Consider the following 57,671-nt stretch of genomic DNA (forward strand, 5'->3'; position numbering starts at 1 on the left):
ACCCGGAAGCTAAGCCTTTCCGCGCCGATGGTACTGCAGGGGGGACCCTGTGGGAGAGTAGGACGCCGCCGAACAATCATTGTGGGAAAGCCCCGCACCTTATGGTGCGGGGCTTTTCTGCGTTTACGGGGCCTTTCCCAAATCCGTCCGGATTCAGGAAAGGCCCCCGGCCGGCTCAGGCCCGGTCGCCCGCCGAGGCCAGTCCCAGCCATGTGTGCGGGTTGCCCTCCCAGCACCAGCCCAGCTTCGGGGCGCCCTTGCTGATCCAGATCGCCGGAACCCGCTTGTCCTTCGGGCGTCGCGTGCCCGAAAGCGAATAGCACTTGTTCTTCACGAGGGCCTCGGGGAAGAGCGTGAGCAGGGCGATGCCCTCTTCCATCGTCATCCCGGTCCGCTCGCGCGAGGCCACTGTCGCCATGGCGTCCAGCGGCACCACCGAGCAGAACTCCTCGCCCCGCTCCACGTCGAAGACCACGTACACCAGCGCTTCCGGCGCTCCCGTCTCCTTCACTGTGACGAACTGCTCCAGTTCGCCCGGCTTGTAGAACCGCTCGATGACGCCCGGCTTGTCCTTCCCGGCCAGCGTCGTCAGCGGTATCGACTCCTCGATGGCCACCAGCTCGCGCGTGACCACCAGCAGGAACGGCACCCGCCCCTCGTCGGGCGCGGTCATCGACTCCGCCCGCTTCGTCACCTGTGCGCGCAGCGGCTCGACGAGCTCGCGGAACTCTGCCTCGGTCCGGCCGGCCAGGGTTGCGTACCCCTTGGCCAGCAGGGTCTGGATCTGGCGGTCGAACTCGTTGCTCACATCGGCAACCTGCATGGGCATCCCCTCGGGCGAACCTTGTAGAAAACTTACGTGCGACGTAAAGTTACGCCGAGTCGACCGAGGAGGTCAAGGGTAAATTTACGTCGGAGGTAAGATTCTTCGTATGAGCACTGAGTATGAGCACTGAGGTGAGGCCATGAGTGAGGCCATGAGTACCGAGACAGAGCCCGTGATGGGGCTCCGGGAGTCCAAGAAGCACGAGACGCGGCAGCTGATCTCGGACCACGCGACCAGGCTGTTCATCGAGAAGGGCTTCGAGGCGACCACGATCGCCGATGTCGCCGCCGCCTCCAGGGTCGCCAAGAAGACGGTCACCAACTACTTCGCCCGCAAGGAGGACATGGCCCTCGACCACCAGGAGGAGTTCGTGGCGGGGCTGGCCCGTACGGTGGCCGACCGGGCCGTGGGGGAGTCCGTGCTCGCCGCGCTGCGGCGGGAGTTCCTCGACGGGGTGGAGCGGCAGGACCCGGTCATCGGCTTCGCGGGCGAGCGGTTCACCCGCATGATCGCCGACAGTCCCACCCTCACCGCTCGCCTGCGTGACCTGCACGACCAGCGGGAGGAGGCGCTCGGCCGCGTCCTCGCCGGGGAGGCCGGTACGGACGCGGACGACTTCGCCGCGTATGCCGTCGCGGCCCAACTGGGCGCCGCGCAACGGGTGTTGTTCCAGCGCATCATGCGGCTGACCCTGGCCGGTCGGCCGGCGGACGACATCGCCGCCACGGTCGCCGACGACGCCCGCCGGGTCTTCGGCCTGCTGGAGGGATCGTTCGGGAAGTACGGGGTCAGGTGAGCGAACGGGCCCGCCGGGCAGGAAGTGCACCTGCTCGACGGGCCCGCACCGGATGTCCGGTATCCGGATGTCCGGTGATCAGCACTCGATGACGTTCACGGCCAGGCCGCCCCGCGCCGTCTCCTTGTACTTGACCTTCATGTCGGCGCCGGTCTCCTTCATGGTCTTGATGACCTTGTCGAGAGAGACCTTGTGGCTGCCGTCGCCGCGCATCGCCATCTTCGCGGCGGTGACGGCCTTGACGCCCGCCATGCCATTGCGTTCGATGCACGGGATCTGGACCAGGCCGCCGACCGGGTCGCAGGTCAGGCCCAGGTTGTGCTCCATGCCGATCTCGGCGGCGTTCTCGACCTGCTCGGGGGTGCCGCCGAGGACCTCGGCCAGTGCGCCCGCGGCCATCGAGCAGGCGGAGCCGACCTCGCCCTGGCAGCCGACCTCGGCGCCCGAGATGGAGGCGTTCTCCTTGAAGAGCATGCCGATCGCGCCGGCTGCGAGGAGGAAGCGGACGACGCCGTCCTCGTCCGCGTTCGGCACGAAGTTCATGTAGTAGTGCAGAACGGCGGGGATGATGCCGGCGGCGCCGTTGGTGGGGGCGGTGACGACCCGGCCGCCGGCCGCGTTCTCCTCGTTGACGGCCATCGCGTAGAGGGTGACCCACTCCATGGCGTGGGCCTTGGGGTCGCCGTCGGCGCGCAGCTGGCGGGCCGAATTGGCCGCGCGGCGGCGGACCTTGAGGCCGCCGGGGAGGATGCCCTCGCGGGACATGCCGCGCGAGACGCAGGCCTGCATGACACGCCAGATTTCGAGGAGGCCCTCGCGGATCTCCTCCTCGGTGCGCCAGGCCATCTCGTTCTCCAGCATCATCGAGGAGATCGACAGGCCGGTCTCCTTCGCCATGCGGAGCAGCTCGTCGCCGGTGCGGAAGGGGTGCTTGAGGACCGTGTCGTCGGGGACGATCGGGTTCTCGCCCGCCACCGCGTCCTCGTCCACGACGAAGCCGCCGCCGACCGAGTAGTACGTCTTCTCCAGCAGGGGCGCGCCCTGGGCGTCGTACGCGAAGAGGGTCATGCCGTTCGCGTGGTACGGGAGCGAGCGGCGGCGGTGCAGGATCAGCTCGTTGGGCTCGTCGAAGTCGATCTCGTGTGCGGCGCCGATCTCCGTGCCCAGGAGGCGCAGGCGGCCGGTGGCGCGGATGCGCTCGACCTCGGCGTCGGCGGTCTCGACGTTGACGGTGCGCGGCGAGTGCCCCTCCAGGCCGAGCAGGACGGCCTTCGGGGTGCCGTGGCCGTGGCCGGTGGCGCCGAGGGAGCCGAAGAGTTCCGCGCGTACCGATGTGGTCTGGGCGAGCAGGCCGTCCTTCTTGAGGCGTCCCACGAACATCCGGGCGGCCCGCATCGGGCCCACCGTGTGGGAGCTGGACGGGCCTATGCCGATCGAGAACAGGTCGAAGACCGAGATGGCCACAGCAGAACTCCTCAGAAGGGTGGCGGACGCCGTTGTCCGTCGGGCGGAACAGGTGCGGGGTGTCTCCTGCCCGATGAGAGAAGCACGGAGGCAGGAAACGAAGGGGCAAGGGGCGGGGCACCGCACTCACTGTCCAGTGTGCGCGATGCCCCGTTTTTACGTATTGCTGGATTTGGACGTACAGGTGAAGAGTACGGAACTACTCCGTATTACTTCAGCCCGGGGTAAAGCGGGTGCTTGTCGGCGAGGGCCGAGACGCGGGCCGAGAGGGCCTTGACGTCGTACGACGGCTTCAGGGCCGCCGCGATGATGTCGGCGACCTCGGTGAAGTCCTCCGTCTGGAAGCCGCGGGTGGCAAGGGCGGGGGTGCCGATGCGCAGGCCCGAGGTGACCATCGGCGGGCGCGGGTCGTTCGGGATGGCGTTGCGGTTGACCGTGATGCCGACCTCGTGGAGACGGTCCTCGGCCTGCTGGCCGTCCAGCTCCGAGTTGCGCAGGTCGACGAGGACCAGGTGGACGTCCGTACCGCCGGAGAGGACGGAGACGCCGTGCTCGGTGACGTCGGCCTGCACCAGGCGCTCGGCCAGGATGCGGGCGCCGTCCAGGGTGCGCTGCTGGCGCTCCTTGAACTCCGGCGAGGCCGCGACCTTGAAGGAGACGGCCTTGGCCGCGATCACGTGCTCCAGCGGGCCGCCCTGCTGACCCGGGAAGACCGCCGAGTTGATCTTCTTGGCGAGCTCCTGCGTGGACAGGATCACGCCGCCGCGCGGACCGCCGAGGGTCTTGTGCGTCGTCGTGGTGACCACGTGGGCGTGCGGGACCGGGTTGGGGTGCAGCCCGGCCGCGACGAGGCCCGCGAAGTGCGCCATGTCGACCATCAGGTACGCGCCGACCTCGTCCGCGATCTTGCGGAAGGCGGCGAAGTCCAGCTGGCGCGGGTACGCGGACCAGCCGGCCACGATCAGCTTCGGCTGGCTCTCCTTGGCGAGGCGGGCCACCTCGTCCATGTCCACGACGCCGGTCTCGTCGACGTGGTACGGGACCACGTTGTAGAGCTTGCCGGAGAAGTTGATCTTCATGCCGTGGGTCAGGTGACCGCCGTGGGCCAGGTTGAGACCCATGATCGTGTCGCCCGGCTTCAGCAGCGCGAACATCGCGGCGGCGTTGGCCTGGGCGCCCGAGTGCGGCTGGACGTTCGCGTGCTCGGCGCCGAACAGCGCCTTGATGCGGTCGATCGCGATCTGCTCGACGACATCTACGTGCTCGCAGCCGCCGTAGTAGCGGCGGCCCGGGTAGCCCTCGGCGTACTTGTTGGTGAGGACCGAGCCCTGGGCCTCCATGACCGCGACCGGAGCGAAGTTCTCCGAGGCGATCATTTCGAGGGTGGACTGCTGGCGGTGGAGCTCGGCGTCGACTGCGGCGGCGACGTCCGGGTCCAGCTCGTGGAGGGAAGAGTTGAGAAGCGACATCAGGCGAGTCCCTAGGGGGTTCAGGCGAATCAGTTGCCGGAGCGTTTCAGTGGCCAGCGCGTTTCAGTGGCCCGTGCGGTGCGGTCGCCGGTGCGGTTCAGCTGCCGGAGAGCGCGGCGTACTCGTCGGCGGTGAGCAGGTCGGACGGCTCCTCCGTGACGCGCACCTTGAACAGCCAGCCGCCTTCGAAGGGAGCGGAGTTCACCAGCGACGGGTCTTCCACGACGTCCGAGTTGGCCTCGACGACCTCGCCGGTCACCGGGGAGTACAGGTCGCTGACGGACTTGGTCGACTCCAGTTCGCCGCAGGTCTCGCCCGCGGTGACCGTGTCGCCCACCTCAGGGAGCTGGGCGAAGACGACGTCACCGAGCGCGTTGGCCGCGAACTCGGTGATGCCGACGGTCGCGACGCCGTCCTCGGACGTCGCGAGCCACTCGTGCTCCTTGCTGTAACGCAGCTGCTGGGGGTTGCTCATGACTGAATTCTCCTGGATGCGGGGGAGTGCTGAGGAACAGGGTCCTGCGGGATGAGATGCGCGGTCTGCGAGATGCGTCACTTCAGGCGCCTGCGGGCGTCGCTCCGGACGTCCGTGGAGCGTCGTGCACGTCCGTGGAGCGTTGTGGCGGACGTCCGCGGGGCGTCGTTGTGGACGGTCCGTGGAGCGTGGTGGCGGGCACCTGCAGAGCGTTACTTCTGGCGCTTGTAGAACGGCAGGGCGACGACCTCGTACGGCTCGTGGCTGCCGCGGATGTCGACGCCGACGCCCGCCGTGCCGGGGGCCGCGAAGGCCGCGTCGACGTACGCCATCGCGATCGGCTTGCCGAGCGTGGGGGAGGGTGCACCCGAGGTGACCTCGCCGACGACCCGGCCGTCCACGACGACCTCGTAACCGGAGCGCGGGACCCGGCGGCCCTCGGCGATCAGGCCGACGAGCTTGCGCGGCGGGGCGCTCTCCGCGCGCGCGGCGGCCGCCTCCAGGGACGTACGGCCGACGAAGTCGCCCTCCTTCTCGAACTTGACGACCCGCCCGAGGCCGGCGTCGAAGGGGGTGAGCTTCGTCGTCAGCTCGTTGCCGTACAGCGGCATGCCCGCCTCAAGGCGCAGCGTGTCGCGGCAGGACAGGCCGCACGGGATCAGGCCGACGCCCGCGCCCGCCTCGGTCAGCGCCTGCCACAGCGCCTCCGCGTGGATCGGCTCGACGAACAGCTCGAAGCCGTCCTCGCCGGTGTAGCCGGTGCGGGCGATGAGGGCCGGGACACCGGCGACGGTGCCGGGCAGGCCCGCGTAGTACTTGAGGCCGTCCAGGTCGGCGTCCGTGACGGACTTGAGGATGCCGGGGGACTCCGGGCCCTGCACGGCGATCAGGGCGTACGCGTCGCGGTCGTCACGGACCTCGGCGTCGAAGCCCTCGGCGCGGGCGACGAGCGCGTCCAGGACGATCTGGGCGTTGCCCGCGTTGGCGACCACCATGTACTCGGTCTCGCCCAGGCGGTAGACGATCAGGTCGTCGACGATGCCGCCGTCCTCCTGGCAGATCATCGTGTACCGGGCGCGGCCGAGGCCGACGGTGCCGATGTTGCCGACGAGGGCGAAGTTGAGGAGGTCGACGGCCTGCGGGCCGGTCACCGTGATCTCGCCCATGTGGGAGAGGTCGAAGAGCCCCGCCCTGGTGCGTACGGCGTTGTGCTCGTCGCGCTCGGACGCGTACCGCAGCGGCATGTCCCAGCCCGCGAAGTCGGTCATGGTCGCGCCGAGCGAGCGATGCAGGGCATCGAGGGCGGTATGGCGAGAATTGGTGCTCATGGACGAAGGCTCCCAGGGCATGACGACGAGGAGGACTGCCCTCCCCATCTGTCATCGGACCTGAGAGGTTCGCCGGAGCAACGTGGCCCGGCTTGCACCTTGGGTGGGAGCACCACGAGGACGCTCCGCTTTTCAGATCTGCCTCGCCCGCGCGGTACAGGGGCCTGAGAGATTCAAGGGAGGAGCTTGCTCCTTCGGCGCCGGGGCATTGCTGCCCCGGACTCTCCCGCGCGGATTCATACGGCCGTTTTGAATCCTCCCCCCACCGGAGCAGGGGGATTCCTGGCTCACGCCGCCTGCGAGGTCAGCGACTCCACAGGGCTTCCACGATCAACACCAGCCGGGTTGAAACCAGCCCGGTTTGGTACAGCAATGCTTGGAGGTGCATGTGCCGTCTTGGCTCTCGATCAGCACGATGTACGCACTTGGTTCTCGCGGCGTACGGCACGGAGCCTACCCGACCCCATGTGCAACGCCCCTTCGGGCGGCAAATCGCTTGTCCCGCATTACCTTTTCTTTACACTTCTTGGGCAAGGGTGAGTCATACCCACAGGGGGAGGGGTGAGGACGTTGCAGCAGTCCAGTGCATGCGCCGCTACGGCGGGCGTGGCGGCGAAGCCAGGCGTGAGGGCGGTGGGGCCCGTGCCGGTGCCGGTCGTGCGCGATCTGCGGGAGCGGGCGGGGAGGAGTCCGCGCCTGCTGAAGTTCGCCGCGGGCGACGTGGTGGTCGTGTCCGGGTTGCCGGGCAGCGGGAAGTCCACCCTGATCCGCAGGGCGGTGGCGGGGGTCCGCACGATCGACTCGCAGGACGTGCGGGAGCGGTGGGAGCGGCGGATGCCGCGCTCCCTGCCGTACTCCCTGTACCGCCCGCTGGTGCGGATCGCCCACTACGCCGGGCTGCGGCAGGCGCTGCGCTCGGGCGAGAGCGTGGTCGTGCACGACTGCGGTACACAGGCGTGGGTGCGGCGGTGGCTGGCGCGCGAGGCGGGCAGACGCGGGCGCGGGCTGCGCCTCGTACTGCTCGACGTGACGCCCGAGGTGGCCAGGGACGGCCAGCGCGAGCGCGGACGCGGAGTCTCCGGCTACGCCTTCGCACGGCACCGGCGGGCCGTCGGCACACTGGTCCGCGACGCGGAGGGCGAGCGGCTGCCCGCCGGGTGCGCCTCGGCGGTGCTGCTGGACCGGGAGGCGGCGGGGGCGCTGCGGGAGATCGGCTTCGAAGCGGGCTGATGCCGGTGCGACTGCCGGTGCGACAGGCCTTTGCCGTGCGGGCAGCGGCCCGGCGATAGGGTCGTCGCGCAGGGCGGGAGCAGCGAGAGGGAGCGGTCCGTGGACATTCCGGAGACGACGGGGCAGTACGGCGCGGAGGGCGCGGAGCCGGGCGTGGGTCCTGGCGCGGGCCAGGGTCCGGGTCAGGGTCCGGGGCAGGAAGCCGGTGCCGGTGCGGGCTGGCCGGGGAACGAGCTGGAAGAGGTGCTGGCCGCCTCCGTCGGCAGTCCCACGGCCGGCGCCCGCCTCGTCGAGACGATCGGCCGCAGCCCGCTGTGGATCCCGCTGCCGAACGGCGGCGGCCCCGGCCAGGGACCGCTCGACCTGCCCACCACGGAGATCGACGGCCAGGCGTACGTCCCCGTCTTCAGCTCCGAGCAGCAGTTCCTGCAGTGCGTGGGCAGCCACATGTCGTTCGCCGTGGCGCCCGCCGTGGAGTTCGCGCGCGGGCTGCCGCCGCAGTTGGGCATCGTCGTGAACCCGGGAGGCAACGTCGGCGCACCGCTGCCGCCGCCCGCCGTCGCCGAGCTGTGCCGTACCGGGCGCACCCCGCTGGACGGGCCCGCGAGCGGCGGCCGGGTGCGGCTGTTCGAGCCGGACTGGCAGGAGGAGCCGGTCGACTTCCTCGCCGTGGCCGCGGGCGAGTTCCAGCAGAGCGGCGTGGTCGTCACCGCCCGCCGTGCGCTGGCCAGCATCGAGGGCGAAGAACCGGTCCTGTTCGTCGGCGTACAGCTGTCGTCGTGGGAGGGCGCGGACCGCAACGCGCCGATGGACGCGCTCGGCCGGGCACTGGGCCGCGAGTCGGTGCCGTGGCAGGTGCACCTGCTGCTGCTCGACATGGCGCAGCAGGACCCGGTGGCCGACTGGATGCTGGAGCGGGTGCGGCCCTTCTACCAACGGGAACACTGAGGCCGGCTCACGGGGACACCAAGGATCCGCCCGCGGGGAGGCAGGGGGTCAGCCCGCGGGGACCCGAGGGATCCGCCCGCGGGTACCAGGGATCCGCCCGGAATCGCCTGAGATCCGCCAGGGGGAACACGGAACCCCGGTCCGTCGGGGAGACTGTCGAAACCGACACCGACTCGGTGTCACCGGTGCCGCTTAAGCTGGTTTGATGACCTCGCCACACGGGGGCGGATTGGTCGACACGGCGGACTCGGTGGACTCGGTGGATCGAAGAGGGGCGGGACCCAGGGTGAGCGCGTCAGGCACTGCGGCGGCCGGACAGGTCGAGCACATGCTGCGCCAGGTGACGCCCGGGCGGTTCGACGCGTACGAGGCGCTGCTGCACGCCCTCGCGGACGGCCAGCTGTGGATGCTGCTGTGGCACGGCACCGCCGGATCCCCCGACGCCCAGTACGGGAACATGGAGGTCGACGGCTTCGGCTACGCGCCGTGCGTGACCTCCGCGCAGGAGCTCTCCGCGAGCGGCTGGAACCGGGCGTACGAAGTGGGCACCGGCATCGACCTGGCCCGCGCCCTCTACCCCGACCGCTGGGGCATCTGGCTGAACCCGCACGCCCCCGGCGGTGGCGTCGGCATCCCCTGGCTGGACCTGCGGCGCATCGCCACCGGTCTGAACCGGATGCCGGCCGGACCGCTGCGGCTGTCCGAACCCGCCCTGGAAATCCCGCAGTTCTACGCCCAGCTGTCCCAGAACGCCCACCGCACCCCGGCCGTTCGCGCGCTCAGCCGCGCCTGGGTGCAGCCGGCGCTGGGCGCTCCGTACCTCGCCATTGGTCTCGACCTGTACGACACCAGCCGGCAGTCGGTCGAGGCGGTGCGGGCGATGATGCAGCAGTCCATCGGTGTCGTCCCCGACGGGCTGCCGGTGTCCACGGTCGCGATGACCGACGAGCACGACCCGGTCGGCATGTGGCTGCGCGCCAATGCCCGCCCCTTCTACGACCGCGACGCGCACGCGCCCGCGCCGACCGGTGCGCCGGGATACGGCTACCCGCCGTCGCGCACGCACTGACCCGGTCGCCGTTTCCCCTCCGGCGCTCCGGCCACCGCTTCCGCTCAGGTCACCGCTCCCGCACCGGCCGCCGCTTCCCCTCTCGCCTCATATGCCCCTTCGGGGGGCAATTGGCATGCCCGCGCGCCGAGTTGGCGCCGCGCCCGTGCCGCCCCGGTGCGAAGTCAAGGTCTGCACCAATTTGGCGGTTCTGGAAGGCAGTTGGGGGGTACTGCCGGAGGATGATCCCAATTGCCCACTGTTCGGCCCTCGTTCAGCTCCGTCCGCATAGCGGAAAACTGCAGACAGCATCACGGTTGCGCATCCTTTGGCCGAGGGGTCTGGCGGCAGGTGGCACGCACATTGAAGACTCCCGGCATCAAAGGGCGTTCGCCCTGTGTTCGACAAAATGCTTCAGGCCGCCACTAGCGGCGAGCAAGGGCCGGTGACCGCTGGCCGAGAGGGGTCGCGACCACGATGACGGCACCACTTCACGACGCGCCTGCGGCCGAACCCGTGACGGCCGATGCCGCGGGCGGCGCAGGGGCGAAGAAGATCGAGGGCCGCTCGCCGTGGCGCATCGCCTGGGTGAGGCTGAAGCGGGACAAGCTCGCGCTCACGGGCGGCATCATCGTCCTCCTGCTGGTGCTCGTCGCCATCCTCGCGCCGGTCATCGCCTCGATGGTCGGGCAGACGCCCGACGCCCGGCACGAGGACCTGATCGACCCGCTGTTCGGTACGCCCATCGGATCCTTCGGCGGCATCAGCTCCGAGCACCTGCTCGGCGTGGAGCCGACCAGCGGCCGGGACGTCTTCACCCGCATCGTCTACGGCGCCCGGGTGTCCCTGGTCGTGGGCTTCCTTGCGGCCGTCGTCGCCGTCCTCTTCGGCACCCTCTTCGGCACGCTGGCCGGCTACTTCGGCGGCTGGCTCGACACGGTGATCAGCCGTGTGATGGACATGCTGCTCGCGTTCCCGCAGCTGCTCTTCGTCATCTCGCTGATCTCGGTCATGCCGAGCAAGCTGTTCGGTCTTGAGGGCAGCGGGGTACGGCTGCTGGCCATGATCCTGGTGATCGGCTTCTTCGGCTGGCCCTACATCGGACGCATCGTCCGGGGCCAGGTGCTGTCACTGCGCGAACGCGAGTACGTGGAAGCCGCACGCAGCCTGGGAGCGGGCCGCGGCTACATCGTGGTCAAGGAACTGCTGCCGAACCTGGTGGCCCCGATCACCGTCTACGCCACGCTCATGATCCCGACCAACATCCTCACCGAGGCGGCCCTCAGCTTCCTGGGCGTGGGCGTCAAACCGCCCACGGCCTCCTGGGGTTCGATGCTCTCCGACGCCGTCGCGTACTACGAGTCGGACCCGATGTACATGATCGTCCCGGGTGTGGCCATCTTCCTCACCGTGCTCGCCTTCAACCTGTTCGGCGATGGCGTGCGCGACGCGATCGACCCCAAGGGGTCCCGCTGACCGCCTCACCCGCTTCACCCATGCCAGAGACCAGCCCTGGTCGCTCGGGCCGCATTACACACGGAGGTTGCGAGACAGTGAAATCAACCGGTACGCGCATGCGTCGGGTCGCGGCAATCGCGACCGTCGCAGCCACCACTCTCCTGGTCACCACGGCCTGCAGCGGGGGCGGCGGCAGCAAGGGCAACAACGGCGCCAGCGGCAAGGGCGCGGGTTTCAACGCCGGCGTCGAGAAGATCGCCAACCCGTCCGACAAGAAGGGCGGGACGCTGAAGTTCGTCGGCGTCCAGGACGCGGACTCGTGGGACACCACGATGATGTACTACGGCTTCGCGTTCGACTTCGCGCGCTACTACAGCCGTCAGCTCGTCAGCTACACGGCGGCGCCCGGCCAGAAGGGCATCGAGCTGCAGCCCGACCTCGCCAAGGCCAAGGGCCAGGTGAGCGCCGACGGTCTGACGTACACGTACGAGCTGAAGGACGGCATCAAGTGGGAGGACGGTAAGGAAATTACCGCCCAGGATGTCAAGTACGGCATCGAGCGCCAGTGGGCGCAGGAGGCGCTGTCCGGCGGCCCGGTCTACCTCCGCGACATCCTGGACCCGGAGAAGAAGTTCAAGGGCCCGTACAAGGACCCGAAGGGCATCGACGCGATCCAGACGCCGACCGACAAGAAGCTCGTCTTCAAGCTTCCCAAGGCGAACGGCGACTTCGAGCAGATCCTGGCGATGACCACCAACTCGCCGGTCCGCAAGGACAAGGACACCAAGACCAAGTACGGCCTGAAGCCGTTCTCCTCGGGCCCGTACAAGTTCGACAGCTACAGCCCCAACAAGGGCCTCAAGCTGTCGCGCAACACGTCGTACGACGCCAAGACGGACGGTCTGCGCAAGGCGCTGCCGGACAACATCGAGGTCACCCTCCTCACCAACGCCGACGAGCGCGACAAGCGCCTCATCAACGGTGACGCGGACCTCGACCTGAACCAGCGCGGCATGGCCACCGCGGGCCGCACCACCGCGCTGAAGCAGCACAAGAACAACCTCGACAACCCGTCGAGCGGATTCATCTCGTACGTGGCCTTCCCGCAGAGCGTGAAGCCCTTCGACAACATCCACTGCCGCAAGGCCGTCATCTACGGCGCGGACCACAAGTCCGTGCAGAACGCCCGTGGTGGCCCGGTGGCCGGCGGCGACATCGCCGTGAACATGCTGCCCCCGGTCATCCCCGGCTACGACGTGAAGGACGACCAGTACGGCCTGCGCACCAACGACGGTGCGGCCAACGCCGCCAAGGCGAAGGAAGAGCTGAAGCTCTGCAACCAGCCGAACGGCTTCAAGACCACGCTCGCCGTCCGTAACACCGACGAGTCCGACAAGAAGTCGGCCGAGGCCCTCCAGGCGTCGCTCGCCAAGGTCAACATCAAGGTCGAGATCGACCAGTTCAACGGTGCCGAGGGCTCGTCGATCGTCGGTAACCCGAAGAACGTCGTGAACAAGGGCTACGGCATGGTCCTCTACGGCTGGGGCCCCGACTTCCCCAGTGGCCAGGGCTACGGTCTGCCGCTGTGGCACAGCGACTACATCCTTGAGAACGGCAACAACAACTACGCGTTGATCAAGGACAAGAAGATCGACGAAAGCTTCGCCAAGGCCATCGCCGAGCGTGACTCCGCCAAGGCCGCCACGGCCTACGCCGAGGTCAACAAGATGGTCATGGAAGGCGCCTACTACCTCCCGCTGGTCAACATCAAGCCGGTCAACTGGCGTTCGCCGCGGCTGACGAACGTCTACGCCACCGACGCTTTCAGCGGCTGGTACGACTTCGCCCAGCTGGGCGTCAAGTAACACCTCGTACGTACCTCACCATCTGACGGCGTCACCCGCCGCTGGCACGAAGGGCAGGTGAAGGCAGCCGCTCCCACGAGGAGCGGCTGCCGGGCACAGTGCTGACATATCTGATCAGGCGGCTGTTCGCCGTCGCAGTGATGCTGATCGTCGTGATTCTCGCGGTCTTCTGCATCTTCTTCCTGATCCCGAAGTGGACCGGGCAGGACCCCGCGCTCTTGTTCGTCGGGAAACAGGCCGACGCGGCCGCCATCGAAGGCGTCCGCGAGAAGCTGGGTCTCGGCGAGCCGATCCTGGTGCAGGTCACGGAGTTCATCAAGGGAATCTTCGCGGGCCGCACCTACACCGGCGGTGGCGACACCATCGAGTGCGCGGCGCCCTGCTTCGGCTACTCCTTCCGTACCCAGCAGGCGGTCTGGCCGGTCCTCCTCGACCGGCTGCCGGTCACCCTGGCCCTCGCGCTGGGAGCGGCGTTCGTCTGGCTGCTCATCGGTCTGTCCGTGGGCGTCCTGTCCGCGCTCAAGCGGGGCAGCCTGTGGGACCGGTTCGCGATGACCACCGCGCTCGCGGGCGTCTCCCTGCCGGTCTACTTCACCGGTCTGCTCTCGCTGGCGATCTTCGCCTACCAACTGGGCTGGGTGAACAACGCGTTCACGGAATTCGGGGAGGATCCGGGTGCGTGGTTCAGCGGCATGATCCTTCCCTGGATCACGCTCGCCTTCCTCTTCGGCGCGATGTACGCCCGTATGACCAGAGCGGCCATGCTCGAAGTCATGGGCGAGGACTACATCCGCACCGCACGTGCCAAGGGGCTCGGTGAGAAGACCGTCATCGGCAAGCACGCCATGCGCTCGACGATGACCCCGGTACTGACCCTGCTCGGCATCGACCTCGGTGCCCTGATGGGCGGCGCGATCCTCACCGAGACCACCTTCAGCCTGCCGGGCCTCGGCCAGGAGGTGCTGCGGGCGATCAACGGCAAGGACCTTCCGATCATCCTCGCCGTCACGCTCATCACCGCCGCGGCGGTGGTCTTCGCCAACCTCCTCGTGGACCTCCTGTACGCCGTGATCGACCCCCGGGTGAGGCTCACATGACAGACATGACCAAGTCGGGAGCCGTGGGGGAGCCGGTGGCCCAGCCGCCCGCTTCCACGGCCTTCCTCGACGTACGCGACCTCAAGGTGCACTTCCCCTCCGACGACGGCCTGGTGAAGTCCGTCAACGGGCTCTCCTTCCAGCTGGAGAAGGGGAAGACGCTCGGCATCGTGGGCGAGTCCGGGTCGGGCAAGTCGGTGACCTCGCTCGGCATCATGGGCCTGCACACGGCCGGTCAGTACGGCCGCCGCAAGGCGCAGATCTCCGGCGAGATCTGGCTGGACGGCAAGGAGCTGCTGAGCGCGGACCCCGACGACGTCCGCCGGCTCCGCGGCCGCGAGATGGCGATGATCTTCCAGGATCCGCTGTCGGCGCTGCACCCGTACTTCACCATCGGCCACCAGATCGTGGAGGCCTACCGGATCCACCACGACGTGGACAAGAAGGTCGCGCGCAAGCGTGCGGTCGAGATGCTGGACCGGGTCGGCATTCCCGAGCCGCACAAGCGGGTGGACAGCTATCCGCACGAGTTCTCCGGCGGCATGCGCCAGCGCGCCATGATCGCGATGTCGCTGGTCAACAACCCCGATCTGCTGATCGCGGACGAGCCGACCACCGCCCTGGACGTCACCGTCCAGGCGCAGATCCTCAGCCTGATCACGGATCTGCAGAAGGAGTTCGGCTCCGCGGTCATCATCATCACCCACGACCTCGGCGTGGTCGCCGAGCTCGCGGACGACATCGTGGTGATGTACGGCGGCCGGTGCGTGGAGCGCGGGCCGACGGAGAAGATCTTCGCCGAGCCCAAGCACCCTTACACCTGGGGCCTGTTGGGCTCGATGCCGCGCATCGACCGCGAGGACACCGAGCGCCTCATCCCGGTCAAGGGCTCCCCGCCCAGCCTCATCAACGTGCCGCAGGGCTGCGCCTTCAACCCGCGCTGCCCCTACGCGGACAAGCCGGCCGACAACGCCAGCCGTACGGTCGTGCCCGAGCTGACCGAGGTCGGTGGACAGCACTTCTCCGCCTGCCACATGACCAAGGAGCAGCGGACGCAGATCTGGACCGAAGAGATTGCGCCGAAGCTGTGAGCGAGACGAAGGATCCCGAGATGACGGTCCCGGAGCAGAGCACCTCCTCGCCCGAGCCGCTGCTCAAGGTCTCCAACCTGGTCAAGCACTTCCCGATCCGCAAGGGTCTGCTGCAACGGCAGACCGGCGCGGTGCGGGCGGTGGACGGACTGAGCTTCGACGTGCGTCCGGGAGAGACCCTGGGCGTGGTCGGTGAGTCCGGCTGCGGCAAGTCGACCATGGGCCGGCTGATCACCCGGCTGCTCGAACCGACCGGCGGGAAGATCGAGTTCCAGGGGCAGGACATCACGCACCTCGGAGTCGGCCAGATGCGCCCGCTCCGCCGCGATGTGCAGATGATCTTCCAGGACCCGTACTCCTCGCTGAACCCGCGGCACACCATCGGCACCATCGTCAGTGCGCCCTTCCACCTCCAGGGCGTGAAGCCGGAGGGCGGGATCAAGGCCGAGGTGCAGCGGCTGCTGGAAGTGGTGGGCCTCAACCCGGAGCACTACAACCGCTATCCGCACGAGTTCTCCGGCGGTCAGCGCCAGCGCATCGGGATCGCCAGGGCGCTCGCCCTCAAGCCGAAGCTGGTCGTCGCCGACGAGCCGGTGTCGGCGCTGGACGTCTCCATCCAGGCCCAGGTGGTCAACCTGATGGAGGACCTCCAGGACGAGCTGGGCCTGACGTACGTGATCATCGCGCACGACCTGTCGGTCATCCGGCACGTCTCCGACCGGATCGCGGTGATGTACCTCGGCAAGATCGTCGAGCTGGCGGACCGCAACGCGCTCTACAAGGCGCCGATGCACCCGTACACCAAGGCACTCATGTCGGCGGTGCCGGTGCCCGACCCGAAGCGGCGCGCCGCCAAGAGCGAGCGGATCCTGCTCAAGGGCGACGTGCCCTCGCCGATCTCGCCGCCGAGCGGCTGCCGGTTCCACACCCGGTGCTGGAAGGCGACGGAGATCTGCAAGAAGGTCGACCCGCCCCTGGTCGAGCTGAAGGTGGGCCAGCAGGTGGCCTGCCACCACCCGGAGAACGCACCGGACCAGGCGCCGGGCGAGACGGTCGTGGCGGAGGCGAGGGACGCGGTGACGATCGTGGACGTCGCCAAGGACGCCTAGGGGCAGGGCAGTTGAATCCGGACGTACGGTTTCCTCCGGACGTACGGGTTCCAACCGGCCGGTAGGGCACGACTTCGTAAAGTCATGTACATGTCGGTCGCATCCCGGAACGGGAGAGTGCAGAGTCGGCGCGTCCGCTCCACATGAGGTGGAGCGGGACAACGCGTTCGAAGGGAAGACTCATGGCACTCTCCCGTTCGGCACGTCTGGCCGCCGTCGCACTCGCGGCCTCCTCCTTCTGCCTGGTCGCTGCGGCCCCGGGCCCGCAGCCCGGCTCCCCCGGCATCGACGACCCCTACTTCCCGAACCTCGGCAACGGCGGCTTCGACATCGGGCACTACGACCTGGGCCTCGACTACAACCCCACCACCGACCGCCTCGACGCCCGCGCCACCCTCACCGCCAAGGCGCTGAAGAACCTCTCCTCCTTCCACCTCGACCTCCAGAAGCTCACCGTCGAGTCGATCAAGGTGAACGGCAGACGGGCCGACTTCAGCCGCCAGGGCGACGACATCCGCATCACGCCGCGCCACTGGCTGGAGAAGGGCGACAGGTTCACCGTCGAGGTGATCTACGGGGGAGTGCCCGAGGCGCTCTCCGGGCCGATCGTCTTCGGCTCCGACTACGGCTGGATGAAGACGGACGACGGCGTCTTCGTCGCCTGCGAGCCGAACGCGGCCTCCACCTGGTTCCCCGGCAGCGACCACCCCTCCGACAAGGCCACCTTCGACATCCGCATCAAGGCCCCCAAGGGCCTCACTGGTGTCTCCAACGGCCGGCTGGTCTCCACGAAGACCGAGGGCGACAAGACCACCCACCACTGGCGCACCACCAAGCCCATGGCGACCTATCTGGCCACCGCCACCATCGGCAAGTTCGACGTGCAGCAGGGCGTCACCCCCGGCGGCACCCCGATCTACGTCGCCATCGACCCCGTACTGAAGAACAGCAACAACGTCGACGTGTACGGCCTGACCGCCGAGGTCACCGACTACTGGTCGAAGCTCTTCGGCAAGTACCCCTTCGAGGAGACCGGCGCCATCGTCGACGACATGCCGCAGGCCGGGTTCTCCCTGGAGACCCAGACCAAGCCGGTCTACTCGGCGGTCCGCAGCGAGTCGACCATCGCGCACGAGCTGGCCCACCAGTGGTTCGGCGACTCCGTCTCGCCCGAGGAGTGGGACGGCATCTGGCTCAACGAGGGCTTCGCCACGTACAGCCAGTGGCTGTGGGAGGAGCACAAGGGCCGCGGCAACGCCCACGACCTGATGCGCGCCGGGTACAACGCACGGCCCGCCGACTCGCCCTTCTGGCAGACCGTCGTCGGCGACCCGCAGCGCGACACGATGTTCGCGTCCGCCGTCTACCAGCGCGGGGCGATGACGCTCCAGGTGCTGCGCGAGACGATCGGCGACAAGGCGTTCTTCAAGCTGCTGCGCACCTGGGTGGAGGACTACAAGTACGACAACGCGACCACCGGGGAGTTCATCCGGTACGCGGAGCGGATCTCCGGCAAGCAGCTCGACGGGCTCTTCCGGACGTGGCTGTTCACCAAGGGCAAGCCGGCGCTGTAGGCCCCGCGCCAGATCCCGCACCAGACCCTGCACCAGATCCCGCACCAGACCCCGCGTCCTGAGTCGTGCGGCCGTTCGCCGTCCGGACGTGGGTAAGAATGTCGGGTGCTTCAGGAACTCTTCAGCCCCTCCGTCCAACATGTGCTCGACCTCGTCGGGATCTTCGTCTTCGCGATCTCCGGCGCGCTGCTCGCGGTCCGCAAGAACTTCGACGTCTTCGGCATGGCGGTTCTCGCGGAGGTCACGGCGCTGGGCGGGGGGCTGTTCCGCGACCTCATCATCGGCGCGGTGCCCCCCGCCGCCTTCAGCGACCTCGGGTACTTCATCACCCCGCTGGTGGCGACGGTGCTGGTGTTCTTCCTGCACCCCGAGGTCGAGCGGATCCAGCTCGGCGTGAACGTCTTCGACGCGGCGGGGCTCGGGCTGTTCTGCGTGACCGGCACGGCCAAGGCGTACGACTACGGGCTCGGCCTGACCGCCTCCGCGACGCTCGGCCTCGCCTCGGCGGTCGGCGGCGGCGTGCTCCGGGACGTACTCGCGAACGAAGTGCCGTCGCTGCTGCGGTGGGACCGGGACCTGTACGCGGTGCCCGCGATCGTCGGGGCGGCGATGGTCGCGCTGTGCATCCGCTTCGACGTGCTGAACCCCTTCACCAGTGCGCTCGCGGTGATCACCGCGTTCTCGATGCGGCTGCTGGCGCTGAAGTTCCACTGGCGGGCGCCGCGGGCGTGGCACCGGTCGTCGGTGAAGGCGGACGAGCCGGATCAGGTGGGGTGAGCAGTGAGCAGGTGGGGTGAGCAGGTGGGTGAGAAAGAAAAGCTACCGCTCAGTAACAGGGCGGTGTAGCGTGCGAGCCATGGCACAGACATCCATCGAGTCCACCCCGGTGTCCGTCGGGGACACCTCGGCATCCGTCGGGGACGCCCCGGCATCCGTCGGGGACAGCGAATTCGACCGTGACACGGCGGTCGTACGGCGCGCGGGCGAGCCCGGCGTGTACGACGCGGAGCTCTCCGCGGGCTGGACGATCTTCGACGCCGTCAACGGCGGCTACCTCCTGGCGGTCATCGGCCGCGCGCTCGCCGACGCCCTGCCGCACCCGGACCCGTTCACGGTCTCCGCGTACTACCTCACACCGTCCCGGCCGGGACCCGCCGTGGTCCGCACCGAGACCGTGCGCACCGGCCGCACCCTCTCCTCGGGCCAGGCCTCCCTCTTCCAGTACGACGAGGAGGGCCGGGAGGTCGAGCGGATCCGCGTCCTCGCCTCCTACGGCGACCTCGACGCCCTCACCGGCGACGTGCGTACGACGGCGAAGCCGCCGGCCATTCCGCCGCGCGAGCACTGCTTCGGCGCCTCCGACGGGCCCGCCCCGGAGATCCCGGGCAACTCCATCACCGACCGGCTCGACCTCAAGCTGGACCCGGCGACGATCGGCTGGGCGGTCGGCGCACCGTCGGGCAAGGGCGAGATGCGCGCCTGGTTCGGCCTCGCCGACGGCCGTGACGCCGACCCGCTGTCGCTGCTGCTCGCGGTCGACGCGCTGCCCCCGACCAGCTTCGAGCTGGGCATCGAGGGCTGGACGCCGACCGTCGAACTCACCATCCATGTGCGCTGTCGCCCGGCGCCGGGACCGGTGCGCGTCTCCGTCGTCACCCGCAACGTGGCGGGCGGCTTCCTGGAGGAGGATGCGGAGGTCTGGGACAGCGAGGACCGGCTGGTCGCGCAGTCGCGGCAGCTGGCGCGGGCGCCGCGGGTGTAGGCGCTCCGGTCCGGTCGTGGTCCTGTCGCGGTCTCCCGGTGGGCCGGGTGCCCGCTCGCGGGGCGGGCATGCGGTGAGAGGCTGGCCGCCGTGAAGTCCGACCGCCTGCTCTCGATCCTGCTGCTGCTCCAGACCCGGGGCCTGGTCCCGGCCGCCGAGCTGGCGGAGCGCCTGGAGGTGTCCGTACGCACCGTCCACCGCGACATCGAGGCCCTGTCGGCGGCGGGCGTGCCGGTGTACGCGGAGCGCGGGCGGCACGGCGGGTTCGCGCTGCTGCCGGGGTACCGGACCGATGTCACCGGGCTGACGAGCGACGAGGCGCGCGCCCTGTTCGTGCTCGCGTCGCAGAGCCCGTCCGCGCGGAACGCGCACGCGGACCTCGGGCTCGACCGGGCGCTCGGCTCGGCACTGCGCAAGGTGATGGCGGCGCTGCCCGAACCGCACCGTCCCGCCGCGGAGTTGACGAGCCGGCGGATCATCGTCGACCCGGTGCGGTGGATGCGCGCGCCCTCGCCCGACGCGGACCTCGGGGTGCTGCACGAGGCGGTCTTCGCGGACCGCCGGCTGCGGCTGCGCTACCGGCACTCCGGCGCCGCCGGGGCGCGTACGTACACCGTGGATCCGTACGGTCTGGTCGCCAAGGCGGGGGTCTGGTACCTGGTCGCCGACCACCGGGGCACCCCGCGGCTCTACCGCGCGGACCGGGTGCGCTCGGCCACCCTGCTCGACGAACCGGTGCGGCGCAGGGCGGGTGTGGAACTGGCCGAGGTGTGGGAGGTGCTGCGGCAAGGGGTGGAGCGGCGGGCGGCCGGGCTGGTGGTGCGGGCGCGGGTGCGCCGGGAGCGGCTCGACATGTTCGTACGGATCCACGGGGCGGACCTGACGGGCCCGCCGGGCGGCGCGGATCCCGACTGGGCGGACGTCTCCCTGTCCTACCCGGACGTCCGGTGGGTACGGGGACTGCTGGACTTCGGGGCGGGCGTGGAGGTGGTGGGGCCGGGGGAGGCGCGGGACGAGGTGCTGAGGAGTGCGCGGGAGGTGGTGGCTCTCTACGCGCCTCCGGGCTGAAGCTTCCCGCGCGGGCCGTGCTTTTAGGGGCGCGGGGAACTGCGCGACCAGCCACGACGAACCCGCACGAAGACCACCCCGACCCCACCGCTTGCCCCGCTGCGACCCCACCACCCCGCCGCCGCCCGCCCAAGGGCCTCGTACAATCGCCCCACCATGGCTTACCTCGACCACGCCGCGACCACGCCCATGCTGCCGGAGGCGGTCGAGGCGATGACCGCCCAGTTGACCGTCACCGGCAACGCCTCCTCCCTGCACGCCGCCGGGCGCCGAGCCCGTCGTACCGTCGAAGAGGGTCGCGAGGCCCTCGCCGCGTCGCTCGGGGCGCGCCCCAGCGAGGTGGTCTTCACCGCCGGCGGCACCGAGGCCGACAACCTCGCCGTCAAGGGTCTGTACTGGGCCCGCCGGGACGCGGACCCGCGCCGTACCCGCGTACTGGCCAGCCCCGTCGAGCACCATGCCGTACTGGACGCCGTCGACTGGCTCGCCACCCACGAGGGTGCCCGCGTCGAGTACCTCGCCGTCGACCCGTACGGCCGCGTGCACCCGGACACCCTCCGCGAAGCGATCTCGCGCGACCCCGACGACGTCGCCCTCGCCACTGTCATGTGGGCGAACAACGAGATCGGGACCGTCATGCCGGTCCGTGAACTCGCCGACGTGGCAGCGGAGTTCGGCATTCCGCTGCATGCCGACGCCGTCCAGGCGTACGGCCAGCTGGAGGTGGACTTCGCGGCGTCCGGGCTCGCCGCCATGACCGTTTCGGGGCACAAGGTCGGCGGCCCGTACGGCATCGGCGCGCTGCTGCTCGGCCGCCAGTACACCCCCGTTCCCGTCCTGCACGGCGGCGGCCAGGAGCGGCACGTGCGCTCCGGCACCCTCGACGTGCCCGCGATCGCCTCCTTCGCGGTGGCGGGCGTCCTCGCCGCGGAACGCCGTGCGGATTTCGTACGTACGGTCGGCGGACTGCGCGACGATCTGGTGAAGGCGGTGCGGGCCGCCGTCCCGGACGCCGTCCTCGGCGGAGACCCGGCCCCCGGCGGGCGGCTGCCCGCCAACGCGCACTTCACCTTCCCCGGCTGCGAGGGCGACTCGTTGCTGCTGCTGCTCGATGCCCAGGGCATCGAGTGCTCCACCGGTTCCGCCTGCACGGCGGGCGTGGCCCAGCCCAGCCATGTCCTGCTCGCCACCGGCACCGATCCCGACCTGGCCCGCGGCACCCTGCGCTTCACCCTGGGGCACACTTCCACGGCGGCGGACGTGGCGGCTGTCGCCGCGGCGATCGGACCGGCCGTGGAGCGGGCCCGTACCGCCGGACTGACGTGAGACCAGCGGCGGAGCCCGAAGCGGAGGGGGACTCTGTTTTGTGTAACCCTGGTCACGCTCAACCCTGAGGGCCCAGAATCGCTCTTTATACTTGAGATCTCTGAAGCCCTCAGAAGTCGCAGAAGTCCGCGCCGCACATTTGGGCCGCACGACGACCCATGGAGTTCACGTTGAAGGCGACCCTCCGTTCCCGCATCACCGCGCGGATCGGGCGCATGTACTTTGCCAGGATCCAGAAGCACGGCATCAGCTCCTCGCTGATCTCCCGGCTTCCCGAGAACCTGCTGCTTCCCATGCGCCGAGACGGTCTTGACCCGGTGGCCAAGCTGGCCGCGCGGCAGGCGCAGTCGCCGATCTACCAGGTGCCGCTGCCGTTCGGCATGGACGCCTGGGTCGTGACGGGGCACGACGAGGTGAAGGCCGTACTCGGCTCCACCGACGGCTTCAGCAGCGACTTCACCAACATCGCGGGCAACGCGGGCGTGGTGGCCGAGCACAACCCCGGCGGCCTCGGCTTCAGTGACCCGCCGGTCCACACGCACCTGCGCCGGATCCTCACCCCGGAATTCACGATGCGCAGGCTGCGCCGGCTCACCCCGCGCATCGAGACGCTCATCGAGGAGCAGCTCGACGCGATGGAGGCCGCGGGCGCCGCGGGCGGCCCCGTCGACCTCGTGCAGAACTTCGCGCTGCCGATACCCTCGCTCACCATCTGCGAACTGCTCGGCGTGCCCTACGAGGACCGCCACGACTTCCAGCAGCTGGCGATGGAGCGCTTCGACCTGTTCAGCGGGGCGACCGCACCCTTCGGCGCGATGTCGGAGTCGCTGTCGTACTTCCGCGACGTGGTGAAGAAGCAGCGGGAGAACCCGGGCGACGGCCTCATCGGCATGATCATCCGGGACCACGGCGACACCGTCGGCGACGAGGAGCTGGCCGGTCTCGCCGACGGCGTCCTCACCGGCGGCTTCGAGACCACCGCGAGCATGCTGGCGCTGGGCTCCCTGCTGCTCCTGCAGAACCCGGAGGCCTTCGCGCGGCTGCGCGACGACGACGCGGCGGCGACGCCGTTCGTGGAGGAGGCGCTGCGGTACCTCACCGTGGTGCAGGTGGCGTTCCCGCGGTTCGCGCGGGAGGACATCGAGATAGCCGGCGCGCGGATTCCCAAGGGGGACCTGGTGCTGTGCTCCCTGGCGGGGGCCAACCGGGATGTCTCGTACACCCCGGACAAGGGCGGGTTCGACCCGGACCGGAAGGCTTCCGGGCACCTGGCCTTCGGATACGGGATCCACCGGTGCATCGGCGCGGAGCTGGCGCGGATGGAGCTGCGGGCGGCTTATCCGGCGCTGGTGCGGCGCTTCCCGGAGATGAAGTTGGCCGTGCGGCCGGAGGAGCTGGACTTCCGGAAGCTTTCGATCGTTTACGGGGTGGATTCGCTTCCGGTTCACCTGCGGTAGGTGGGGAGGGGTGGGTTGGTGCACGTCGTGCGGGTGATTCGTGGCTGGTCGCGCCCACGCGGCGGAGCCGCAAACTGATCCAGTCCCGCGCCCCTAAAGGCGGGCTCCGGAGGCTTCGCGGACCAGGCGTAGGTAGCGGTCCCAGTCCCAGTAGGGGCCCGGGTCCGTGTGGTCCGTGCCCGGGACCTCGATGTGGCCGACGATGTGCTCGCGGTCGATCGGGATGTTGTAGCGGGCGCAGATTCCGGCGGCCAGGCGGGCGGAGGACCGGTACATCACCTCGGTCAGCGTGCCCTTCTTGTGTGCGTACGCCTCGTGCTCGATGCCGATGCTGCGTTCGTTGAAGCCGCGGTTGCCCGCGTGGTACGCCACGTCCAGCTCCCGGGCCATCTGTGTGATGTGCCCGTCCTTGGCCCGCACCACGTAGTGGGCGGACGCGGCGTGCAGCGGGTCGCGGAAGACCCGTATCGCCGTGTCGTAGCTGCCTTCCGTGGTGTGGATCACGATGCGGTCGATTCTGTAGTCGGCCGGGCGGTCCGCCGTCCGCAGGTTTCCCGCCGAGGCGGCCACCCACTGGGCGCCCTTCTGGTCCACCACCCCGTCCGTGCGCTGCTTGTCGACGCCCGGCACCTTCCACCACAGCCGGGACGCCTCGTCGCCCCACACCACGGCGGCGCCGGTCACCACGAGCCCCGTACCGATCAGGAAGCCCCGTCTGCTGGGTTTCTTCTTGGCCGTACCGCTCACCTGCTGATCCCCCTGTCCCCGTCCTGTACGGGTAACGCTTGGGAGTCCCGGGATGGTTCCGATTACCCTGGACTGGCTATGACCGATACCCCGCGCCCCCTCCGCGTCCTCGCCGCCATGTCCGGCGGGGTCGACTCCGCCGTTGCCGCCGCCCGAGCCGTCGAGGCCGGGCACGACGTGACCGGGGTCCACCTCGCGCTCTCCGCCAACCCGCAGTCCTTCAGGACCGGTGCACGCGGCTGTTGCACCATCGAGGACTCCCGGGACGCCCGCCGGGCCGCCGACGTCATCGGCATCCCGTTCTACGTGTGGGACCTCGCCGAGCGCTTCCGCGAGGACGTCGTCGAGGACTTCGTCGCCGAGTACGAGGCCGGGCGCACGCCCAACCCGTGCCTGCGCTGCAACGAGAAGATCAAGTTCGCCGCGCTCCTCGACAAGGCCCTCGCGCTGGGCTTCGACGCCGTGTGCACCGGCCACTACGCCACCGTCGTCGTCAACGAGGACGGCGGCCGCGAGCTGCACCGCGCCTCCGACATGGCCAAGGACCAGTCGTACGTCCTCGGCGTCCTCGACGACAAGCAGCTCGCGCACGCGATGTTCCCGCTCGGCGACACTCTCACCACCAAGGAAGAGATCCGCGCCGAGGCCGAGCGCCGCGACCTGGCCGTCGCGAAGAAGCCCGACAGCCACGACATCTGCTTCATCGCCGACGGCGACACCCAGGGCTTCCTCGCCTCCCGCCTCGGCGGCAAGGCCGAGGGCGACATCCTCGACGAGGAGGGCGCCAAGCTCGGCACCCACGACGGCGCCTTCGGCTTCACCATCGGCCAGCGCAAGGGCCTGCGCATCGGCCACCCCGCCCCCGACGGCAAGCCGCGCTACGTCCTCGACATCTCCCCGGTGAACAACACCGTCACCGTCGGCCCCGCCGAAGCCCTCGACGTCACCGCCCTGACCGCGATCCGCCCCCGCTGGTGCGGCACCGAACCGGCCGCCCCCGGCACGTATACCGCCCAGCTGCGCGCCCACGGCGGCGAGACCGAGGTCGACGCGGAACTCGTCGGCGGTGAGCTCCGCGTCAGCTTCAAGGAGCCCGTGCGCGGCGTCGCGCCCGGCCAGGCGATCGTGCTGTACGACGGCACGCGCGTGGTCGGCTCGGCGACGATCGCGACGACGTCGCGGCGTACGGGAGCCGCGGTCTGACCGCGGTGTGAGCGCACCGCCCGCAGAGGTGCGCGCCCCACCCCCGTGGGAGCGCGCACCCGCTATGCGGTGGTGAAGAACTCCGCCAGTACGGGCGCCAGTTCGCGCGGGTCCACGTCGTGGGTCTGCCGGGGCAGGGAGCGGTGGTGGCCGTCCGGTGCCGCCTCGGCGGTGCGTACGGCGGCGTCGCGCATCACCGCAGGGCTGGCCCCGCCGGACACCACCAGGACCGGCTGCGCCACAGCGGCCAGCCGCTCCGCCGGGACCGTGCCGTCGCCCATCACCGCGTCGTCGTACGCCAGGGTCGGCGCGAGGGCCTCGAAGGAGCGCCACACCGGGGCCTGCTTCATCTGGGCGATGAACTCGTGGGGCATGCCGACGACGGACAGGAAGAGCTCCACCGCCTCGCCCCTGTGCCCCTCGCCGAGGAGCTCGTTCAGGCGCTGCGTGTACGACGCCTTCTCGGCCCGCGTCTCCTCCAGGACCGTGAACGGCGGCTCGTAGACCGCGACGCGCGGGACGTTCAGCCCGGCCGCCGCCGCGCGCAGCACCAGGGCGCCGCCCGACGACATTCCGTACAGCAGGGCGCGGCCGCCGACCTCGTCGACCAGCGCCGCCAGGTCCTCCACCTCGCGGGCCACCGCATAGGGGGTGGTGTCGCCGCTGTCGCCGCGGCCCCTGCGGTCGTATGTGACGACGCTGAAGCGCGGGGCGAGCAGCCCCGCGAGGGGGCCCTCCGCCGTACCCGTGCTGAAGGCACCGCCCACCAGGATCAGCGGCTCGCCCTCGCCCGTGCGCTCGTACGCGAGGGGGGTGCCGTCACGCGAAATCACTTTGCTCATACCGACTTGGACTGCGGGGGTGCGCGGAACTCATCGCTCGGAGCGGGAAGTTTTTCGGCGAGTTTTCCGGGGAGTTCTTCGCCGCCGGTCGCGGCGTTAGGTTGGACGCCATGAACATCTGTGTCTTCCTCTCCGCCGCCGACCTCGACGACCGCTACACGCGCCCCGCCCGGGAGTTCGCCGAACTGCTCGGCAAGGGCGGTCACACCCTGGTCTGGGGCGGTTCCGACGTCGGTCTGATGAAGGTGGTGGCCGACGGCGTGGAGCGGGCCGGCGGCAGACTCGTCGGGGTGTCCGTCGACTTCCTCCAGTCGAAGGCGCGGCCGGCGGCCGACGAGATGGTCGTCGCCAAGGACCTCGCGGAGCGCAAGGCGCTGCTGCTGGGGAAGTCCGACGCGGTCGTGATCATGGTCGGGGGCACCGGGACCCTCGACGAGGCCACCGAGATCCTGGAGCTGAAGAAGCACGGGCTGACCGACAAGCCGGTGGTGCTGCTCAACACCGAGGGCTTCTACGACGGGCTGAAGCAGCAGTTCCAGCGGATGGACGAGGAGGGCTTCCTGCCCGTACCCCTCACTGACCTGGTGTTCTTCGCGGAGGACGGGGTGGCGGCGCTCGCCTACCTGGAGGAGTCCGCCGGGGTCCAGTAGTCCTCTTGAGGGTGCGAGCATGGGGCACATGGCTACTCATGTGATCACCGGGGCGGGGTCGGGCATCGGCGCCGCCGTCGCCCGCCGCCTCCACGCGCGTGGCGACGACGTCGTCCTCATGGCCCGCGACGCGGGCCGCGCCAAGGAGCTGGCGGCCGGGCTCCCCGGCGCCCACACCCTCGTCGGCGACCTGTCCAACCCGGACCGGCTGTCCTGGGCGTTCTCCCACCAGCCGATGCCCGAGCGCGTCGACACCCTGCTGCACATCGCGGGCGTCGTCGACCTCGGCAAGGTCGGCGACCTGGGCGTACGCGCCTGGCACAGCCAGCTCAACGCCAACCTGATCGCCCCCGCCGAGCTCACCCGGCTCTTCCTGCCCCAGCTCCGGCTGGACAAGGGGCACGTGCTGTTCGTGAACTCGGGGGCGGGGCTCGCCGCGCACGCCGAGTGGGGTGCGTACGCCGCCAGCAAGCACGGTCTGAAGGCCCTCGCCGACTCGCTGCGCCACGAGGAGCACGAGAACGGGGTGCGGGTCACCTCCGTGTACCCCGGGCGCACCGCCAGCCCCATGCAGGAGAAGGTGCACTCGCAGGAGGGCAAGGCGTACGACCCGTCGAGGTTCATCGACCCCGAATCGGTCGCCACGACGATCCTGATGGCCCTCGACCTGCCGCGCGACGCCGAGGTCAACGACCTGACGGTGCGGCCCGGACGATGACCTTCGAGAACGGCACCGCGAAGAAGAACAGCGCCGCGAAGAAGTGGACGGGGCCCGCCACCGGCGTCGGCTCCATGCCCGGCGGCGACGCCAGGGAGACCGCCAGGACCGTCACCGGCAGCTTCGAGGACTTCCCGTACCTCGCGGAACTGCCCGCGCGCGGCCCCGGCGCCGACATGATCGGCCGCACCGCAGGAATGCTCGCCGAGATGTACGTCCACCTGGAGCCCAGCGGCTGGCGGTTCAGCGACCGGCCGGGCCGCGACACCCGGCGGGCCCGCTCCTGGCTCGGTGAGGACCTCGACGCCCTGGAGGAGTTCACCCAGGGGTACGAGGGGCCGGTCAAGGTGCAGGCGGTGGGCCCCTGGACGCTCGCCGCCGCCCTGGAACTGCGCGGCGGCGAGGCCTCGCTCGGCGACCCCGGCGCCTGCCGCGACCTGGCCTCCTCGCTCGCCGAGGGGCTGCGCGGCCACCTCGCGGAGGTGCGGCGGCGGATCCCCGGCGCGCAGCTGGTGCTCCAGCTCGACGAGCCCTCGCTGATCGCCGTGCTGCGCGGGCAGGTGAAGAGCGCCAGCGGGTACCGCACCTACCGGGCCCCGGACCGGCAGGTCGTGGAGAGCGCGCTGCGGGACGTGCTCGGTGTGCACGACGGGCCGTCCGTCGTGCACTCCTGCGCACCCGACGTGCCGTTCGCGCTGCTGCGCAGGGCCGGGGCGGCCGGGGTCTCCTTCGACTTCTCCCTGCTCACCGAGCGTGACGACGACGCGATCGGCGAAGCGGTCGAGGGCGGCACGAAACTCTTCGCGGGCGTCGTGCCGAGCGTGGACGGCCCATTGTCAGACCCGGGCGGTAGCGTCATGGGTGTCAGGCAGTTGTGGCGCAGGCTGGGGCTGAATCCCGGACTTCTGTACGAGTCCGTGGTGATCACTCCGACGTGCGGGCTGGCCGGGGCCTCCCCGGCGTACGCCCGTGCGGCGCTCGCCCACAGCGGCCGGGCAGCACGGTCGCTCGCGGACAACCCTGAGTGACTGGTTTTTAAGTGACGGGGCCTGTGTGACGGCGCAGGAGATTCTCGGGCGGGGCACAGGGCCCCGACCGGTCAACGGGAGGAAATGACGGTGGCTGGCGGACAGCACGCAGCGGTACCCGCGGAAGCACGGGAGCAGCACGCGCGGCTCGCTGAGCAGATCGAGGAGCACCGCTTCCGGTACTACGTCAAGGACCAGCCGGTCGTCAGCGACGCCGAGTTCGACAAGCTGCTGCGGTCCCTGGAGGCGCTGGAGGAGGAGCACTCCGAGCTGCGCACCCCGGACTCGCCGACCCAGAAGGTCGCCGGGGCGTACGAGACGGAGTTCACGGCCGTCCAGCACCGCGAGCGGATGCTCTCCCTCGACAACGCCTTCGACGACGAGGAGCTGGCGGCCTGGGCGGAGCGCGTCGCGGGCGAGCTGACCGGCATCGAGTACCACCTGCTGTGCGAGCTCAAGGTCGACGGGCTCGCCGTCAACCTCACGTACGAGAAGGGCCGGCTGACCCGGGCCGCGACCCGCGGCGACGGGCGCACCGGCGAGGACATCACGCCCAATGTGCGCACGATCGCCGCGGTCCCGCAGCGCCTGACGGGCGACCGCGTCCCGGACCTGGTGGAGATCCGGGGCGAGGTCTATTTCCCGATGGAGGCCTTCGGCGAGCTGAACGCCCGGCTGGTGGAGGCCGGGGACAAGCCGTTCGCCAACCCGCGCAACGCGGCGGCCGGTTCGCTCCGCCAGAAGGACCCCCGGGTCACCGCGAGCCGCCCGCTGCGCATGGTGGTGCACGGCATCGGCGCCCGCGAGGGCTTCGACATCGACCGCCTGTCGCACGCGTACGAGCTGCTGAGGGAGTGGGGCCTGCCCACCGCGGGGCAGAACCGGGTGGTCGATTCGCTCGACGGCGTACGGGAGTTCATCGCGTACATCGGCAAGAACCGGCACTCCGTCGTGGAGCACGAGATCGACGGCGTCGTGATCAAGCTCGACGAGATCCCGCTGCAGGGCCGCCTCGGCTCGACCTCGCGGGCGCCGCGCTGGGCGATCGCCTGGAAGTTCGCTCCGGAAGAGGTCAACTCCAAGCTGATCAACATTCGGGTCGGGGTCGGGCGGACCGGCCGCGTCACGCCGTACGCACAGGTCGAACCGGTGACGGTGGCCGGCTCCGAGGTCGAGTTCGCGACACTTCACAACCAGGAAGTGGTGAAGAAGAAGGGCGTCCTCATCGGCGACACCGTCGTCCTGCGCAAGGCGGGCGACGTCATCCCGGAGATCCTCGGCCCGGTCGTGGACCTGCGGGACGGCACCGAGCGCGAGTTCGTGATGCCCGCCGAATGCCCCGAGTGCGGTACGGCGCTGCGCCCCATGAAGGAGGGCGACATCGACCTCCGCTGCCCCAACGCCCAGACCTGCCCGGCCCAGTTGCGCGAACGGCTCTTCTACCTCGGTGGCCGGAAAAGCCTCGACATCGAGAACTTCGGATACGTCGCCGCGACCGCGCTGACCAAGCCGCTGGAGCCGGCCGAGCCGCCGCTGCTCGACGAGGGCGACCTCTTCGACCTCACCATCGAGCAGCTGCTGCCCATCAAGTCGTACGTCCTGGACTCCGACTCGGGTCTGCCCAAGGTCGACCCGAAGACGGGCGAGGACAAGATCGTCACCGTCTTCGCCAACATGGACGGCGAACCCCGCAAGAACGCCCTCGCCATGCTGGAGAACATCAGGGCTGCCAAGGAGATGCCGCTGGCCCGCATCCTCACCGGCCTCTCCGTCCGGCACGTCGGCCCGGTCGCGGCCGAGGCGCTGGCCCGCGAGTTCCGGTCGATCGAGAAGATCGAGCAGGCCACCGAGGAGGAGCTGGCGGGCGTCGACGGCGTCGGCGGGATCATCGCCGCCTCGCTCAAGGAATGGTTCGCCGTCGACTGGCACCAGGAGATCCTCCGCAAGTGGAAGGCCGCCGGCGTCCGCATGGAGGAGGAGGGCGCCGACGAGGACCGGGGCCCGCGCCCGCTGGAGGGGCTGACCGTCGTCGTGACCGGGACATTGGAGAAGTACACCCGGGATGGCGCAAAAGAGTCGCTCCAGAACCTCGGAGCGAAAGTGACCGGTTCCGTTTCGAAGAAGACTTCCTTCGTGGTGGTCGGCGACAGCCCGGGGTCCAAGTACGACAAGGCGATGCAGCTGAAGGTTCCGGTGCTCAACGAGGAGGGGTTCGGCGTGCTGCTCGCCGAAGGGCCGGAAGCCGCACGTGAAGCTGCGGTTCCGGTGGCGGAGTAACGGGAAGAACAGGCCCCACAGGACCACCCGTTCGGCGCATAGCAGACGTTGCCGGGTGGTCGGGTCGCATTCGGGCAACAGCGGTCGACCGCTGCCCGGGAGAGCCTGCTGCGGCCTACTGTTGGGATGTGCGCCTGTCGTGCACGGCTGTGGAACCGCTCCCCGTTCCGGAGGAGTCTGCTTCAGGAGAAGTCGGCTCCGGAGGAATCTGCTCCTGAGGAGAACCCTGAGGAGACCGGGGAGGCGGGACCGGCCGTGATGGCATGACTACGGGGCCATCTCGCGTGACACGGGCACCGCCGGCTGTGAGAGGGACGGGAATGAAACCGACCGAGAGTGCCGATCCGGCCTCACGGCTGAGCAGTCGGTCCGGGCTGGCCGCCGGGCTGGCCGGACTGTTCGGCCGCCGGGCAGCCGGCCCCCGGCCGCGCCAGGAAGCTCCGCACCAGGCGCATCAGCCGTACGACCCGCATCAGCCATACGACCCGCACCAGCCGTACGACCCGTACCGCTCGCAGCAGGTGACGCCCGCGCCAAGACAGGGCGCGTCCCAGGGACAGCCCGACGGGCGTGACCGGGGAGGCTGGGCGCAGCTCCTGGGGCCGGTGCTTCCCGCGGCGCTGACGGCGCTGGCCGCGGTCGTTCTCGGCACGGGCCTCGCCCAGGACCTCAGCAGGCACCACGCGGTGTTCCCCGGCGGCACCACCGGATGGTCCCTCGCCGTCCTGACGGGGGTCATAGTCGGCCACCTGGTCGCACTCGGCCGGGACCGGTGGTGGGGAGGCACCGGTTCCGGGGCGGCGCTCACCCTCGCCGTCCTGCTGCTGTACGGATGGGTCCCGGCCGGGCTGGTCAGCCTGGCCGTTGTCGTGCTGGTCGGAAGTGCGCGCAGGCGCCGCTGGCGGCAGGGCGTGCTGCACGGCTCCGTCGACATCCTCGGCATCGCCGCCGCCGCCCTCACGCTGGGCGTCTTCGGCGACGTACCCACGGTGGAGACGCCCTGGCAGCCGCTCGGCTGGGACTGGGGCGTGCTGCCCGAAGTGCTGCTCGCCGCCGGCACGTACCTCCTCGTCACCCGGCTGCTGCTGTGGTGCGCACAGGCCCCGCAGCGCGGCAGGCTGCCGTCCGTGGCCCGAACGGCCCTGGTGCGGCAGGGACTTGTGGCCGGTGCGCTGCTCGGCATCGCCCCCCTCATCTGCGTCGTCGCGGTCGCGCTGCCGGTGCTGCTGCCGCTGTTCGCCGTACCGCTGATCGCGCTGGACTCCACGCTCTGGATAGCCAGGGCGCGGGCCGAGGAACAGCTGCGCGACCCCCTGACAGGGCTGCCCAACCGGCAGTGGCTGCTGGAGCGCGCCTGGCCCGCGCTGGAGGAGGCCGAGAGCCAGGGCTCCCGGGCCGCGCTCGTACTCATCGACATGGACCGTTTCCGGTCGGTGAACGACACCCTCGGACACCTCGCGGGAGACCGGCTGCTGCTCCAGATAGCCGACCGGCTGCGCAGGGTGCTCCCCAAGGGGGCGGAGGCCGCCCGGCTGGGCGGCGACGAGTTCGCCGTACTGCTGCCGCGCACCGAGTCCGCGACGAGCGCGCAGCGGATCGCGCGGCATCTGGTGGCGGAGCTGGGATCTCCGCTGGACCTCGACGGGCTCACGCTGGTGCTGGAGGCCAGCGCGGGGGTCGCCGTCTTCCCCGATCACGCGCTGGACGCGGAGGGGCTGCTGCGGCGGGCGGACGTGGCGATGTACCAGGCGAAGCGGGACCGCAGCGGGGTGGAGGTCTACGAGTCCAAGCGGGACTCCAACACCCCCGACCGCCTCGGCCTGTTGGGAGACCTGCGGCGGGCGCTGGACGCGGGGGACGTCGAGCTCCACTACCAGCCCAAGGTGCAGTTCGACGGGCAGGTCGCCGGACTTGAGGCGCTGGTGCGGTGGGTGCACCCGGAGCGCGGAAGGGTCCCTCCGGACGAGTTCATCGCGATCGCCGAGTCGTCGGGGCTGATGCCCCATCTCACGGAGTACGTACTGGAGACCGCGCTCGCGCAGGTCGCGCGGTGGCGGGCACAGGGGCTGTTCGTGCCGGTCGCGGTGAACGTCTCGCCGCGCGACGTGCACACGCCCGGGTTCGCCGGGGCGGTCGCGGCGCGGCTGGCCAGACACGGGGTTCCGGCCGGGTCCCTGCAGCTGGAGATAACCGAGCACGTGCTGCTCGAAGACCCGCAGCGGGCCGCGGACACCCTCGCCGGGCTGACCGGGCACGGCGTGAAGATGTCGCTCGACGACTTCGGGACGGGTTACTCGTCGCTGGTGCATCTGCGGCGGCTGCCGGTGAGCGAGCTGAAGATCGACCGGTCGTTCGTGGCACGGCTGGCCGTGGACACGGAGGACGCGGAGATCGTGCGGTGCACGGTCGACCTCGCGCACTCGCTGGGACTCCTGGTCGTCGCCGAGGGCGTCGAGGACGACGAGACGTGGGAGCGGCTGAGGGACCTGCGGTGCGATGCGGTGCAGGGGTGGCTGGTGGCGGCGGCGATGCCGCCGGAGGAGGCCACGGCATGGCTGCTGGCGCGGGGGTCGCGGGGGTGGCAGCGGCCGGCGGAACTGGCCGCTGCGGCCGCGGCGGCGAGGGAGTCGGCGGGGGCGGGAGCGGTGGAAGGGGAGTAGGGCGGGGACCGGTGGTTTGCGCGGGCGGTCGCGGCGGGGGCGTGGGGCGGTCGCGAGGGAGTGCGGCCGGGAGGATGGGGCTCCGCGTGGGGGCCGCCCCCTTGCCCACCCGTTCCGCCCCCGGGGGGCGGCCCCGCTGCCCAAGGAGGCGGCGGCAGGCGGCCCCGCTGCCCAAGGAGGCGGTGGCCGGGGGAAGTGTTTCGCGGGCATGCGACCGTGCCCCATAGGATTGGGGGCAATAACCACACCGCACACCAACCCCTGAGGATCGCTGCATGCCTGGCATCACGCGCGAGGAGGTCGCACACCTCGCACGGCTGGCGCGTCTGGAGCTGAAGCCCGAAGAGCTTGAGCACTTCGCCGGTCAGCTCGACGACATCATCGGCGCGGTCGCCCGCGTCTCCGAGGTCGCCGACCAAGACGTACCGCCGACCTCCCACCCGCTGCCGCTGACGAACGTCATGCGCAAGGACGAGGTACGCCCGTCGCTCACCCCCGAGCAGGCGCTCTCCGGCGCCCCGGCCCAGGAGCAGCAGCGTTTCAAGGTGCCGCAGATCCTGGGGGAGGACTAAAACAGCATGACGATCGAGATCATTAAGCTCACTGCGGCCCAGACCGCCGAGAAGATCGCCTCCGGCGAGCTCACGGCCGTCGAGGTCACCGAGGCCCACCTGGCCCGGATCGAGGCCGTGGACGAGAAGGTCCACGCCTTCCTGCACGTCGACCGCGAGGGCGCGCTCGCGCAGGCCCGTGCCGTCGACGCCAAGCGCGAGGCGGGCGAGAAGCTGGGCCCGCTGGCCGGTGTCCCGCTCGCGCTCAAGGACATCTTCACGACGGAGGGGATCCCCACCACCGTCGGCTCGAAGATCCTCGAAGGCTGGATCCCGCCGTACGACGCGACGCTCACCAAGCGCCTCAAGGCCGCTGACGTCGTCATCCTCGGCAAGACCAACATGGACGAGTTCGCCATGGGGTCGTCGACGGAGAACAGCGCGTATGGGCCGACCGGCAACCCGTGGGACCTCACCAAGATCCCCGGCGGTTCGGGCGGCGGCTCCTCGGCCGCCCTCGCCTCGTACGAGGCCCCGCTCGCCATCGGCACGGACACCGGCGGTTCCATCCGCCAGCCCGCCGCCGTCACCGGCACCGTCGGCGTCAAGCCGACGTACGGGGCCGTGTCCCGCTACGGCATGGTGGCGTTCTCGTCCTCCCTGGACCAGGGCGGGCCCTGCGCCCGTACGGTCCTGGACGCGGCCCTCCTGCACGAGGTCATCGCCGGGCACGACCCGCTCGACTCGACGTCCATCGACGCCCCGGTCCCGCCGGTCGTCGAGGCCGCCCGCAACGGCTCCGTGCAGGGCATGCGCGTCGGCGTCGTCAAGCAGTTCCGCGGCGAGCACTACCAGGCCGGCGTCATGCAGCGGTTCGACGAGGCCGTCGAGCTGCTGACGAAGCTCGGTGCCGAGATCGTCGAGCTGGACTGCCCGTCCTTCGACCTGGCGCTCTCCGCGTACTACCTGATCGCCCCGTCGGAGTGCTCCTCCAACCTGGCCCGCTTCGACGCCATGCGCTACGGCCTGCGCGTCGGCGACGACGGCACGAAGTCCGCCGAGGACGTCACGGCCCTGACTCGTGAGGCCGGGTTCGGCGACGAGGTCAAGCGCCGCATCATCCTCGGTACGTACGCGCTCAGCTCCGGCTACTACGACGCGTACTACGGCAGCGCCCAGAAGGTCCGCACGCTCATCACGCAGGACTTCGAGAAGGCCTTCGAGCAGGTCGACGTGATCGTCTCGCCGACGACGCCGACCACCGCCTTCCCGATCGGCGAGCGCGCCGACGACCCGATGGCGATGTACCTCGCCGACCTGTGCACCATCCCGACGAACATGGCGGGCAACGCCGCCATGTCGCTGCCCTGCGGCCTCGCGCCGGAGGACGGCATGCCGGTCGGGCTCCAGATCATCGCCCCCGCCCTGAAGGACGACCGCCTTTACAAGGTGGGCGCCGCCGTCGAGGCCGCCTTCGTGGAAAAGTGGGGCCACCCGCTGCTTGAGGAGGCACCGTCGCTGTGAGCACACTCGCCAAGGCCAAGGGCTTCAAGAAGTCCCGCACCGGCACGTACCTGTCCATCGGCACCACCGCGTTCGGCGCGCTGAGCGTGATCAAGCAGGCCCGCAAGGCCCGCACCGAGAACGACACGCTCCAGCTCATCGACGCCGTCGTCTCCGCCGCCGCCATCGCCACCGGCGTCGCCATCCTCCTGCGGGAGCTGAAGCGCCTGGGCGACGACGACGTCCTGCTGGGCTGAGAGGGAAAGTTTCACCGTGACTGTCACCACCGACCTCGTGTCGTACGAGGACGCCCTCGCGACGTACGACCCCGTCATGGGTCTTGAGGTCCACGTCGAGCTCGGCACCAAGACCAAGATGTTCTGCGGCTGCTCCACGGAGCTGGGCCAGGACGCGAACACCCAGACCTGCCCCACCTGTCTCGGCCTGCCCGGCGCGCTGCCGGTCGTCAACGAGATCGGCGTCGAGTCGGCCATCAAGATCGGCCTGGCGCTGAACTGCGACATCGCCGAGTGGTGCCGCTTCGCCCGGAAGAACTACTTCTATCCGGACATGCCGAAGAACTTCCAGACCTCCCAGTACGACGAGCCGATCGCCTTCAACGGCTACCTCGACGTCCAGCTGGAGGACGGCGAGATCTTCCGCGTGGAGATCGAGCGCGCCCACATGGAGGAGGACACCGGCAAGTCGACGCACGTCGGCGGTGCCACCGGCCGCATCCACGGCGCCTCGCACTCGCTGCTCGACTACAACCGCGCGGGCATCCCGCTCATCGAGATCGTCACCAAGCCGATCGAGGGTGCGGGCGAGCGTGCCCCCGAGGTCGCCAAGGCGTACGTGGCCGAGCTGCGCGAGGTCATCAAGGCGCTCGGCGTCTCCGAGGCCCGCATGGACAAGGGCCAGATGCGCTGCGACGTGAACCTCTCGCTGCGCCCGCACGGGCGCGAGGAGTTCGGCACCCGCAGCGAGACGAAGAACGTCAACTCGCTCCGTTCCGTGGAGCGTGCGGCCCGCTTCGAGATCCAGCGGCACGCCGCCGTCCTCAACGGCGGCGGCACGATCCTCCAGGAGACCCGGCACTTCCACGAGGAAGACGGCTCGACGACGTCCGGTCGCATCAAGGACAACGCCGAGGACTACCGCTACTTCCCCGAGCCGGACCTGGTTCCGGTGGCCCCCGCACGCGAGTGGGTCGAGGAGCTGCGCGCCGGTCTCCCGGAGATGCCCCGTGTCCGTCGTAACCGCCTCCGCGAGGAGTGGGGCGTCAACGAGCACGACATGCAGTCGATCCTCAACGCCGGTGCGGTCGACCCGATCGTCGCCACCATCGAGGCCGGTGCCGACTCGGCGTCCGCCCGCAAGTGGTGGATGGGCGAGCTGGCCCGCAACGCCAACGAGACCGGCCGCGCGATCGACGAGCTGCCGATCACGCCCGAGCAGGTCGCCCGCGTGACGGCTCTCGTCACCGCCGGTGACCTGAACGACAAGCTGGCCCGCCAGGTCATCGAGGGCGTCCTCGCGGGCGAGGGCGGTCCGGACGAGGTCGTCGAGAAGCGCGGCCTGAAGGTCGTCTCCGACGACGGCGCGCTGGGCGCGGCGGTCGACGAGGCCATCGCGGGCAACGCGGCCATCGCGGACAAGATCCGCAGCGGCAAGGTCGCGGCGGCGGGCGCTCTCGTCGGCGCGGTCATGAAGGCCACCCGGGGCCAGGCGGACGCGGCGCGCGTCCGCGAGCTGATCCTGGAGAAGCTGGGCGTCGAGGGCTGACACCCAGTCGGGTTGTACGAGTTGAGGGGCCCCGGTCGAGATCCTGCGACCGGGGCCCCTCGGCGTACCCCGTGGTGAACCATCGGCCTCGGTACGGCGTCCTGACCAAGATGACCAGTACGTACGAGAGCGACCAGCGAGAATCCCCGGCGCGCGGTGCCTGGCCCGACGGGCGGCACTGGGGCGAGGACGGCAAGGGCCGGGGCGCCTGGCGGCGGGGCCGGTTCGTCGGCCTGGCGGCGGTACTGCTGGGGCTGCTGCCGGTCTTCCACGGGTACGTGCCGGACGCCCGCGGAATCGGCAGCCTCGCGGAAACCTTCCTGCCCTGGCTGGGGCTGCTGATCCTGCCGCTGCTGATGCTCGCCCGGCTGCGCCGCTCGGCGCTCGCCCTGGTGGCGCTGGTGGTGCCGCTCGGGGCGTACGGCGGGCTGGCCGGCGGGGCGCTCATCGGCGGAGGCGACAGCGCCTCGTACGACTTCAGCGTGGTGCAGCACAACATCGCCGACGACAATCCCGATCCGGCGGGCGCGGTGCGGGCGTTGGCGGCGGCCGGGCCGAAGCTCATCGCGCTGGAGGAGGTCACGGCGGGCGCGGCGGCGAAGATCTCGGGCGTGCTCGGGGCGAAGTACCCGCACCACGCGGTGGTGGGAACCGTGGGGCTCTGGTCGGCGTACCCGCTGCGGGACGTCACCGCGGTGGACCTCAAGCCCGAGGGGATCAAGGAGCCGTGGCAGCGGGGCATGCGGGCGACGGCAGTGACGCCGAAGGGGCATGTCGCGGTGCATGTCGCCCACCTCCCTTCGGTACGGGCGACCTGGCCGCAGGGTCTGAAGACGGGCTGGCGCAACGAGGCGGCCGTCCGGCTGGGGGCCGCGCTGAACGCGGAGCGGACCGAGCGGGTGATCCTGCTGGGCGACCTCAACGCGACGGCGGACGACCGGGGTCTGAACCCGGTGGTCGCCGAAGTGGACGACACGGGCGGCAGGTTCGGCTTCAGCTGGCCGCGGCGGTTCCCGGTGGCGCGGCTGGACCATGTGATGGTGCGGGGCGGCGAGGTCGTCCGGTTCGAGAAGCTGGCGGCCACGGGCAGCGACCACGTCCCGGTGCTTGCGCGCGTTGCGTTCTAGGGGGACCGGGCCGCGGGCCTGCTTCTGGTCGTGGTCCATGCCGGGGCTGCGCCCCGGACCCCTGCACGGGCTGCGCGCGCGTCCTCACATGCCGGACAGGCCGAGGACGCCCGCGGCGCAGTTCACCAGTGATCTTGTTCAGGTACTTCTCCAGGCCACTCCCACCCCGTACTTTCCCGGCATCACCACTGATTCGGGAGGACCCCATGGCCACTGACCTCACCCGGCGCCGCCTGTTCGGAATCGGCGGCGGAGCGCTCGGTGCCGCTGCCGCGGGCTCGCTGCTGCCGCCCTCGCTGCAGGCCGCCATCGCCGCGGAGCGTCCGGCGTCCGGCGGGCTGCGGGCGATAAAGCACGTCGTCGTGCTGATGCAGGAGAACAGATCCTTCGACCACTACTTCGGCACCCTGCGCGGCGTGCGCGGCTTCGGGGACCGCAACGCCATTGAACTCCCGGACGGGAAGCCGGTGTTCGAGCAGCCGGGGCCGCTGACCCGGGTGCTGCCCTTCCCGGTGCGGGACGCAGCGGAGGCGCAGAAGAAGGACCTCCAGTACATCGGCGACCTCGACCACTCGTGGGACGGCGGGTCGAAGGCCTGGGGCCAGGGCTGGATGAACGGGTGGGTGACCGCCAAGACCGGCGCCACCATGGCCTACTACGACCGCCGCGACCTGCCGCTGCACTACGAGCTCGCCGACACCTTCACCATCTGCGACGCGTACCACTCGTCCATCCACACCTCCACCAGCCCCAACCGCAACCACCTGTGGAGCGGCTGGACGGGACACGAGGCCGACGGCAGCAGGGCCGTCACCAACGCCGCGTACGCGGAGGGCACCCACCCCGGCTACCCGTGGCCGACGTACGCCGAGCGGCTGGAGAAGGCGGGCCGCAGCTGGCAGACGTACACCGAGTGGGAGAACTTCACCGACAACAACATCGAGTTCTTCACCACCTTCAAGAAGATCGCCCGCAAGGCGCTGGCCAGGACCGGCGGCCACACCTTCATGGAGTCCTTCTACGCGAAGGTGCGCGGCACCTTGGACGCCGCCGAGCGCACCAGGCTGCTCGGCCTCCTGGAGGAGGGCGTGGCGACCCTCACCAAGAGCGAGCGCTCGCTCTTCGAGCGGGGTCTGCGCCGCGGCGAGACCGGCAGCCTGGCCAAGAACTTCCGCGCCGACGTGGCCGCGGGCAAGCTGCCCGAGGTCTCCTACCTGGTGCCCTCGGCCATCGACTCCGAGCACCCCGGCGCCTCCTCCCCGGTCGCCAGTGCCTCGCTCGTCTACCAGGTGCTCGACGCCCTCGGCTCGCACCCCGACGTGTGGCGGCACACCGCCGTACTCATCAACTACGACGAGAACGACGGCTTCTTCGACCACGTGCCGCCGCCGGTGCCGCCCACCGACAACACCGACGAGCGGTGGAAGGGCCGGCCCACCGGCCTCGGCATCCGGGTCCCGATGCTGGTGGTCTCGCCGTGGACGGTGGGCGGTTACGTCTGCTCCGAGACCTTCGACCACACCTCGGTGATCCGCTTCCTGGAGCAGTGGACGGGCATCCGCGAGCCCAACATCACCCCGTGGCGCAGGCAGGTCACCGGCGACCTGACCTCGGCGTTCGACTTCAAGCGGACGCACCGCCAGCCGTCGGTGGACCACCCGGGCGAGATCCCGCCGTTCACCGGGCGGTGGCGTCCCGTGCCGCCGCTGGAGCAGCACATGCCGAAGCAGGAGCCGGGGGTGCGGCGCGCGAGGGCCCTGCCGTACCAGCCGGACGTGCACGGCAGGATCGCCGCGGGCGGCACCTCCCTGCGGCTGTCCGTCAGCAACTCGGGCCGTGCGAGCGCGCACTTCGCGCTGTATCCGTACGCGGGCGAGTTCGCCGTACCGCAGCACCTGGACGTACGGGGCCACACGGACTGGTCCGTGCCGCTGGCCAAGGACGCGTACCGCTTGACCGTGACCGGGCCGAACGGCTTCCGCCGGGAGTTCGCCGGCACCCGCACCGGTACGGCCGAGGTGTCCAGCCGCATCGAGAGCCGCGACCGGGACCTGCACCTGACGCTGACCAACCGGGGCCGCAAGCCGGTCACCTTCACCGTGCAGCCGCTCGCGTACGCCGACGAGGACGACCTCGACGTGCGGCGGCCCCGCCGGGTCACCGTCCGTCCCGGCCGCAGCCGCAGCATCGTCCACTCCGCGGACGACGCGCACGGCTGGTACGACCTGGCGATCACCGTCGAGGGCGAGAGCTCCTTCCGGCGGCGGCTGATGGGGCACATCGAGAACGGGCGGGCGAGCGTCTCCGGCTGACGGCCCCCGGCAGCCGGTCCGGGCTGGTGCCGAGGGCCCCCGGCCGACGTGCGAAGATCCCGGTTGCGTGCCGCAGGACAGGCACGCGACCGGAGATCGAAGAACGGGGATCGGGATGTTCGGCATCAACCTGGACGACGAGGGCACAGCGGTACTTCGGCCACTGGAACCGTGGCGGGCCGAGGAGTTCCTGGCCCACATCGACCGGGGCCGGGACTTCATCGGCCAGTACATCGGGATGCCCGACATCAACAAGGACCTCGCCGGCGCACGCGGTTTCCTCCAGAACTACGCGGAGAAGACCGCCGCCGACGCCGGGCAGATCTTCGGCATCTGGCTCGACGGGACGCTCGTCGGCGGGGTGATGTTCCGGCTCTTCGACGCCAAGGCGGGCACCTGCGAGATCGGCTGCTGGCTGGAGCCGACGGCCGCCGGGCGCGGGCTGATCACCAAGGCGTGCACCGTGCTGATCGACTGGGCGGTGGACGGGCGAGGCATCCACCGCGTCGAGTGGGTCGCCGCATCGGAGAACACCGCCAGCATCAATGTCGCCAAGCGGCTGGGCATGCACAAGGACGGCGTACTGCGGGAGATGTACCTCTACCGCGGGAAGCGGCACGACGAGGAAGTCTGGTCGGTGCTGGCGCCGGAGTGGCGTGCGGGCCGGGAGGAGCGAGAGGCGCGTTAAGGGGTCTCTCAGATAGGACGCCTAGCGTGCGGCGCATGAACGCCACTCCCCGCACCGAGGCCGAGAACGACGCCGCTGCCGAGGCATCCGCCGAGGCGGAAGGCAAGAACGAAACGAACGACAAGGCCGTCACGACGGACAAGGCCGGTAAGGCCGACAAGACGGACAAGCTCGTCAAGGGCGAAGCGAAGGACGAGTCCGCCGAGTCCGCCGTGGCGGAGAAGGTCGCCGCCGCGGCGGACGCCGACGTCGAGGAAGACGCCGACGACGATGACGACGACCTCCTCGACCTTGAGGAGGAGCCCGTCCGGCCCGTCTCCGCTGCGGCGCCCGCCGCAGCGATCGTCTCCGCGGGACTCGCCCTCTCCGCGATCACCGGCACCTGGACCGGCACCATCCTCGGCGAGCGCGAGAAGCTGGACAACCAGCTCCACCTCACCCAGGCCAGCGACATCAACGCCCAGCTTGACGGCCTCTACGGCAACGTCTGGCACATGACCGCCCTGGTCAACGGCAGCTTCGCCCTGCTGGCACTGCTGGTGGGAGTGGGTGCCCTGATCGCTCTGCGTCCCGCCACGTCGTCGGCCGGCGCGGCTGTCGCGGCCCGCCCGGTCTGGATGCGCGCCCTCGCGTGGGGCGGAGTGATCCTGGCGATCCTGGGCCTGCTCGTCTCGGCCGGCATGTACCTCGACCTGTTCGCGGCCATGCCGACGCCTCCGGCGGCCCCGACGTCCTAGGCGTCCTGGGCGTCTTAGACGTCCTGAGTCCCTCTGTCGGAAGGCCTGGGTACCTGCCTGGGCCTTCCGGGCTTTTCCTGGGCGGCCTAAGGCCCCCTCGTACCCCCGTCTAAGGCCCCTCACCAGCCCGAACATGCGGCACTCTCCCGATGTGCGGACACCCCCTGGGAAGCGAGAGTTGAGGCATCGCAAGACGCCGCGACAACCCAACGGGGAGCACGAGATGTTCGAGTACGAAATGCAGCAGAGCCGTCACGCCGAGCTCGTCGAGGAGGCCGCGCAGGCCCGCCTCGCACGCCAGGCGCGGCAGGCGGCCAAGAGTGCCGGGGCCCGGCGCGGGGACAAGAAGCAGATGGGGGCGGTCAGGTCGCTCCGCAGCCACTTCACCCGCGCCGCCTGACGGGCCGCCCGCCATGCGGACAGCGGGTGACTCCGCCTCGAATGGCTGTGCGATGCTCGGCGACGTGGAGACCAGGTCTGTCAGTCCCGTGTTCGTCGGCCGCAGCAGCGAGCTGAGCACCCTCACCCATGCGCTCGCCCGCGCCACCGCGGGCGAGCCGCAGGCGTTGCTGCTCGGCGGCGAGGCCGGGGTCGGCAAGACCAGGCTCGTCGAGGAGTTCCTGGCCGGAGCCGGAGTCTCCGCCTCCGCGCCGCCCCGGGCCTTCTCCGCCCTAGCCCCGGCCCCCTCCGCCCCGGCCCAGGCCCCCGTCGTCGCCGTCGGCGGCTGCGTCGAGATCGGTGCCGACGGCCTGCCCTTCGCCCCCTTCTCCGCCGCCCTGCGCGCCCTGCACCACCTCCTCCCCGACGAGCTGGCCGCCGCGGCGGCCGGCCAGGAGGAGGAACTCGCGCGCCTGCTCCCCGAGTTGAGCGAAACCCCCTACGCGCCGTACGGCCTGCCCGCGACCCCGGGACGCAGCGGCAGCGAGGACGCCACCGCCCGCCTCTTCGAGCTCACCGTCCGCCTCCTGGAGCGCATCGCCGCGCACCGCACCGTGGTCCTCGTGCTCGAAGACCTGCACTGGGCCGACGCCTCCACCCGGCACCTGCTCTCCTACCTCCTGCGCACCCTGCGCAGCGGCCGCCTCGTCGTCCTCGGCACCTACCGCGCCGACGACATCCACCGCCGCCACCCGCTGCGCCCGCTGCTCGCCGAACTCGACCGGCTGCGTACCGTACGGCGCATCGAGCTGCCCCGCTTCAACCGCGACGAAGTGCACCGCCAGCTCGCCGGAATCCTTGGCTCCGAACCCGGCCCCGTCCTCGTCGACGAGGTGTTCGGCCGCTCCGACGGCAACGCCTTCTTCGTCGAGGAGCTCGCCGTCTCGATGGGCAACGGCTGTCGGACCTCCCTCACCGACTCCCTCCGCGACCTCCTTCTCGTACGCGTCGAAGAGCTCCCCGAGGACGCCCAGAAGGTGGTGCGGATCGTCGCCGAGGGCGGCTCCACCGTCGAGTACCGGCTGCTCCTCGCCGTCGCCAGGCTCACCGAGGACGACCTGATCGAGGCGCTGCGGGCCGCCGTCGGCGCGAACCTGCTGCTGGCCGCGGCCTGCGACGACGGCTACCGGTTCCGGCACTCCCTCGTCCGCGAGGCGGTCAGCGACGACCTGCTGCCCGGCGAGCGCTCCCGGCTCAACCGCCGGTACGCCGAGGCCCTGGAGGCCGACCCCACGCTCGTACGCACCGAGGAGCGGGCCGCCCGTCTCGCCAGCTACTGGTACGCCGCCCACGACCCGCGAAGGCGCTGCCCGCCGTCCTGGGCGCGGCCGTCGAGGCCCGCAAGCGGCACGCGCGCTCCGAGCAGCTGAAGCTCCTGGAGCGGGCGCTGGAGCTCTGGGACGACGCGCCCCAGGACGTCCGCGACACCCTGCGGCCCATCGACTTCGCCGAGGTCTACCCGCCCTGCGGCTGCAACCCGGCCACCACCCCGCTGTGCTACCTCGACGTGATGGCCGAGGCCACCGTCGCCGCCCGGCTCGGCGGCGAACGCGAACGCGCCCTGAAACTCGCCAAGCGCGCCCTGCGGATCCTCGACGAGGACGCGAGCCTCGACCTCAACCGGGAGTCCGACGCGCTGCGCGCCGCCTGGTTCTGGGTGCAGCGCTCCAAGGCCGTGATCGGCCTCGCCCGCGGCGACGGCTGGGAAGAGCTGTCCACCGCACAGGAACTGCTGCGCGGTCTGCCGCCGTCCGCCGTGCACGCGGACATCCTGTCGCTGGTCGCCGGCTGGTCCATGCTGAACGAGCCGGGACCCGACGCCATCGCCACCGCCGAACAGGCCGTCGAGTACGCCCGGATGGTCGGCGCCCAGGACACCGAGCTCAACGCCCGGGTCACCCTCGGCGGCCTGATGATCGACTCCGGGGACGTGGCGAAGGGCCTCGCCGAGATGTACGAGGTGCGCGAGCGCGCCCTCGCCGAGAAGATGGTCACCGTGGTGAACCGCTGCCACACCAACCTGCCCTCCCACCTGGAGGCCGTCGGCCGCTCCCGCGAATCCGCCGAACTGTGCGAGGAGGGCATCGCCTACGCCAGGGCGCACGGCCTGCAGGACTCCGAGCACTGGGTGCGCGGCAACCAGTCCGAGTCCTTCTTCTCGCTCGGCCGCTGGGACGAGGCCGCCGCGAACTCCCTGCTGACCGAGCGCGCCACCTCGCCCACCGTCAAGCCACGCGCGGCCGCCGCCGTCTGGCGATCGGCCATCGCCCTCGCCCGCGGTGAACTCGACGAAGCCGCCGAGCAGTTGCGGAACGCGGCAGACCGCTACGGGCCGTACGACCGGATGCCCCAGCACCAGCTGCCCCTGCAGCGGCTGGCCCTCGCCATCGCCGCCCACGAGGGCCGCGTCCCTGACGCCCGCGCCGAACTGGAACGCGCCGTGTCCGGGGGCTTCCGGCTCGGCATCCACCGGTTCGCCTGGCCGCTGCTTCTGGACGCCGCCGTCATGGAGGCCGACGCCCGGGGCGTCCCCGCCGCCGACGCGGGCCGCACCGAAGCCCTCGGCCTGATCCGCGACCAGGCGAAGCGGCTGGCTACCGGGGTGCCGCTCTGGCGGGCGTACGACTGCTGGGTACACGCGGAACTCCTGCGCGCCGAAGGCCGGGACACCCCGGACGACTGGGGCCGGGTGGTCACCGCCTTCGAACCCCTGGAGCGCCCCTACGACCTGGCCAGGGTCCGGCTGCGGCACGCCGCGGCCCTCCTCGCCGCCCCCGCGTCCCCGGGCGCCCCGGGCCGCGCCGCCGACCGGGAGCGCGCCGCCGAGCTGCTGCGGCTGGCCGGCGCGGTCGCTGAGCGGCTCGGGGCCCGCCCGCTGGCCGACCGGGTGGCCGAACTCGCCCGGCGGACCCGGCTCGCCCCGGCCCCCGCACCGGCCGCGGCCCCGGAGCGGCAGAGCGCCTTCCACCTCACCCCGCGCGAGCACGACGTCCTGCGCCTGGTCGCGGACGGCCGCAGCAACCGGCAGATAGCCGAGACGCTCTTCATCTCGCCCAAGACGGCGAGCGTCCACGTCTCCAACATCCTCGCCAAGCTGGAGGTGACCGGCCGGGGCGAGGCCGCCGCCGTGGCCCACCGCCTGGACCTCTTCCGCGAGGAGGCCGCGGGGTAGCGGTCCGGGCGGCTGACGGACCCCGTCCGCCGCCCGGACCTGTCCGCCGCCCTGTCCGCCGGTCCTACGTGACCTTCACCTTCAGGATCCGGTCGTCGCCGGGCTCAGGCGTGCCCCGGGAGTCCGTCTCGCTGGTGACCACCAGCAACTCGTCGCCGCCCAGGGCGAGTACGGTCCGCAGCCGCCCGTACTTCTCCGCGAAGAAGGCCTGCGGCGGTGCCACCGGCTTCGCCCCGTCCAGCGGGATCCGCCACAGCCGCTCGCCGCGCAGCCCCGCCATCCACACCGAACCCCCGGCCACGGCGATCCCGCTGGGGGAGGCGTCGGAGGTCTTCCACTGGGCGACCGGGTCGACGAACCCGGCCCGGTGGCCCTGCCCCTCCACCTCGGGCCAGCCGTAGTTCTTCCCCGGCTCGACGAGGTTCAGCTCGTCCCAGGTGTCCTGGCCGAACTCGGCCGCCCACAGCCGCCGGTCCTCGTCCCAGGCCAGACCCTGCACATTGCGGTGGCCCAGCGAGTACACCACCGAGTCCGCCGCCGGATTGCCGTGCACCGGCTCGCCGTCCGGCGTCATCCGCAGGATCTTGCCCGCGAGGGACTTCGGGTCCTGGGCGAGACCCCGCTCACCGGTCTCGCCGGTGCCCGCGTAGAGCATCTTGTCCGGGCCGAAGGCGATTCGCCCGCCGTTGTGCACGGTGCCCTTCGGGATGCCCTTGAACACCGTGTCGGCGGCGCCCAGTTGCTGCCCGGTCGGACGCCTGTCGTCGTACAGCATGCGGGCGATGCGGTTGTCGGACTCGGTCGTGAAGTACGCGTAGACCTGGTGGTCCGTGGCGTACGAGGGGGACAGCGCCAGCCCCATCAGACCGCCCTCGCCCGCCGGGGAGGCGCCCGCCACCGACCCCACCGCGGACGCCTTACCGGTCTCGGCGTCGACCCGGGTGATGGTCCCCTCGTCCCGGGAGGAGACCAGCAGGTCGCCGTCGGGCAGCGCGACCAGCCCCCAGGGGGACTTGAGGTCCTTGGCAAGGGTCCCCGTCACCGTCGCCGACCCCTTCGCGGGCGCGGCCTTCGAGCCGGGCGTGCCCGACGGGGCCGCGCTCCCGGCCGGATTGCGCGCGGCCGGGGACGAACTCCCCTTCCCTGACGGCGGTTTGCCCGCGGGGCCGCCGTCCGAGCACCCCGCCACGAGCAGGAGTGCCGCAGCGGTCAACACGGCTGTCACAGCAGGACGTCGCACGGTGTGGATCCCTTCGATCGACAGGCTCGTACCGTTGGTGCACCTGATGCACCGCTCCGTTGGTGCACCGCTCCGTTAATACACTGCTCCGGCCCCTGTGGAGTTCCCGGTCACGGGCCGGAGTTCGCGCTCAGTCCCACGACCCCTGTGCCGCCGGCAGCCCGCCGATCTCCGCCAGGTCGGCCGCGGTCAGCCTCAGGTCGGCCGCCGCCGCGTTCTCCGCCACCCACCGGGCCGTCTTCGCCCCCGGCACCGGGACGACGCTCCGCCCCCGGGACAGCACCCATGCCAGCGCCACCTGTGCCGGGGTGACCTCCGGGCCGTGCCGCCGTGCGACCCGCCGCAGCCCCGCCACCACCGGCTGGTTCGCCGCCATCATCTCCGCCGTGAACCTCGGGTGCCTGGCCCGTACGTCGTCCGGCTCGAAGCCCTCGCCCGGCGTCAGGGTGCCCGTCAGGAACCCGTTCCCCAGCGGCATCGCCGCCACGAACCCCACACCCCGCGCCTCGCACCACGGCAGCAGCCCCTCCAGGGCCTCCGGCGACCACACCGAGAGCTCGGCCTCCACGGCGCTCACCGGGAACACCTGCTGCACCCGCTCCAGCTGGCGGACCGTTCCTTCGTGCAGCCCGCCCAGCACCGGCCGCCCGACCCCCGTGCCCGACCGCCGCGAGGCCCGAGCGCCCACCGCGCACAGCCCCAACGCCCGTACCTTTCCGGCCCGTACGAGATCGGCCATCGCGCCCCACGTCTCCTCGACGGGTATCTCCGGGTCGGCCCGGTGCAGTTGGTACAGGTCGATCACATCGGTCTGCAACCGCCTCAAAGAGGCGTCGCAGGCCCGGCGCACATAGCCGGGCCTTCCGTTCGCCACGATGTGCTGATCACCCACCAGGAGCCCGCACTTCGTGGAGACGAAGGCCTCCGACCGCCGCTCCTTCAGCACCCGTCCGACCAGCAGCTCATTGGTGAACGGCCCGTACATGTCGGCGGTGTCGAGCAGATTCGCCCCCCGGTCGAGCGCCGTGTGCAGCGCGCGCACCGACTCCTCGCCGCGCTGCCGGGACCCGGTGTACGCCCAGCTCATCGGCATACAGCCGAGCCCGATCGCGCCCACTTCGAGCGCTGTTGCCCCGATTGTCCTGCGCTCCACCTTGCCCGTACCCCTCCGTCTGCCGCACCCCCAAACTAACCGTTGCTGGTCAGACGGTTTCGCATAGCCTCCTGACCATGACTTCGTACGACAGTGCCACCCGCCCCGCCGACGTCTGGCTGCCGATGGAACCGTCCGGCGTCGACGGCCTCCCGGACGCCGCCGCGAGCGGTCTGCGCTACCGCGTCTGGGACGGATTCACCGACTTCCCGGCCGACCCGGCCGACTGCGGCTTCTACGTCGTCCCGTACATGCTGGCCCCCGAGACCGTGACGCGGCCGCTGCCGCGGATGACCTCGCTGCGGGCCGTCCAGACCCTCACCGCGGGCGTCGACAGCATCCAGGGCGCCCTGCGTCCCGGCCACCACACGGGCGTGGAACTCTGCAACGCCCGCGGCGTCCACGAGGCCAGCACCGCCGAGCTCGCCCTCGCCCTGACCCTCGCCTCGCTGCGCGGCATCCCCGGCTTCGTCCAGGGCCAGCAGAAGGAGGAGTGGCGGTCCGGCTTCTACCCGGCGCTCGCCGACAAGTCCGTCCTGATCGTCGGGTACGGGTCCATCGGTGCGGCCGTCGAGGACAGGCTCGCCCCCTTCGAATGCGCGCGGGTGGCGCGCGTCGCGCGCTCCGCACGCACCTCGGAGCGCGGCGCCGTGCACGCGTTCACCGACCTGCCCGCACTGCTTCCCGGGGCGGACGTGGTGATCCTCTGCACGCCCCTCACCGAGAGCACCACCCGCCTGGTCGACTCCGGTTTCCTGTCCCGGATGCGGGACGGCGCCCTCCTGGTGAACGTCTCGCGCGGCCCCGTCGTCGACACCGAGGCCCTCCTCAAAGAGGTGGCGGCGGGCCGTCTGTGTGCCGCGCTCGACGTCACGGACCCGGAGCCGCTGCCGGCCGGCCATCCGCTGTGGCACGCGCCCGGCGTTCTGATCAGTCCGCACGTGGGTGGCAGCACCTCCGCCTTCCTGCCCCGCGCCAAGCGCCTGCTGGCCCGCCAGCTGACCCGGTACGCCGCGGGGGAACCCCTCGACAACGTCGTCCACACCGTCGGCTGACGGCCCCCGCCCCGGGTCGCGCACGCCCGAAAAGTCCCCGGGTGAATACGCTCCGGAGCAGACCGAATGCACCCAGTTTCCGTATTCCCACTGGTAGTTACGGAGCGTAGAGGAAGTATGTCCCTGAGTGACGGTACTGGTGTATCGTCCGGACCTAGGGGCTGCGCCGGGCACACCCACGGCGCCGGGGAGCACGACGGACATGCAAGGGGGGCGACGGGTGATGCACGGCCAGTGGAGAGACGATCCGACGCGGCAAAGTCACCGAAGGCCGATACGGCAAGGCCGTCGACGACCGGCCCGGCAGGGCCACCGACGGAGGTCCGGCCCAGCGGCAGCCGTCCGCCCCGGGCACCTGAAACCCCCGAACAGGGAGGTCCCGTGAGCGCCCCGGGGGCCGTGCTGACCCGTCGGCCGCTCGTCGGCAGGGGAAGCGGTCCTGGTCTGTTGCCCCAGATCCTGCTCGCCGTGATCTGCGGAGGATACGCCGCCGGTTCGGCACTCGGCTGGGGTTCGCGCCAAGTGGCGCTCATCATGGGCGACTTCGGTCTCGCCGCGGCGGCGTTCGTCGCCGCGGTCTCCTGTTACTTCTACGCGCGGACCAGGGAGAGCCGCTTCCGGTCCGCCTGGCTGTTGTTCTCCGTCTCCTCCCTGATGGCGGCGGGCGGGAACACGGTCTGGGGCTGGTACGAGGTGGTGTTGGGGGACGCCGTACCGGCCCCTTCGCTTGCCGACTTCTTCTTCCTCCTCTTCGGGCCGCCCGCCATCGTCGGCCTCCTGGTCCTCGCCAAGCGGCCCGTGACCCGGGCCGGCTGGGTCTGTCTGGCCCTCGACTCCTGGCTGATCGCGGGCTCGCTGCTCACCCTCTCGTGGAGCCTCGCCCTCGCGCACACCGCGGACTTGAAGGGCGCCAACACGGCGCACGCCGCACTCAAGCTGGCCTATCCGATCCTCGACATCGCACTCGTCAGCATGGTCCTGGCGCTGCACTTCCGCCGCTCGTCGGCGGACCGGGCCCCGATCAACACCGCGATCGCGGCCCTCGCCATGACCGTGCTGTGCGACGCCCTGTTCACCTCACCGCTGCTGCGCGAGAAGTACCACTCGGGGCAGATCCTCGACGCGGGCTGGTTCGCCGGTTCCCTGCTCCTCGCGTACGCCCCCTGGGGGGTGAGCCGCACCGCCCAGCTGCGCGACAGAGTCTCCTGGTACGGGCGGAACGCACAGGGCGGCAGGAGCACACCGGGAAGCAAGAGCGCACAGAGCGGCAAGAGCGGGCAGGGCGACCAGAAGGCCCCGCACGGCAACGGTGCCCCGGGTGGCCGGACCGCACCCCGCCCGCCCCGCGCCGCCCAGCACGCCCCGCACGGCCCCGCCGCCCGGACCCCGCAGGGCCGGGCGGCGGCCGGCCGGGTGCCCAGCAGGCCCATCGCCGGTTCGCTGGCCGCCCTCACCCCGTACCTCGCGGCGGCCGTCTGCGTGCTCGGCATCCTCTACAACGTCATGGACGGCCACAAGCTCGACCGGGTGGTCCTCTTCACGGGCTGCACGGTGGTGCTGGCCCTGGTGGTCCGCCAGGGCATCATGCTCGTCGACAACATCTCCCTCACCCAGGAACTGGCCCAGAAGGAGAACCACTTCCGCTCCCTGGTGCAGGGTTCGAGCGACGTCATCATGATCGCCGCCCCCACCGGCATACTGCGGTACGTCAGCCCGGCCGCCTCCGGTGTCTACGGCCGCGACGCCGACGAACTCATCGGCTCCGAACTGGCCTCGATCATCCACCCCGCCGACCTCGGCTCCGTCGTCCACGAGGTCCGCCGCTTCCTCGCCGCCTCCCCCCTCGAAGAGCCCACCACCCGCATCGAATGCCGCTTCAAGTCCGGTACGGGCGACTGGCTCAACGTCGAATCGACGGTCAACCGGCACCAGGGCGGCCTGATCTTCAACAGCCGCGACGTCACCGAACGGGTCCGTCTCCAGGCCCAGTTGCAGCACAACGCCGAACACGACCCGCTCACCGACCTGCCCAACCGCGCCCTGTTCACCAAACGGGTCCGCCAGGCCCTCACCGGACGCCGTGCCACCGATCTCGGCACGGCCGTCCTCTTCATCGACCTCGACGGCTTCAAGGCGGTGAACGACCGATTGGGCCATCAAGCCGGCGACGAGCTGCTGATCCAGGCGGCCCGCCGCCTCCAGGACTCGGTACGGGCCGGCGACACCGCGGCCAGGCTCGGCGGCGACGAGTTCGCCGCCCTGATCGTCGGCGACGGCACCCGCGACCGGGCCGCCCGCGAGTACCAGGTCCGCGAGATCGCCGACCGGCTCCGCCTCACCCTCTCCCAGCCGTACAAGGTGGACGGCAACGATGTCCGCGTCGCCGCCTCGATCGGCGTCGCCTTCGCCGAGCCCGGCATCACCCCCACCGACCTCATGCGCAACGCGGACCTCGCCATGTACCGCGCCAAGGCGGCGGGCAAGGACCGTGTCGAGCTGTACGCCCCCCAGATGCAGGCCGAGGTCGTACGGCGCACGGAGCTGGCCACCCGGCTGCGCTCCGCCCTGCACGACGGCGAGTTCGCCCTGCTGCACCAGCCCGTCGTCAACCTCGCCACCGGCCGGGTCGCCGCCGTCGCCGCCCAGGCCCGCTGGCGCTCCGCGCAGGGCATCCTCTTCACCCCGGCCGAGTTCCTGCGCGTCGCCGACGACAGCGACCGCACCGCCGAACTGGGCCGCTGGCTCCTCGAAGAGGCCGTCGAGCAGGCCGCCGAGCGCAACCGGGCCGGCCACCCGGTCCCCGTCACCGTCCGCCTCACCGCCCGCCGCCTGCTCGACCGGTCCCTGCCGCTCGGCTCCATCGAGGCCCTCCTCACCCGGCACGGGCTGGCCTCCGGGGCGCTGGTCGTCGAGATCACCGACAGCGACCCCCGGGCCTCCTTCGACGACCTCGAACACCGGCTGTCCGCACTGCGCCGGCTCGGCGTACGGATCGCACTCGACGGCTTCGGCAGCGGGTACGCGGCCATCAACGCACTGCGCCGCCTCCCCATCGACGTACTGAAGCTCGACCGCGGGCTGGTCGAGGGCGTCGTCGAGTCGGCCCGGCTGCACAAGATCACCAGCGGGCTGCTGCGGATCGCCACCGACCTCGGCCTGGAGTCCGTCGCGGACGGCGTCGACGTCCCCGAGCAGGTGCAGGCCCTGCGCGCGATGGGCTGTACGCACGGCCAGGGGATGGCGTTCTCAGGGCCGCTGGACGAGTACCGGCTGCGCCGGGCGCTGGTGCGCGGGGACTTCCCGGTGCCGGGCGGCGCGGGCAGCGCGCTGCCCGTCCTGACCGGGGGACCGGCCGCCGGACCACTGCCCGTGGGGCACCCCGGAGCACCCTGCGCCGATGGGTTCGGACATCCGCCATTGCGCTCAAATGCTGAGACGTCCGTCCCACCCACTTGACACACCCGGTGCGCCAGAGGGAGGGTCAATGCCATGCGCACCCGAATTCTCGTACTTGGAAAGCGCGTCGGCTGAAGCAAGGTTCACCGCCGAACCTGCTTGTCTCCCCCCGACGCGCTCCCCTCGCTTGCCTGACGGCACGGGGGGTTTTTTGTTGCACCGGCACCTTGCAGCACCACGCAGAACCCTCAGCTCAAACCCTCAGCTTCGAGAAGAGAATGCCGATGACCGAGCAGGCCACCGGGGCCCACCATCCGCAGCCCCGGCCCCGTAACACCGGACCCCGCACCAGTCCGATCGAGCACGTGACGGGCGCGAAGTCGCTCATCCGGGCGCTCGAAGAGGTCGGGGCCGACACGGTATTCGGCATTCCGGGCGGTGCGATCCTGCCGGCGTACGACCCGATGATGGACTCCACCCGGGTCCGCCACGTCCTGGTCCGCCACGAGCAGGGCGCGGGCCACGCGGCCACCGGATACGCCCAGGCCACCGGCAAGGTCGGGGTCTGCATGGCGACCTCGGGTCCCGGCGCCACCAACCTGGTCACCCCGATCGCCGACGCCCACATGGACTCCGTGCCGCTGGTCGCGATCACCGGTCAGGTCGCCTCCAAGGCGATCGGCACGGACGCCTTCCAGGAGGCGGACATCTGCGGCATCACGATGCCGATCACCAAGCACAACTTCCTGGTCACCGACCCGGCCGACATCCCGCGCACCATCGCCGAGGCCTTCCACATCGCCTCGACCGGACGCCCGGGGCCCGTCCTCGTCGACATCGCCAAGGACGCCCTCCAGGCGCAGACCACCTTCTCCTGGCCGCCCACCAACGACCTGCCCGGCTACCGGCCCGTCACCAAGCCGCACGCCAAGCAGATCCGCGAGGCCGCCAAGCTGATCACCGCCGCCAAGCGGCCCGTGCTGTACGTCGGCGGCGGCGTCCTCAAGGCGCAGGCCACCGCCGAGCTGAAGGTCCTCGCGGAGCTCACCGGAGCGCCCGTCACCACCACGCTGATGGCGCTCGGCGCATTCCCCGACAGCCACCCGCTGCACGTCGGAATGCCGGGCATGCACGGTGCGGTCACCGCCGTCACCGCGCTCCAGAAGGCCGACCTGATCGTCGCCCTCGGCGCCCGCTTCGACGACCGCGTCACCGGCAAGCTGGACAGCTTCGCCCCGTACGCGAAGATCGTCCACGCCGACATCGACCCGGCCGAGATCGGCAAGAACCGCGCCGCCGACGTCCCGATCGTCGGCGACGCCCGCGAGGTCATCGCCGACCTGGTGCAGGCCGTCCAGGCCGAGCACACCGAGGGCAACACCGGCGACTACACCGCCTGGTGGAACGACCTCAACCGCTGGCGCGACACCTACCCGCTGGGCTACGACCTCCCGGAGAACGGCCAGCTGTCCCCGCAGCAGGTCATCCAGCGGATCGGCGAACTCGCCCCGGAGGGCACCATCTACGCGGCGGGCGTCGGCCAGCACCAGATGTGGGCCTCGCACTTCATCCAGTACGAGAAGCCCGCGACCTGGCTCAACTCCGGCGGCGCGGGCACGATGGGCTACGCGGTCCCGGCCGCCATGGGCGCCAAGGCCGGCATGCCGGACAACACCGTCTGGGCGATCGACGGCGACGGCTGCTTCCAGATGACCAACCAGGAACTCACCACCTGCGCCCTGAACAACATCCCGATCAAGGTCGCCATCATCAACAACGGCGCCCTCGGCATGGTCCGCCAGTGGCAGACGCTGTTCTACAACCAGCGCTACTCCAACACCGTGCTGCACAGCGGTCAGGACTGTGACGGCGTCCCCGCCAAGGGCACCCGCGTCCCCGACTTCGTGAAGCTGTCCGAGGCGATGGGCTGCTACGCGATCCGCTGCGAGCGCCCCGAAGACCTGGACAAGGCCATCGAAGAGGCCAACTCCATCAACGACCGCCCGGTCGTCGTCGACTTCATCGTCCACGAGGACGCCATGGTGTGGCCGATGGTCGCCGCCGGCACCTCCAACGACGAGGTCATGGCCGCCCGGGGCGTCCGCCCCGACTTCGGCGACAACGAAGACGACTGAGTGAGCGACAAGAGCAGAGAGAGAATCATGTCCAAGCACACGCTCTCCGTCCTGGTGGAGAACAAGCCCGGCGTCCTCGCCCGCATCACCGCCCTCTTCTCCCGGCGCGGCTTCAACATCGACTCGCTCGCCGTCGGGACCACCGAACACCCCGAGATCTCGCGCATCACCATCGTGGTGAACGTGATCGAGGCCCTGCCGCTGGAGCAGGTGACGAAGCAGCTCAACAAGCTCGTCAACGTACTGAAGATCGTCGAATTGGAGCCCGCCGCTGCGATCCAGCGGGAGCTCGTCCTGGTGAAGGTCCGCGCCGACAACGAGACGCGTTCCCAGGTCACCGAGATCGTCCAGCTGTTCCGCGCCAAGACGGTGGATGTGTCGCCCGACGCGGTGACCATCGAAGCCACCGGTGGCGCGGACAAGCTCGAAGCGATGCTGAAGATGCTGGAGCAGTTCGGCATCAAGGAGCTCGTGCAGTCGGGGACGATTGCCATAGGGCGTGGGGCGAGGTCCATCACGGACCGGTCCTTGCGCGCCCTGGACCGAAGCGCCTGATCCTGCGCCGACCGGCCGGTGTTCACCTGCGGGTGCGTCGTGGCTGGTCGCGCAGTTCCCCGCGCCCCTATGGGGCTCGTTCAGATGGCGAGACCCGCAAACTTTCTTTCCGAAGCCCGCCGTACGGTGGGTCGCACAACCCGCACACATAGGAGAAACCCAGTGGCCGAGCTGTTCTACGACGCCGATGCAGACCTGTCCATCATCCAGGGCCGCAAGGTCGCGGTTCTCGGTTACGGCAGCCAGGGCCACGCCCACGCGCTGTCGCTCCGCGACTCGGGCGTCGACGTGCGCGTCGGTCTGCACGAGGGCTCCAAGTCCAAGGCCAAGGCCGAGGAGCAGGGCCTGCGCGTCGTCACCCCGGCCGAGGCGTCGGCCGAGGCCGACGTCATCATGATCCTCGTCCCGGACCCGATCCAGGCCCAGGTCTACGAGGAGTCCGTCAAGGACAACCTCAAGGACGGCGACGCCCTCTTCTTCGGCCACGGCCTGAACATCCGCTTCGGCTTCATCAAGCCGCCGGCCGGTGTCGACGTCGCCATGGTCGCCCCGAAGGGTCCGGGCCACCTGGTCCGCCGCCAGTACGAGGAGGGCCGCGGCGTTCCGTGCATCGCGGCCGTCGAGCAGGACGCCACCGGCAAGGGCTTCGAGCTGGCCCTGTCGTACGCGAAGGCCATCGGCGGCACCCGGGCCGGCGTCATCAAGACGACCTTCACCGAGGAGACCGAGACCGACCTGTTCGGTGAGCAGGCCGTTCTCTGCGGTGGTACGGCCGCCCTGGTCAAGGCCGGTTTCGAGACCCTGACCGAGGCCGGCTACCAGCCGGAGATCGCCTACTTCGAGTGCCTCCACGAGCTGAAGCTCATCGTCGACCTGATGTACGAGGGCGGCCTGGAGAAGATGCGCTGGTCGGTCTCCGAGACCGCCGAGTGGGGCGACTACATCACCGGCCCCCGCATCATCACGGACGCCACCAAGGCCGAGATGAAGAAGGTCCTGGCCGAGATCCAGGACGGCACCTTCGCCCAGCAGTGGATGGACGAGTACCACGGCGGCCTGAAGAAGTACTCCGAGTACAAGAAGGCCGACGAGGACCACCTGCTTGAGACCACGGGCAAGGAGCTCCGCAAGCTCATGAGCTGGGTGAACGACGACGAGGCGTAAGCCTTGAGGGGGCGGGGGTCACAGCTTCGGGCTGTGGCCCCCGCCTTCGACTCGACACAACGTCGAGCCCCGGACGAGTGATCGCGCCAAGAAGGCGGAGTATCCGCGGCCGCGTACTACTACACTTCTGAACCACATCCACGCGTCAGGCCCACAGCGTCGTGCGTCTTCCACGCGGCCCCTCTCCACGCCTGCGGCCGTCGGGACGGCCGTCCGCAAAGCACAAGTGAGGACTCACGTGAGCACTGCCAAGCCTGTCGTACTCATCGCTGAAGAGCTGTCGCCCGCGACCGTCGACGCCCTGGGGCCGGACTTCGAGATCCGGCACTGCAACGGAGCCGACCGCGCCGAACTCCTGCCCGCCATCGCCGACGTGGACGCGATCCTCGTCCGCTCCGCGACCAAGGTCGACGCGGAGGCCATCGCCGCCGCGAAGAAGCTGCGGGTCGTCGCCCGCGCCGGTGTCGGCCTCGACAACGTCGACGTCTCCGCCGCCACCAAGTCCGGCGTGATGGTCGTCAACGCGCCGACCTCCAACATCGTCACCGCCGCCGAGCTCGCCTGCGGCCTCATCCTCGCCACGGCCCGCAACATCCCGCAGGCCAACTCCGCGCTCAAGAACGGCGAGTGGAAGCGCTCGAAGTACAGCGGCGTCGAGCTGGCCGAGAAGACCCTCGGCGTCGTCGGCCTCGGCCGCATCGGCGCGCTGGTCGCCCAGCGGATGTCCGCGTTCGGCATGAAGGTCGTCGCCTACGACCCGTACGTGCAGCCCGCGCGCGCCGCCCAGATGGGCGTGAAGGTCCTGACGCTGGACGAGCTGCTCGAAGTCTCCGACTTCATCACCGTCCACCTGCCGAAGACCCCGGAGACGCTGGGGCTGATCGGTGACGAGGCGCTGCACAAGGTCAAGCCTTCGGTACGGATCGTCAACGCGGCCCGCGGCGGCATCGTCGACGAGGCCGCGCTGTACGCGGCGCTCAAGGAGGGCCGCGTGGCCGGCGCCGGCCTCGACGTGTACGCGAAGGAGCCCTGCACGGACTCCCCGCTCTTCGAGCTCGACCAGGTCGTCTGCACCCCGCACCTCGGTGCGTCGACCGACGAGGCGCAGGAGAAGGCGGGCATCGCCGTCGCCAAGTCCGTCCGT

At 70.6% G+C, this 57,671-nt stretch carries 45 protein-coding genes, 1 pseudogene and 1 riboswitch (1 of these 47 running past the window's edge); of the genes and pseudogenes, 37 read left to right on the forward strand and 9 right to left on the reverse strand.

Translation table 11 applies throughout. The annotated features are described in order from the left end of the window. Positions 1-175: 175 nt before the first annotated feature. A complete protein-coding gene (locus ACH4SP_RS32715; protein ID WP_398420336.1) occupies positions 176-829 on the reverse strand; it encodes a DUF5701 family protein in 654 nt (217 codons plus the stop codon). A 148-nt stretch (positions 830-977) separates the two neighbouring features. Between ACH4SP_RS32715 and ACH4SP_RS32720 the strand changes: the two genes are divergently transcribed. Then, positions 978-1,622 carry a TetR/AcrR family transcriptional regulator gene (locus ACH4SP_RS32720; RefSeq protein WP_398420338.1) on the forward strand — a complete coding sequence of 215 codons (645 nt, stop codon included), beginning with the start codon at positions 978-980 and terminating at the stop codon, positions 1,620-1,622. Between the two features lie 78 nt (positions 1,623-1,700). Here the strand turns inward: ACH4SP_RS32720 and ACH4SP_RS32725 are convergent, their stop codons facing one another. From ACH4SP_RS32725 to gcvT, 4 genes are all read right to left on the reverse strand, one after another. Next, positions 1,701-3,086: an L-serine ammonia-lyase gene (locus ACH4SP_RS32725; protein ID WP_398420339.1), complete on the reverse strand. Its 1,386-nt coding sequence runs from the start codon at positions 3,084-3,086 to the stop codon at positions 1,701-1,703. A gap of 209 nt (positions 3,087-3,295) precedes the next feature. Beyond that, a complete protein-coding gene (glyA, locus tag ACH4SP_RS32730; protein WP_398420341.1) occupies positions 3,296-4,555 on the reverse strand; it encodes a serine hydroxymethyltransferase in 1,260 nt (419 codons plus the stop codon). Positions 4,556-4,652: 97 nt separating this feature from the next. Then, entirely contained in the window at positions 4,653-5,030 is a 378-nt protein-coding gene (gene gcvH, locus ACH4SP_RS32735; protein ID WP_398420343.1) for a glycine cleavage system protein GcvH, read from the reverse strand. Between the two features lie 212 nt (positions 5,031-5,242). Beyond that, on the reverse strand, positions 5,243-6,358 hold the full coding sequence (gene gcvT / locus ACH4SP_RS32740) for a glycine cleavage system aminomethyltransferase GcvT (protein WP_398420345.1): 1,116 nt from the start codon (positions 6,356-6,358) through the stop codon (positions 5,243-5,245). A gap of 142 nt (positions 6,359-6,500) precedes the next feature. Beyond that, positions 6,501-6,597: riboswitch (glycine riboswitch) on the reverse strand. Between the two features lie 322 nt (positions 6,598-6,919). Between gcvT and ACH4SP_RS32745 the strand changes: the two genes are divergently transcribed. The 14 genes from ACH4SP_RS32745 (at position 6,920) to ACH4SP_RS32810 (ending at position 23,391) form a co-directional block, all read left to right on the forward strand. Beyond that, positions 6,920-7,588, forward strand: coding sequence for an AAA family ATPase (locus tag ACH4SP_RS32745; RefSeq protein WP_398420347.1), 669 nt, complete (start codon positions 6,920-6,922; stop codon positions 7,586-7,588). A gap of 234 nt (positions 7,589-7,822) precedes the next feature. Beyond that, on the forward strand, positions 7,823-8,536 hold the full coding sequence (locus tag ACH4SP_RS32750; RefSeq protein ID WP_398420783.1) for an enhanced serine sensitivity protein SseB: 714 nt from the start codon (positions 7,823-7,825) through the stop codon (positions 8,534-8,536). 286 nt (positions 8,537-8,822) lie between these two features. Continuing rightward, positions 8,823-9,605: an enhanced serine sensitivity protein SseB C-terminal domain-containing protein gene (locus tag ACH4SP_RS32755; RefSeq protein WP_398420785.1), complete on the forward strand. Its 783-nt coding sequence runs from the start codon at positions 8,823-8,825 to the stop codon at positions 9,603-9,605. A gap of 456 nt (positions 9,606-10,061) precedes the next feature. Beyond that, the gene (locus tag ACH4SP_RS32760) at positions 10,062-11,060 is read left to right on the forward strand and encodes an ABC transporter permease (RefSeq protein WP_398420349.1); all 999 of its coding nucleotides are present in this window, start codon (positions 10,062-10,064) and stop codon (positions 11,058-11,060) included. Positions 11,061-11,158: 98 nt separating this feature from the next. Further along, positions 11,159-12,907, forward strand: a complete 1,749-nt coding sequence (locus tag ACH4SP_RS32765; protein ID WP_398420351.1) for an ABC transporter substrate-binding protein — start codon at positions 11,159-11,161, stop codon at positions 12,905-12,907. Between the two features lie 98 nt (positions 12,908-13,005). Beyond that, entirely contained in the window at positions 13,006-14,004 is a 999-nt protein-coding gene (locus ACH4SP_RS32770) for an ABC transporter permease (protein WP_398420353.1), read from the forward strand. After that, positions 14,001-15,095, forward strand: a complete 1,095-nt coding sequence (locus ACH4SP_RS32775; RefSeq protein ID WP_398420355.1) for an ABC transporter ATP-binding protein — start codon at positions 14,001-14,003, stop codon at positions 15,093-15,095. The genes ACH4SP_RS32770 and ACH4SP_RS32775 overlap by 4 nt, the downstream gene beginning before the upstream one ends. Before the next feature lie 20 nt (positions 15,096-15,115). After that, positions 15,116-16,204, forward strand: coding sequence for an ABC transporter ATP-binding protein (locus tag ACH4SP_RS32780; protein WP_398420787.1), 1,089 nt, complete (start codon positions 15,116-15,118; stop codon positions 16,202-16,204). A 182-nt stretch (positions 16,205-16,386) separates the two neighbouring features. Continuing rightward, the gene (locus tag ACH4SP_RS32785) at positions 16,387-17,778 is read left to right on the forward strand and encodes a M1 family metallopeptidase (protein WP_398420357.1); all 1,392 of its coding nucleotides are present in this window, start codon (positions 16,387-16,389) and stop codon (positions 17,776-17,778) included. 105 nt (positions 17,779-17,883) lie between these two features. Continuing rightward, positions 17,884-18,555: a trimeric intracellular cation channel family protein gene (locus ACH4SP_RS32790; RefSeq protein ID WP_398420359.1), complete on the forward strand. Its 672-nt coding sequence runs from the start codon at positions 17,884-17,886 to the stop codon at positions 18,553-18,555. Between the two features lie 70 nt (positions 18,556-18,625). After that, the gene (locus ACH4SP_RS32795; protein ID WP_398420361.1) at positions 18,626-19,540 is read left to right on the forward strand and encodes a thioesterase family protein; all 915 of its coding nucleotides are present in this window, start codon (positions 18,626-18,628) and stop codon (positions 19,538-19,540) included. Positions 19,541-19,630: 90 nt separating this feature from the next. Continuing rightward, complete coding sequence (locus tag ACH4SP_RS32800; RefSeq protein ID WP_398420362.1) at positions 19,631-20,608, forward strand: helix-turn-helix transcriptional regulator; 978 nt, start codon at positions 19,631-19,633, stop codon at positions 20,606-20,608. A 156-nt stretch (positions 20,609-20,764) separates the two neighbouring features. After that, on the forward strand, positions 20,765-21,934 hold the full coding sequence (locus ACH4SP_RS32805; protein WP_398420364.1) for a cysteine desulfurase family protein: 1,170 nt from the start codon (positions 20,765-20,767) through the stop codon (positions 21,932-21,934). A 215-nt stretch (positions 21,935-22,149) separates the two neighbouring features. Continuing rightward, complete coding sequence (locus ACH4SP_RS32810; protein ID WP_398420789.1) at positions 22,150-23,391, forward strand: cytochrome P450; 1,242 nt, start codon at positions 22,150-22,152, stop codon at positions 23,389-23,391. 93 nt (positions 23,392-23,484) lie between these two features. Here the strand turns inward: ACH4SP_RS32810 and ACH4SP_RS32815 are convergent, their stop codons facing one another. After that, positions 23,485-24,138 (reverse strand): N-acetylmuramoyl-L-alanine amidase, encoded by a 654-nt coding sequence (locus tag ACH4SP_RS32815; protein ID WP_398420367.1) that lies wholly within the window; start codon positions 24,136-24,138, stop codon positions 23,485-23,487. Positions 24,139-24,216: 78 nt separating this feature from the next. Here ACH4SP_RS32815 and mnmA point away from each other — a divergent pair, with 78 nt between their 5' ends. After that, positions 24,217-25,341: a tRNA 2-thiouridine(34) synthase MnmA gene (mnmA, locus tag ACH4SP_RS32820; protein WP_398420369.1), complete on the forward strand. Its 1,125-nt coding sequence runs from the start codon at positions 24,217-24,219 to the stop codon at positions 25,339-25,341. A 62-nt stretch (positions 25,342-25,403) separates the two neighbouring features. Here the strand turns inward: mnmA and ACH4SP_RS32825 are convergent, their stop codons facing one another. Beyond that, positions 25,404-26,183 (reverse strand): alpha/beta fold hydrolase, encoded by a 780-nt coding sequence (locus ACH4SP_RS32825; protein ID WP_398420371.1) that lies wholly within the window; start codon positions 26,181-26,183, stop codon positions 25,404-25,406. Between the two features lie 110 nt (positions 26,184-26,293). Here ACH4SP_RS32825 and ACH4SP_RS32830 point away from each other — a divergent pair, with 110 nt between their 5' ends. From ACH4SP_RS32830 to ACH4SP_RS32900, 15 genes and pseudogenes are all read left to right on the forward strand, one after another. Continuing rightward, positions 26,294-26,833 carry a TIGR00730 family Rossman fold protein gene (locus ACH4SP_RS32830; RefSeq protein ID WP_398420374.1) on the forward strand — a complete coding sequence of 180 codons (540 nt, stop codon included), beginning with the start codon at positions 26,294-26,296 and terminating at the stop codon, positions 26,831-26,833. Positions 26,834-26,861: 28 nt separating this feature from the next. Beyond that, entirely contained in the window at positions 26,862-27,551 is a 690-nt protein-coding gene (locus tag ACH4SP_RS32835) for an SDR family oxidoreductase (protein ID WP_398420376.1), read from the forward strand. After that, positions 27,548-28,579 carry a methionine synthase gene (locus ACH4SP_RS32840; protein ID WP_398420378.1) on the forward strand — a complete coding sequence of 344 codons (1,032 nt, stop codon included), beginning with the start codon at positions 27,548-27,550 and terminating at the stop codon, positions 28,577-28,579. Before ACH4SP_RS32835 ends, ACH4SP_RS32840 begins: the two co-directional genes overlap by 4 nt. A gap of 84 nt (positions 28,580-28,663) precedes the next feature. Further along, positions 28,664-30,856 (forward strand): NAD-dependent DNA ligase LigA, encoded by a 2,193-nt coding sequence (ligA, locus tag ACH4SP_RS32845; RefSeq protein ID WP_398420379.1) that lies wholly within the window; start codon positions 28,664-28,666, stop codon positions 30,854-30,856. 320 nt (positions 30,857-31,176) lie between these two features. Further along, positions 31,177-33,516 (forward strand): putative bifunctional diguanylate cyclase/phosphodiesterase, encoded by a 2,340-nt coding sequence (locus ACH4SP_RS32850; RefSeq protein ID WP_398420380.1) that lies wholly within the window; start codon positions 31,177-31,179, stop codon positions 33,514-33,516. A 275-nt stretch (positions 33,517-33,791) separates the two neighbouring features. After that, a complete protein-coding gene (gene gatC / locus ACH4SP_RS32855) occupies positions 33,792-34,088 on the forward strand; it encodes an Asp-tRNA(Asn)/Glu-tRNA(Gln) amidotransferase subunit GatC (RefSeq protein WP_030851400.1) in 297 nt (98 codons plus the stop codon). Between the two features lie 6 nt (positions 34,089-34,094). Continuing rightward, positions 34,095-35,591, forward strand: coding sequence for an Asp-tRNA(Asn)/Glu-tRNA(Gln) amidotransferase subunit GatA (gene gatA / locus ACH4SP_RS32860; RefSeq protein WP_398420383.1), 1,497 nt, complete (start codon positions 34,095-34,097; stop codon positions 35,589-35,591). Continuing rightward, positions 35,588-35,827 carry a hypothetical protein gene (locus ACH4SP_RS32865; RefSeq protein ID WP_189825750.1) on the forward strand — a complete coding sequence of 80 codons (240 nt, stop codon included), beginning with the start codon at positions 35,588-35,590 and terminating at the stop codon, positions 35,825-35,827. Before gatA ends, ACH4SP_RS32865 begins: the two co-directional genes overlap by 4 nt. A 16-nt stretch (positions 35,828-35,843) precedes the next feature. Continuing rightward, positions 35,844-37,355: an Asp-tRNA(Asn)/Glu-tRNA(Gln) amidotransferase subunit GatB gene (gene gatB / locus ACH4SP_RS32870; RefSeq protein WP_398420385.1), complete on the forward strand. Its 1,512-nt coding sequence runs from the start codon at positions 35,844-35,846 to the stop codon at positions 37,353-37,355. A gap of 110 nt (positions 37,356-37,465) precedes the next feature. After that, complete coding sequence (locus tag ACH4SP_RS32875) at positions 37,466-38,482, forward strand: endonuclease/exonuclease/phosphatase family protein (RefSeq protein WP_398420387.1); 1,017 nt, start codon at positions 37,466-37,468, stop codon at positions 38,480-38,482. 206 nt (positions 38,483-38,688) lie between these two features. Then, entirely contained in the window at positions 38,689-40,794 is a 2,106-nt protein-coding gene (locus ACH4SP_RS32880) for a phosphocholine-specific phospholipase C (protein ID WP_398420390.1), read from the forward strand. A 115-nt stretch (positions 40,795-40,909) separates the two neighbouring features. Next, positions 40,910-41,482: a GNAT family N-acetyltransferase gene (locus tag ACH4SP_RS32885; RefSeq protein WP_398420392.1), complete on the forward strand. Its 573-nt coding sequence runs from the start codon at positions 40,910-40,912 to the stop codon at positions 41,480-41,482. A 35-nt stretch (positions 41,483-41,517) separates the two neighbouring features. Then, positions 41,518-42,219, forward strand: a complete 702-nt coding sequence (locus ACH4SP_RS32890; protein ID WP_398420394.1) for a hypothetical protein — start codon at positions 41,518-41,520, stop codon at positions 42,217-42,219. Positions 42,220-42,442: 223 nt separating this feature from the next. After that, positions 42,443-42,619, forward strand: coding sequence for a hypothetical protein (locus ACH4SP_RS32895; protein ID WP_398420396.1), 177 nt, complete (start codon positions 42,443-42,445; stop codon positions 42,617-42,619). 52 nt (positions 42,620-42,671) lie between these two features. After that, a pseudogene (locus ACH4SP_RS32900) lies at positions 42,672-45,829 on the forward strand (helix-turn-helix transcriptional regulator). Positions 45,830-45,893: 64 nt separating this feature from the next. Here ACH4SP_RS32900 and ACH4SP_RS32905 read toward each other — a convergent pair. Beyond that, positions 45,894-47,054, reverse strand: coding sequence for a PQQ-dependent sugar dehydrogenase (locus tag ACH4SP_RS32905; protein ID WP_398420398.1), 1,161 nt, complete (start codon positions 47,052-47,054; stop codon positions 45,894-45,896). Between the two features lie 145 nt (positions 47,055-47,199). Continuing rightward, complete coding sequence (locus ACH4SP_RS32910; RefSeq protein ID WP_398420400.1) at positions 47,200-48,222, reverse strand: aldo/keto reductase; 1,023 nt, start codon at positions 48,220-48,222, stop codon at positions 47,200-47,202. 77 nt (positions 48,223-48,299) lie between these two features. Between ACH4SP_RS32910 and ACH4SP_RS32915 the strand changes: the two genes are divergently transcribed. The 6 genes from ACH4SP_RS32915 to serA all read left to right on the forward strand — a co-directional run. Then, positions 48,300-49,277 carry a 2-hydroxyacid dehydrogenase gene (locus tag ACH4SP_RS32915; RefSeq protein WP_398420402.1) on the forward strand — a complete coding sequence of 326 codons (978 nt, stop codon included), beginning with the start codon at positions 48,300-48,302 and terminating at the stop codon, positions 49,275-49,277. A gap of 381 nt (positions 49,278-49,658) precedes the next feature. Then, positions 49,659-52,733 carry a putative bifunctional diguanylate cyclase/phosphodiesterase gene (locus ACH4SP_RS32920; RefSeq protein WP_398420403.1) on the forward strand — a complete coding sequence of 1,025 codons (3,075 nt, stop codon included), beginning with the start codon at positions 49,659-49,661 and terminating at the stop codon, positions 52,731-52,733. A gap of 218 nt (positions 52,734-52,951) precedes the next feature. Next, positions 52,952-54,808 (forward strand): acetolactate synthase large subunit, encoded by a 1,857-nt coding sequence (locus tag ACH4SP_RS32925; RefSeq protein ID WP_398420405.1) that lies wholly within the window; start codon positions 52,952-52,954, stop codon positions 54,806-54,808. A 27-nt stretch (positions 54,809-54,835) separates the two neighbouring features. After that, complete coding sequence (gene ilvN / locus ACH4SP_RS32930) at positions 54,836-55,363, forward strand: acetolactate synthase small subunit (protein ID WP_362416045.1); 528 nt, start codon at positions 54,836-54,838, stop codon at positions 55,361-55,363. 162 nt (positions 55,364-55,525) lie between these two features. Next, positions 55,526-56,527 (forward strand): ketol-acid reductoisomerase, encoded by a 1,002-nt coding sequence (gene ilvC, locus ACH4SP_RS32935; protein ID WP_398420407.1) that lies wholly within the window; start codon positions 55,526-55,528, stop codon positions 56,525-56,527. A 238-nt stretch (positions 56,528-56,765) separates the two neighbouring features. Beyond that, positions 56,766-57,671: the 5' portion of a phosphoglycerate dehydrogenase gene (serA, locus tag ACH4SP_RS32940; RefSeq protein ID WP_398420409.1), read on the forward strand. Its footprint extends 690 nt past the window's final position; only the first 906 of its 1,596 coding nucleotides appear in the window; it begins with the start codon at positions 56,766-56,768; its stop codon lies beyond the right edge, outside the window.

The organism is Streptomyces sp. NPDC021093, assembly GCF_044333135.1.
In the GTDB taxonomy this organism is placed as follows: Bacteria; Actinomycetota; Actinomycetes; order Streptomycetales; family Streptomycetaceae; genus Streptomyces.

Coding starts and splice junctions, on each gene's coding strand:
- ACH4SP_RS32850 (WP_398420380.1), top strand. CDS start 31,177: ATGAAACCGACCGAGAGTGCCGATCCGGCCTCACGGCTGAGCAGTCGG.
- ACH4SP_RS32720 (WP_398420338.1), top strand. CDS start 978: ATGAGTACCGAGACAGAGCCCGTGATGGGGCTCCGGGAGTCCAAGAAG.
- ACH4SP_RS32765 (WP_398420351.1), top strand. CDS start 11,159: ATGCGTCGGGTCGCGGCAATCGCGACCGTCGCAGCCACCACTCTCCTG.
- ACH4SP_RS32780 (WP_398420787.1), top strand. CDS start 15,116: ATGACGGTCCCGGAGCAGAGCACCTCCTCGCCCGAGCCGCTGCTCAAG.
- gatA (WP_398420383.1), top strand. CDS start 34,095: ATGACGATCGAGATCATTAAGCTCACTGCGGCCCAGACCGCCGAGAAG.
- ligA (WP_398420379.1), top strand. CDS start 28,664: ATGACGGTGGCTGGCGGACAGCACGCAGCGGTACCCGCGGAAGCACGG.
- ACH4SP_RS32785 (WP_398420357.1), top strand. CDS start 16,387: ATGGCACTCTCCCGTTCGGCACGTCTGGCCGCCGTCGCACTCGCGGCC.
- ACH4SP_RS32835 (WP_398420376.1), top strand. CDS start 26,862: ATGGCTACTCATGTGATCACCGGGGCGGGGTCGGGCATCGGCGCCGCC.
- ACH4SP_RS32760 (WP_398420349.1), top strand. CDS start 10,062: ATGACGGCACCACTTCACGACGCGCCTGCGGCCGAACCCGTGACGGCC.
- ACH4SP_RS32880 (WP_398420390.1), top strand. CDS start 38,689: ATGGCCACTGACCTCACCCGGCGCCGCCTGTTCGGAATCGGCGGCGGA.
- ACH4SP_RS32875 (WP_398420387.1), top strand. CDS start 37,466: ATGACCAGTACGTACGAGAGCGACCAGCGAGAATCCCCGGCGCGCGGT.
- ACH4SP_RS32830 (WP_398420374.1), top strand. CDS start 26,294: ATGAACATCTGTGTCTTCCTCTCCGCCGCCGACCTCGACGACCGCTAC.
- gcvT (WP_398420345.1), bottom strand. CDS start 6,358: ATGAGCACCAATTCTCGCCATACCGCCCTCGATGCCCTGCATCGCTCG.
- glyA (WP_398420341.1), bottom strand. CDS start 4,555: ATGTCGCTTCTCAACTCTTCCCTCCACGAGCTGGACCCGGACGTCGCC.
- ACH4SP_RS32840 (WP_398420378.1), top strand. CDS start 27,548: ATGACCTTCGAGAACGGCACCGCGAAGAAGAACAGCGCCGCGAAGAAG.
- ACH4SP_RS32775 (WP_398420355.1), top strand. CDS start 14,001: ATGACAGACATGACCAAGTCGGGAGCCGTGGGGGAGCCGGTGGCCCAG.
- ACH4SP_RS32885 (WP_398420392.1), top strand. CDS start 40,910: ATGTTCGGCATCAACCTGGACGACGAGGGCACAGCGGTACTTCGGCCA.
- ACH4SP_RS32895 (WP_398420396.1), top strand. CDS start 42,443: ATGTTCGAGTACGAAATGCAGCAGAGCCGTCACGCCGAGCTCGTCGAG.
- mnmA (WP_398420369.1), top strand. CDS start 24,217: ATGACCGATACCCCGCGCCCCCTCCGCGTCCTCGCCGCCATGTCCGGC.
- ilvN (WP_362416045.1), top strand. CDS start 54,836: ATGTCCAAGCACACGCTCTCCGTCCTGGTGGAGAACAAGCCCGGCGTC.
- ACH4SP_RS32810 (WP_398420789.1), top strand. CDS start 22,150: ATGTACTTTGCCAGGATCCAGAAGCACGGCATCAGCTCCTCGCTGATC.
- ACH4SP_RS32925 (WP_398420405.1), top strand. CDS start 52,952: ATGCCGATGACCGAGCAGGCCACCGGGGCCCACCATCCGCAGCCCCGG.
- ACH4SP_RS32715 (WP_398420336.1), bottom strand. CDS start 829: ATGCCCATGCAGGTTGCCGATGTGAGCAACGAGTTCGACCGCCAGATC.
- ACH4SP_RS32915 (WP_398420402.1), top strand. CDS start 48,300: ATGACTTCGTACGACAGTGCCACCCGCCCCGCCGACGTCTGGCTGCCG.
- gatC (WP_030851400.1), top strand. CDS start 33,792: ATGCCTGGCATCACGCGCGAGGAGGTCGCACACCTCGCACGGCTGGCG.
- gcvH (WP_398420343.1), bottom strand. CDS start 5,030: ATGAGCAACCCCCAGCAGCTGCGTTACAGCAAGGAGCACGAGTGGCTC.
- ACH4SP_RS32890 (WP_398420394.1), top strand. CDS start 41,518: ATGAACGCCACTCCCCGCACCGAGGCCGAGAACGACGCCGCTGCCGAG.
- ACH4SP_RS32805 (WP_398420364.1), top strand. CDS start 20,765: ATGGCTTACCTCGACCACGCCGCGACCACGCCCATGCTGCCGGAGGCG.
- ACH4SP_RS32825 (WP_398420371.1), bottom strand. CDS start 26,183: ATGAGCAAAGTGATTTCGCGTGACGGCACCCCCCTCGCGTACGAGCGC.